Below are 55,457 nucleotides of genomic sequence, written 5' to 3' on the forward strand. Positions count from 1 at the left end.
TTCGCGGACTGGTGCCGCACGCGCCGGATCGCGCTCGTGCTGCTGATGAACCCCGACGCCGGCCACGCGGGCGCGGACGACGCGGGCGCCGACGACCTGCCGCTCGTGCGCGATGCGCGCCGCACCCGGCGCAGCGCGTTCCACAGCGTCTGCTCGGGCGTCGCGCAGTTGCAGCGCACCCATGGCGAGCTGCTGTGGATCGTCGATTTCTGGCGCGCGGGCGAGACGCTCGCGGCCGGCGAGGTACGGCCGCTGCGTTTCGCGCCGGGCGGCCGGCTGTCCGCGATCTTCGATGCCGATGCGCTCGTGCAGCCGCGCCAGATGAAGCTCGCGAGCGACGAGGATCGCGTCGTCGTCAGCCGCGCGGTGCTCGACGGCGAGAACTGGGTGCCGAAGGACTGGGAAATCGTCGAGGACAACGCGGCCGTCGTGGCCGCCTGCGCGCATGCCCAGGCCGCGACCGCGGTGCTCGTGTTCCGCACCCGCACGCAGCTCGAAGCGCTGTGCGCGCACGTGCATACGCTGCGCCGGCAGTGCGGCGGTGCGCTGAAGATCGCGGTCGTCGAGCGCGGCGAAGTGCTGCGCCAGCAGTTCGAGATGCTCGTGCTGAGCGTCGGCGCGAGCCGCGTCATCGCACGCGACCTGCCGGTATCGCGACTGCAGGCCGCGGTGCGCTCGCTGCACGGCCAGCTGCAGGCGCGCCCGGTCGCGGCCGACTATCGTGCCGCGCTCGCGGCCGCGCTCGGCGATTCGGTGCTCGGCTACCTGCCCGTCGGCGCGTTCTGCCTGCGGATTCGCGCGGTGCTCGATCGCGGCGCCGTGCTCGCGCTGCCGCACACGCTCGCGAAGATCGCGCTGCTGCCCGGCGTGTCGCACGTCGACGCGCTGCGGCATTGCCGCCCGCGCCGCGCCGGCGACGTCGTGACGGCCGATGCCGCGCACCTGTACGTTTTCCTGTTCGCGTGCGAGCCGGCGGACGCGGAGGACGCGCTCGCGCGCATCTTCGCGGTGCCGGTCGACACGCTGTCCGACCGCGTCGTGTGTCTCGGGCACGGCAGCATCGATACCGAACTCAATGCGCTGAAGACCGAGAACCGGCGCGCGCCGATCGCCGACTACAGCGATTTGTTCGGGGCCGCGCAGCCGGCGGGCGGCGCGGGGCCGGATACGGCGACGCCGACGCAGGCAATCGATGCCGCGGGCGACGCGCCGGCACAGTCCGCCGTTGCCGTACCGCCGCCGGACGATCCGTCCGCCGCGCCGCCGCCGTCCGCCGCGCCGGTCGCGCCGGTCGCGCCCGCCCCGCACCCTGTCGTTGCCGCGCGCAAGCGCAGCGCCATCCGCAGCGCGATGCCGCTGCGCAAGGAGGGGGTCGCATGATCGCCGAACTCGTCATCGGATTCGTCGTCGGCATCGCGATCGCGGTGCCCGTGTGGATCGTTGCGCAGCATCTCGGCATCGGCCGCGGTTTTCACGCGCCGCGCGGGATCGACCGGCGCGACGCGGTGCCGTGCGAACTCGTGCCGGTCGCGCTGCGCGGGCGGCTGCTGCCCGGGGCCGCCGACGTCGCCGCCGCGGGCCGCGAGGCGGCCCGATGAAGACGATCGCCATTACGTCGACGACCGGCGGCGCAGGCCGCACGACGCTCACGGCCGCGCTCGCGGTGCTGCTGGCGCGCCGCGGCCGGCCGGTCGTCGCCGTCGAATTCGATGCGCAGAACCTGATGGGCGCGACGCTCGGCCTCGACACGCTGTCCGGCGCGGGTCTCGCGCAGAGCGTGCTCGGCGGCGCCGAGCCGTGGCATGCGCACACGTGGCGTAACGCCGATGGCGTGCTGTTCGTGCCTTACGGGCAGGTCGATGCGGCCGGCGCGGCCGCATGCGATGCGCGGCTCGCGGCCGATCCCGCGTGGCTGTCGCGCGCGCTCGGCGACATCGCACTGCCGGAAGACGGCGTCGCCCTCGTCGACGCGGCGCGCTGCCCGTCGCTGCACGCCGAGCAGGCGATTCGCCGCGCGGACCTGACGCTCGTCGTCGTGCCGCCCGAGCCCGCCGCCTGTGCGACGACGGCCGCGCGGCTCGGTGCGCTCAGGGCCGGCGGCGAGCTGCACATCGTCGTGAACCGGCTGAATCCGGCGCGCGACATGCAGCGCGACGCGCTCGCGATGCTGCGTGCGGTCGCGGGGCCGGCGTCGATGCTCGAGCAGCGCATCCACGTCGATGCGGCCGTGCCCGAAGCGCTCGCGCGCGGCAGCTGGATCTTCGACGACGCACCGTATTCGCAGGCGTCGCACGACCTGAACGGCGTCGCGAACTGGGTCGACGCGTGGCTCGGCGCCGCCGTGGCGGGGCGGACCGGGGGCCGGCGATGAAACCCGTCGCATTGGCCGCTGCATACGCCGCCGCACGTGCATTCGGCCGCCGAGCGCTCGACTGGATCGCGCGCGGCATCGGGTTGCCCGCGCAACGCACGCTGGTCGACTGGCTCGTGCGGCTGTTCTTCCACGCACCGCCGCCCGGCCGGCCCGATCACGTGCGCCGCTGGGTGCGCGTCGCGTCCCTGCGGCTCGCGCACGAGTGGGGCGTGCTGCAGCCGCTCAGCCCGCGCGAATGGCTGTGGCGCGCGATCGTGCGGGCGCCGCGCGCGGCCGGCGGCCGCCCCGCGCGCGATCCGCTCGCGTGGTTCGACAAGACCGTCGTCCCCGGGTACGTGTTCGTCCGCGCGATCGGGCGGGGCGTCGGCGCGCTCGTCGCGCGCCTGCCGTGGGTGCGCTGGGGCGGCTGGCTCGATGCGCGCGCGAACGGCATCGGCCGGCGCCGCTGGCTCGCGCCGCTGCTGCTGGCGGCCGGCGCGCTGCTGTGGGCCGCGGCCGGGATGTCGCCGCTGATGCCCGGCGCGCAGTTCGCGTTCTTCGCGATCGTCGCGGTGCTGGCGCTCATGCTGCGCCGCCTGCCGGGCCATCTGCCGACGCTTGCGCTCGCGTCGCTCGCGCTGCTCGCGACGGTGCGCTACGTGTGGTGGCGCACGACGCAGACGCTCGACTTCCGCAGCCCGCTGGAGGCGTGGGCGGGCTACCTGCTGTACGGCGCCGAAGCCTATACGTGGATGATCCTGCTGCTCGGCTTCGTGCAGACCGCGTGGCCGCTCGACCGGCCGATCGTGCCGCTGCCCGACGATCCCGACACCTGGCCGACCGTCGACATCTACATCCCGACCTACAACGAGCCGCTGTCGGTCGTGAAGCCGACGGTATTCGCCGCGCAGAGCATCGACTGGCCGAGCGCGAAGCTGCGCGTGTACCTGCTCGACGACGGCAAGCGCCCCGAATTCGAGGCGTTCGCGCGCGAGGCCGGCATCGACTACGTGACGCGCGACGACAACCGCCACGCGAAGGCCGGCAACATCAACCGCGCGCTGCCGAAGACGCACGGCGAATACATCGCGATCTTCGACTGCGATCACGTGCCGACCCGCTCGTTCCTGCAGACGACGATGGGCGTGTTCCTGCGCGACCCGAAGTGCGCGCTGGTGCAGACGCCGCACCATTTCTTCTCGCCCGATCCGTTCGAGCGCAACCTCGGCACGTTCCGCGAGATCCCGAACGAGGGCAACCTGTTCTACGGCCTCGTGCAGTCGGGCAACGACCTGTGGAACGCGACGTTCTTCTGCGGCTCGTGCGCGGTGCTCAAGCGCAGCGCGCTGGAAGAGGTGGGCGGCGTCGCGGTCGAGACCGTGACCGAGGATGCGCACACCGCGCTCAAGCTGCACCGGCGCGGCTATACGTCGGCGTACCTGCCGACCGTGCAGGCGGCCGGCCTCGCGACCGAAAGCCTCGCGGGCCACGTGAAGCAGCGCACGCGCTGGGCGCGCGGGATGGCGCAGATCTTCCGCATCGACAACCCGTTCCTCGGGCGCGGGCTCGGCCTCATCCAGCGGATCTGCTACGGCAACGCGATGCTGCACTTCTTCTACGGGATTCCGAGGCTCGTGTTCCTGACGATCCCGATCGCGTACCTGTTCTTCCACCTGTACTTCATCAACGCATCGTCGCTCGCGCTCGCGAGCTACGTGATCCCGTACCTGGTGCTCGCGAACGTCGCGAACTCGCGGATGCAGGGGCGCTACCGTCATTCGTTCTGGGCCGAGGTCTATGAATCGGTACTCGCGTGGTACATCGCGCTGCCGACCACCGTCGCGTTCTTCAGCCCGAAGCACGGCAAGTTCAACGTGACCGACAAGGGTGGCAAGATCGACGAAGGCTACGTCGACTGGTCGACGTCGAAGCCGTATCTCGTGCTGTTCGGGCTGAACGTGCTCGCGATCCTCGCCGGCATCTGGCGGCTCGCGGCCGACCAGGGCGACGAGGCGTCGACGATCCTGATCACGCTCGGCTGGACCGTGTACAACCTCGCGATGCTCGGCGCCGCGCTGGCCGTCGCGCGCGAGACCAAGCAGGTGCGCGTCACGCACCGGATCGCGATGCGCGTGCCGGCCACGCTGCTGCTCCCCGACGGCTCGACGGCCGCGTGCTTCACGAGCGACTACTCGACCGGCGGCCTCGGCCTCGAAGCGGTGCCGGGGCTCCCGGTCGCCGTCGGCGATACGCTGACGGTGTGCGTGACGCGCGGCGACCGGCCGTTCCCGTTCCCGGTGCGCGTGAGCCGCGTGACGCCGACCCATGTCGGCGTCAGCTTCGAGGAACTGACGCTCGAACAGGAGCGCCAGCTCGTGCAATGCACGTTCGGGCGCGCGGACGCGTGGCTCGACTGGCACCAGGGCGAGCGGCCCGACACGCCGCTGCGCGGGCTGAGGGAAGTGCTGAGAGTGGGTGTCGACGGTTACGTGCGCCTGTTGAAGGGCGTGTCGCGCAGCGCGCAGGCGATGCTGGCGCTCGATCGGGCGCGCGACTGACGCCGCCCAAGATGGAGTTGTCTCGATGACGTTCTGGAATCTGTATTTCATCCTGAAGTTCGCGCTGTTCGCGACCGGGCGCCTGCAGCCGTTCTGGCTCGCGAACCTCGCGTTCGCGGTGGCGCTCGCGGCGAGCGCGCCGATCCGGCGGCGTGCGTGGCGCATCGTCAGGCAGGTCGTCGCGATCGCGATCGCGGTGCCGCTGCTCGCGCGCGAAGCGCACGCGCCGCCGCTCGCGCGGCTCGCCGACGCGCTGCGCGAAGTCAGCACGTTCCGCCTCGACTACTGGATGGAGCTGTTGCCGCGCCTGCTGCCGCCGATGCTGCTGATCGTCGTGGGCGGCGTGCTCGTCGCATACTTCGTCGTCAACCGCTGGCTGCGCGTCGCGACCTTCGTGCTGGCCGCGCTGGTCGTGATGCCGCTGTGGCAGGCCGGCAGCGGGCTCGTCGCGCGCATCGCGTCGAACGCGCAGGCGCAGGCGTCGTCGTCGGGCACGACGCTCGCCGGCCAGCCCGAGGACCACAACGCCGCGCTCGCGACGTTCCGCACGCAGGAGTCGCAGCGACAGGTCGCGTTCGGCCACCTCGGCAGCGATCCGGCCGCACAGTTCGACGTGATCGTGCTGCACGTCTGCTCGCTGTCGTGGGACGACCTCGATGCCGCGAAGGTGCGCAACCATCCGATGCTGAGTCATTTCGACTACCTGTTCTCGAACTTCAGCACGGCCGCGAGCTACAGCGGCCCGGCGGCGATCCGCGTGATGCGCGCAAGCTGCGGGCAGGAAGCGCACGCCGACCTGTACAAACCCGCGCCGCAGCAGTGCCACCTGTTCTCGCAACTGGCGAGCGCCGGCTACTCGGTGCAGTCGCTGCTGAACCACGACGGCCACTTCGACAACTTCCTGCAGGTGATCCACGACAACATCGGCGTGGCCGACGCGCCGATGATCTCGAACGCGGCCGCGCCCGTTGCGATGCATGCGTTCGACGGCTCGGCGATCAAGGACGACTACACGACGCTCGCGAACTGGTATGCGCAGCGCGCGTCGGTTCAAGGCCCGGTCGCGCTGTACTACAACACGATCAGCCTGCACGACGGCAACCGGATCGTCGGCAGTTCGCTGACGAGCATCGACTCGTATCCGCAGCGCGTGACGAAGATGATGGACGACTTCGACCGCCTCGCCGACCTGATCGCGCAATCGGGCCGCCGTGCGGTGATCGTGTTCGTGCCCGAGCACGGCGCCGCGCTGCGCGGCGACAAGAACCAGGTCGCGGGCCTGCGCGAGATCCCGACGCCGCGCATCGTGCACGGGCCGGTCGGCGTGCGGCTCGTCGGCTTTGCCGGCGATCACGGCGCGACGACCGTGATCGACCAGCCGACCAGCTTCCTCGCGCTCGCGCAACTGCTGTCGAACCTCGTGTCGAACAGCCCGTTCAAGCCGGGCACGACGCTCGCGCAATACGCGGCCGACCTGCCGCGCACGCGGATGGTGGGCGAGAACGAAGGCACGGTGACGATGCAGACGGCCGACGGTTACTCGGTGAAAACTCCGGATGGCGTATGGATCGACGAACAGTGACCGCACCCGACGGCGACGACGATCGCCTGTCGCAACCGAACGACGTGCTCGGCCTCGCACGGCATCTGCCCGCGCTCGATCCCGAGCGTTATGTCGACGAGCAGGCGCGCCGTGCGTTCATCGAGTCGCTCGACCGCTGGCCGACGCTCGCGAAGCTGATGGGGTTGCGAGAGGTGGGGCAATGATGCCGCGCGCCGGGAAGGGGGCGGTCGACCAGCCCGCGCCGGAGCCGCAGGCGGCGTTACCGCGGCGGTTCGTGGCGGCGGCGCATCACTGCGCGCGGCGCTCCGGCTGGCGCGTCCATTCGTTTTCTTCGCCCGGTACCTTGCCGAAGGTCTGGTCGGCCCACGCGGCGCGGGCCGCATCGATCTTCGCGCGCGCGCTCGACACGAAATTCCATTCGATGAAACGCTCGCCCGGCAGGTGCGCACCGCCGAGCAGCATCACGCGTGCGCCGCTTGCGCTGGCGAGCGCCACGGTCGCGCCGGGTTCGAGCACGGCCATCGTCGCGGGCGCGAGCGGCGTGCCGTCGATCGCGAGGTCGCCGTCGACCAGGTACACGCCGCGTTCCTCGTGTTCGGCATCGAGCGCGAGCGTGCCGCCTGCCGCGAATGCCGCATACGCATAGAGCGTCGGCGAAAACACCGCGACCGGCGACGCGAGCCCGAACGCGGTGCCCGCGATCACGCGCACGGTCGTGCCGTCGCGCGTGAACGACGGCAGCGTGTCGGCCGGATGATGGACGAACGCGGGCGCGGTGTCTTCATGCTCGACCGGCAGCGCGACCCAGGTCTGGATCCCGTGCACCGGCTGCTCGCGCGGCCGGTCTTCGTCGGGCGAGCGCTCCGAATGCACGATGCCGCGGCCGGCCGTCATCCAGTTCACGTCGCCCGGCACGATCTTCTGCCGGAAGCCGAGGCTGTCGTGATGCATCAGCGAGCCGTCGAACAGGTAGGTGACGGTCGCCAGGCCGATGTGCGGATGCGGCAGCACGTCGATGCCGCGGCCGGCCGGCAGCACGGCCGGCCCCATCTCGTCGAAGAAGATGAACGGGCCGACGAGGCGTGCGGCGCGCGCGGGCAGCACGCGGCGCACGACGAGGTTGCCGATGTCGCTTTCGCGCGGCGTGAGCAGGGTCTTGATCGAGGCGGACATGGTGGGAGTCTCGTAGCGGATGCGGCAAGCGTCAGGCAATCGCCGTGTCGATCGCGATCGGATGGGTGAGGATCTTGTGCACCGGGCATGCGTTCGCAATCTGCAGCAGGCGTTCGCGTTGCTCGCCGGACAGGTCGCCGTCGAGCGTGATGCGGCGCACGATCGTGCTGCCCGCGCTGCCCGATTCGTGCGCGAGCTTCACGTGCACTTCGGCGAGCGGCCAGCCCTTGCGTTGCGCATACATCTTCAGCGTGATCGCGGTGCAGGCGCCGAGGCTCGACAGCAGCAGCGCGACGGGCGTCGGCGCGGCGTCGCCGCCGCCGAGCGGCGCGGGCTCGTCGGCGCGCCACTGGTGGACGCCGTCGGTGAAGTGGACGAGGTAATCGACGGAGCCGATGCTTGCTTCGACGGACAGTTCGCTCATGGCAGTTCCATTGGGAGAAAGGGGGAGGCGGCGGCTTGGCCGGGCTTCAGGGTTCGAGCAGGCGCTGCAGCCGCAGTTCCTCGAAATCGAGTTCGGATTCGATCCGGTGCAGCACCGTGTCGTCGACCTTGCCGTCGCGATGCAGGTCGAGCAGCGCACGGCGCGACACGCCGACGAGGTCGAGTTCGACGCGCAGCATGCGCGCCCGCACGTTGGCCGGTTCGGTGCCGTGACGATGCGCGCGTTCGTTGAAGGTCACGCGGTTCCGGTATTCGGCGAGCAGGCGGTCGAGCGAAGGGCGTTCGAGGCTCGACCCGCGCCGTTCGAGCGCGTCGAGTTCGGCGAGTGCCGCGCCGAACGTGTGCGCGCGGACCGCGTGCTCGGACATCGTGTGGCGCGCGGCCGGGCGCAGCTTCAGCACGCGGATCAGCGGCGCGAGCGTGCCGCCCTGCACGACGAGCGTCGCGATGATCAGCAGGAACGTGCTGAACAGGATCAGGTCGCGGCCGGGGAAGGTGGCCGGCAGTGCGATCGCGGCCGCGAGGCTCACGACGCCGCGCATGCCCGACCAGCCGAGCACGACGGCTTCGCGCCACGACCACGGCGCGTGGCCCGCGCGCGGCGCGCGCAGGCGGCCCGGCAGCCACATTGCGACGAACACCCACACGACGCGCGCGCCGATCGCGGCGGCCGTCGCAGGCAGCGCGACGCGCAGGCCGGCCATCAGCACCGCGCCTTCGTGGTTCACGCGTGCGAGGATCGCATGCAGCGCGAGGCCGATCAGGATGAACACGAGCGCGTCGAGCACGAACACGATCGCTTCCCAGGTCGCCTTCGCCTTGATCCGCATGTCCGCGTCGAATACGCGATGCTGGCGTACGCCGAGCACGAGGCCGCAGGTCACCACCGACAGCACGCCCGAGCCGTCGACGGCTTCCGCGATCCCGTAGCTGCCCCACGCCATCGCGAAGGTCACGACGATGCCGAGCATCGGGTCGCGCAGGCGCGGCAGCACCCAGCACATCGCATGGCCGCACGCGAGGCCGACCGCGATGCCGATCAGCGTCAGCGAGAAGAACAGCCCGGTGGCGCTGGCGGCCGTGATCGACGCGGCGAGCGCGGCCGACACGGCCATCTGGTACAGCAGCAGGCCCGATGCATCGTTGACGAGGCTCTCGCCTTCGAGCACCGCGACGAGCCGTGCGGGCAGCGGATGGCGCTGCAGGATCGCCTTCGCGGCAACCGCGTCGGGCGGCGACACGATCGCGCCGAGCGTGAAGCACGCGGCCCACGGCAGCGCCGGGTTGGCGGCATGCACGGCGAGCGCGACCGCGACGGTGGTGAACACCACCGCGCCGAGTGCGAGCGACGCGATCGATGCGAGCTCCTGCCGGAACTCCTTCCACGCGGTGTAGAACCCGCTCGACATCAGCAGCGGCGGCAGCACGGCCGCAAGCAGCAGCGCCGGGTCCATGTCGGGCACGCGCTTGCCGGCGACCGCGACCACGCAGCCGCCGAGCAGCAGCACGACGGCCGGCGGAATCGAGATGCGGTCGGCGAGCCACGTGAGCGCGCCCGCGCCGCAGATCAACAGCAGCAGGTAATGAAACAGTTCGACGTTGGTCATGCGCGGCCGGCGGCGACGGAATGCATCACGACGGCTTGCGGTCGTTGGCGGCGCCGCCAGGCAGCGTACCGAACATGTGCCGGCTGCATTGTGCGTCGCGCCATGCGGTATTCAGTCGGTGGCCCGCGAGCATCCGGCGCGCGACGGGCAGGATCTGCTCGCCGGCCAGCATGCCGAGCAGGCCAAGGAGCGCGATGATCGGCGGCGCCGGCGAATTCACGCCGAGCGCGCCGTAGATGACACCGGCGAGGATGCCGGCGAGCAGCGACAGGACATACGGTTTCATGGTGAGCGTCTCGTGATGGTCGACCGACGCCGAGGGGCGCCGTCAGAGTCCTGAAAGCGTAGCGGGTTTGCATGCAGAGCAAAAGGGTGGAATGCCTCGAACGGACGCCGATTCCGGAATTTCATCGATTCCGTTTCTTGGATGTTCGGGCCGCGCGTTTGTTGATTAAATACTCGAAGCCGGACAACAACGATCCGGTGCAACGCACACCCGGTGCCTCCCGTTTTCGCGGTCGAGGCAGGGGCTCCCTTTCCCGTTCACAGGACGACTCGCGCCATGAGCAACCCCAAGCTTGAAGTCCTCACTCCCCTGAACAGCCAGCTGATCTTCATCGACCAGCAGCCGCAGATGGCGTTCGGGGTGCAGTCGATCGATCGCCAGACGCTGAAGAACAACGTCGTCGGGCTCGCCAAGGCCGCGAAGGCGTTCGATATTCCGACCATCATTACGACGGTCGAGACCGAGAGTTTTTCGGGCTTCACCTACCCCGAACTGCTCGACGTGTTTCCGAACCAGAAGACGCTCGAGCGCACGTCGATGAACTCGTGGGACGACCAGAAAGTGCGCGACGCGCTCGCCGCGAACGGTCGCAAGAAGGTGATCGTGTCCGGCCTGTGGACGGAGGTCTGCAACACGACGTTCGCGCTCTGCGCGATGCTCGAAGGCGACTACGAAATCTACATGGTGGCCGACGCATCGGGCGGCACGTCGAAGGACGCGCACGACTACGCGATGCAGCGGATGATCCAGGCCGGCGTCGTGCCGGTCACCTGGCAGCAGGTCGCGCTCGAATGGCAGCGCGACTGGGCGCGCCGCGACACCTACGACGCGGTGATGGCGATCGCGAAGGAACACTCGGGTGCGTACGGGATGGGTGTCGACTACGCGTACACGATGGTCCACAAGGCCGCGCAGCGCACCGCGACGCCGCACGAGTCGATTCCGGCCGTGCCGGCAAAGTGACGGGCCGCCGGCCGCGCTCGCCGCGGCCGGCGCAACGGCCGCCGCGCGTTCAGGCCGCGGGCAGCGCCCACGGCGCGTGCGAGAAGTGGTCGGCGAGGAAGTCGAGCAGCACCGTCAAGCGCGCGGCGCGCAGCATGCCGGGCGGCGTGACGAGGTTGACGTTGATGTCGGCGATCTTCCAGTCGGGCATCACTTCCTCGAGCGCGCCGCTTTGCAACTCGTTCCACACCAGGAACGCCGGCTGCAACGCGAGGCCCTGGCCGGCGATCAGCGCAGGGCAGAGCACGTCGGCATTGTTTGCGCGAATGCGTCCGCGCACCGGCACGCCGAACTCCTCACCCGACGTCTTGTGGCGGAAGCGCCAGTATTCGGGCGTCGGGATGTTCGTGTAGGCCAGGCACACGTGCTGGTCGAGTTCGCTCGGATGGGTCGGCCGGCCGTGCCGGTCGAGATAAGCGGGCGACGCGACGAGCGGCCGGCGCACCGCGCACAGGCGGCGCGCACGCAGCGAAGAATCGTTCAGTTCGGCGATCCGGATCGCGACGTCGAAGCCGCCGGACACGATATCGACGAAGTGGTCGGTCAGCACGAGGTCGACGTCGACGCGCGGATAGCGCTCGAGAAACGCGGGCAACAGCGACGCGAGATTGGTCAGGCCGTAGGACATCGGCGCGTTCACGCGCACGAGGCCGTGCGGTTCGAGCGCATGCGCGGAGGCTTCGCCCTCGATCAGTTCGGCATCGGCGAGCAGCCGGATCGCACGATCGCGCAGCAACTCGCCGGTCGGCGTGAGCGACAGCTTGCGTGAGGTGCGGTACAGCAGCATCGAGCCCAGGCGTTTTTCGAGGCGTGCGATCGCTTTCGACACGGTCGGTTGCGTGATGCCGAGCAGGTCGGCGGCTTTGGCGAACGAACCGGTCTCCGCGACGCGCGCGAAGATGGCCCAGGCTTCGAGATCGGGAAGCTGTTGCATGGTCGGAACGGGTGGCAGGGAAGCGAAACGGATCCGACGCACCGCGAACGCGGGCGTGCGATGCAGGTGATTCTAATCCGGCCGGGAGAAAAATCGTTATGGAATCTTATCTACTTTCGTTGGGTGCCGGCATGCTGGTCGGCGTCATGTACAGCGTGGTCAAGGTGCGCTCGCCCGCACCGCCGCTGATTGCCCTGGTCGGCCTGGCCGGCATGCTGATCGGCGCACAGGCGATCGCGCCGGTCCGTCACTGGCTCGGCCTCTGACCGCATCGAGGACACGTTCATGAGTGCAACCAATACACAACCGGATCTCATCCTGCACAACGGGCGCATCACGACCCTCGACCGCGCGAACCCCGTCGCGACCGCCGTCGCGATCAAGGACGGCCGCTTCGCCGCGGTCGGCCACGACGCGGACGTGATGCCGCTCGCGGGCCGCGCGACGAAGGTCGTCGATCTCGGCGGCCGCGCCGCGCTGCCGGGCCTGATCGACAACCACTGCCACGTGATTCGCGGCGGCCTGAACTACAACATGGAACTGCGCTGGGACGGCGTGCCGTCGCTCGCGGTCGCAATGGACATGCTCAAGCGGCAGGTGGCGATCACGCCCGCGCCGCAATGGGTGCGCGTGGTCGGCGGCTTCACCGAGCACCAGTTCGCCGAGAAGCGCCTGCCGACGATCGACGAACTCAACGCGGCCGCGCCCGATACGCCGGTGTTCATCCTGCACCTGTACGATCGCGCGCTGCTGAACGCGGCCGCGCTGCGCGTGGTCGGCTACACGAAGGACACGCCGGAGCCGCCGGGCGGCACGATCCTGCGCGATGCCGCGGGCAACCCGACCGGGTTGCTGCTCGCGAACCCGAACGCGACGATCCTGTACGCGACGCTCGCGAAGGGGCCGAAGCTGCCGTTCGAATACCAGTACAACTCGACGCGCCACTTCATGCGCGAACTGAACCGTCTCGGCGTGACGGGCGTGATCGACGCGGGCGGCGGTTCGCAGAACTATCCGGACGACTACGAGGTGATCCGCAAGCTGCACGATGCGGGCGAGATGACGATCCGGATCGCGTACAACCTGTTCACGCAGAAGCCGAACGCGGAGCAGGAAGACTTCGTGAACTGGACGAAGAGCACGAAGTATCACGACGGCACCGACTACTTCCGCAACAACGGCGCGGGCGAAATGCTGGTGTTCTCGGCCGCGGACTTCGAGGACTTCCGCGTCGCGCGTCCGGACCTGCCGGCGCAGATGGAAGACGATCTCGAGGGCGTGGTGCGCGTGCTCGCGCAGAACCGCTGGCCGTGGCGCATGCATGCGACGTACGACGAAACGATCGGCCGCGCGCTCGACGTGTTCGAGAAGGTGAACAAGGACATCCCGCTCGAAGGGCTGAACTGGTTCTTCGATCACGCGGAAACCGTCACCGAAAAGTCGATGGATCGTATCGCGGCGCTGGGCGGCGGCATCGCGGTGCAGCACCGGATGGCGTACCAGGGCGAATACTTCGTCGAGCGTTACGGCGCACAGGCGGCCGAGGCGACGCCGCCGGTCGCGAAGATGCTGTCGAAGGGCCTCAAGGTGTCGGCCGGCACCGACGCGACGCGCGTGGCGTCGTACAACCCGTGGGTGTCGCTGTCCTGGCTCGTGACGGGCAAGACGATCGGCGGGCTGCGCATGTATCCGCAGCGCAACCTGCTCGATCGCGAAACCGCGCTGCGCATGTGGACCGAATACGTGACGTGGTTCTCGAACGAGGTCGGCAAGAAAGGGCGGATCGCGGTCGGGCAGCTGGCCGACGTGGTCGTGCCGGATCGCGACTTCTTCGCGTGCGCGGAGGACGACATCGCGGGCACGACCGCGTTGCTGACGGTGGTCGGCGGCCGGATCGTGTGGGGCGCGGGCCCGTTCGCGTCGCATGACGCGCCGATTCCGCCGGCGATGCCGGACTGGTCGCCGGTGCGCGAGTACGGCGGTTACGGCGGCTGGGGCGCCACGCAGCGCAACGGCGCGCCCCTGCAGCGCGCGGCGGCGGCGGCCGCGATGTGCGGCTGCGCGAATGCATGCAACGTGCACCAGCATGCGCATGCGAGCGCGTGGGGCAGCGCGTTGCCGACGTCGGACGCGAAGGGCTTCTGGGGCGCGTTCGGCTGTTCGTGCTGGGCGGTCTGACATGGCCGTCTCGATCAACCGCGGCGGCTTCCACAACCCGGCATGGGTTCGCGCGCTGCTGGCGCAGCCGTGGTTCCTGCCGCTCGCGCGGCTCGCGCTGGTTTCCGCCTACCTGATCGGCGGCGTCGCGAAGGTGCTGGATTTCGACGGCGCGGTCGCCGAGCAGGCGCATTTCGGCCTGCATCCGGCCGCGCTGTGGGCGGCGCTCGCGATCGCGGTCGAGATCGCCGGCTCGCTGTGCGTGGTGCTGAATCGGTTCACGTGGCTCGGCGCCGGCAGCCTCGGCATGCTGACGCTCGTCGCGATGGTGGTGGCGAACGACTTCTGGAACCAGACGGGCGCCGCGCATTTCATGGCGCTCAACAGCTTTTTCGAGCATCTCGGGCTGATCGCGGCACTCGTGCTCGCGACGCTGCTCGCCGATGCGACGTATCCGGCCGGCAACGGCCGGACCACTCGATGACGATCAACAACAAGGACATCCAGTCATGAAAACGATTCGTTCCGTGTTGCTCGCCGCGCTGATCGCGGGCGGCCTCGCCGTCGCGGCCGTCGCGTTCGCGCAGACACCGGCCACGAAGGCCGTCGCGACGCCGGCCGTCGCGGTCGGGCCGCAATACGACACGACGCACGTGTACGTGGCGCCGGAGGATTTCGATCGCTTCACCGACAGCTTCGTCGCGACGTTCGGCGGCAGCAAGTCGAAGCAGGGCGTGTTCCAGGTCACGCCGACCCCGAGCCAGACGATGTCGCAGCTCGTGTTCACGCCGGCCGGCACGATCTCCGTGTTCGGCTTCAAGACGCCGACGCCCTGGCCGTTCGGCGCGGAGCGCACGGGGTATCTCGTCACTGACCTCGACGTCGCCGTGAAGTCGGCGCGCGAGCACGGCGCGGAAGTGATCGTCGACACGTTCCCCGATCCGATCGGCCGCGACGCGATCGTCAGCTGGCCGGGCGGCGTGAAGATGCAGCTCTACTGGCACACGCAGGCGCCGAAATACGACGCACTGCAGACGATCCCCGAGAATCGCGTGTACGTGTCGCCGGAAAGTGCCGACAAACTGGTGCGCGACTTCGTCGCGTTCTCGCACGGCAAGATCGTGTCCGATGTGCACAATGCGCCGGGCGTCGAGATCGGCCGTCCGAACGACACCTATCGCCGCATTCGCATCACGTCGGGCTTCGGCAAGATGACCGTGCTCGTGACGGACGGCCACCTGCCTTATCCGTACGGGCGCGAAACGACGGGCTACGAGGTGTCCGACCTGGCCGCGACGCTGAAGAAGGCGCAGGCCGCGGGCGTGACCGTACTCGTGCCGCCGTACGCGGCGGACGGGCGCGACGCGGCGCTGGTCCGGTTCCCGGGCGGCTATGTCGCCGAGATCCACGCGGGCGCGGCGCGATGAAGCACGAGGATACGATCCTTGCCGCGGTGGCCGGCTTCGTCGACACGCTGAGCTTCGTCGCGCTGTTCGGGCTGTTCACCGCGCACGTGACCGGCAACTTCGTGCTGATCGGCGCGGGGGCCGCGGGGTTCGGCCAGGGCATCCTGCTGAAGCTGAGCGTGTTCCCCGCGTTCGTGTGCGGTGTCGTCGCGAGCAGCCTGATCGCGCGATCGCTGTCCGCGCGGCCCGCGTGGCAGGGCACGCGGGCGCTGCATGCGGTCCAGGCCGTGCTGCTGCTCGGCTTCTGCGCGGCCGGCGTGTGGGCGTCGCCCGTCACGCAATCCGACAGCCTGCCGGTGCTGCTGGCCGGCGTCGTCGGCACGTTCGCGATGGGCATCCAGAACGCGCATCCGCGCGTGATCGCGCGCGCCGGCGTGCCGAACACGGTGATGACCGGCAACGTCACGCAGGCGATTCTCGACGTCGTCGACCTGCTGTCCGCCGGCACGCCCGACAGCGTGCGCGCGGCGGCACGCGTGCGCTTCGCGAAGATGTGGCCGGCGATCGTCGCGTTTGCATTCGGTGCGGCATCCGGCGCGCTCGGCTTTCGCCATGCCGGGTTCTGGGCGCTGCTCGCGCCCGTCTGTGCGCTTGCGGTGCTGGCGCTGGGCGCGGCGCAATCGGCCGGCGCCATCACGCAGGAGCGAGCATGAACGGGCGGCGGGAACGGAAGCATCACGGCCGCCGTTTCGATCGTGCGGCCCGCGCGTCGCTCGTCGCGGCGCTGCTGCTCGCGGGGGGCGACGCTGCGTTCGCGGAAGCGGCGCCGGCATTGGCACCGGCCGCGGACGGCACCGCATCGACATGCACGGCCAAGCGGCCGACCGTGCTGTTCAACCGCTGGCAGGAGGACTGGTCGGTGCTCGCGAATCCGTGCGTGCCGCGCGCGCCGCTCGACGGCTTGAAGTACATTTCGCTCGGCAACGATCCGGCTTCCTATGTGTCGCTCGGCGTGAACCTGCGCGAGCGCCTCGAGACCAACGACGCGCCGCTGTTCGGCATCGGCTCCGCGCAATCGGATACGTACCTGATCCAGCGTGTCGAGGTGCATGCCGATGCGCATCTCGGCCAGCACTGGCAGTTCTTCGTGCAGTTGCAGGACGATCGCGCATTCGGCAAGAACACGATCTCGCCGGTCGACAGGAACCCGCTCGATCTCGAGCAGGCATTCGCGACCTACACGGGTGCGCTCGGCGGCGGCACGTTCAAGTTCCGCGTCGGCCGGCAGGAGATGGCGTTCGACCTGCAGCGTTTCATCGCCGCGCGGGACGGCCCGAACGTGCGGCAGGCGTTCGATGCGGTGTGGGCCGACTACGAGTACCGGAAGTGGCGCTTCATCGCGTATGCGACGCAGCCAGTGCAGAACCGCACCGCGTCCGCGTTCGACGACGTGTCGAACCGCGACCTCACGTTCAGCGGCGTGCGCTTCGAGCGGCAGTCGGTCGGGCCCGGCGACCTGTCGGGCTACTGGTCGCGCTACAACCGCAGCAGCGCGCGTTTCCTCGATGCGAGCGGCGCGGAGCATCGCGACGTATGGGACGTTCGCTACACGGGCACGCACGGGCGCTTCGACTGGGATCTCGAAACGATGCTGCAGACGGGCACGGTCGGCAACGCCACGATCGGCGCGTGGGCCGTCGGTTCGATCGCCGGCTATCGGCTCGATGCGCCGTGGTCGCCGCGCATCGCGCTGCAGGTCGATGCGGCGTCGGGCGACCGGCATCCGCACGACGGCCGTGTCGAAACCTTCAATCCGCTGTTTCCGAACGGCTATTACTTCACGCTGGCCGGCTTCACCGGGTATTCGAACCTGATCCATGTGAAGCCGTCGGTGACGCTGAAGCCGTCGCCGAACCTGTCGCTGCTCGGGGCGCTCGGTTTCCAGTGGCGCGAGACGACCGGCGATGCGGTCTACCAGCAGGGCAACGCGGTGGTGCCGGGCACGGCAGGCAAGGGCGGGTTGTGGACGGGGATGTACGTGCAGCTGCGTGCCGACTGGACGATCGCCGCGAACCTGATCGGCGCGATCGAGGCCGTGCATTTCCAGGTCGGCGATGCGATCCGCCAGGCGGGCGGGCACAACGCGGACTACGTCGGTGTCGAGCTGAAGTATGGGTGGTAGGGCGTGTCCGCTGTCGAAGAGGCGCACGATGTGTGGTGTCGAATGAATGCGCATGTGCAGGTGCTTGAGCGTTCGGAGCGGCTGCTGGTCGTGCGCTGGGTCGAGCCGGGGCGTGCGCACTTCGGCGAGCAGCACTGGAAACCCGGGCGGGCGCGGCACCCGGGCGTTTGCGTGTTGTCGGGGGTGCAGATCGCGTACGGGGATGAGGTGTTCCGCCCGAGCGGACGGCCGACACCGCGAAATGCGCGCGCGATGATTCTGGCTGTCGCACTCGATGGTGCCGACCGCGCGCGCGGGAGCGGGGCGTGATTGCGCGCGCGGAGAATGCGATGATGGTTGCGGGAACGGAACCGGCCGGCGTGCGACGCCGGCCGGTTCTCCGTTACAGGTTCGGCGACAGCGCGAGCGCATTCGTCAGATCACCCATCGGCTGTGCGCCGTTCGCCTTCAGCGCGTCGTCGCGCTGCTGCAGGCCCGCGAGGCGCGGCAGCGAGAAGCGGCGCGTGATGAAGCGCAGGATCGAGCCCGTGTCGTACTGCGTATGGTCGACGAAACCCTTCTTCGCATACGGCGACACGATCAGCGCCGGAATGCGGGTGCCCGGGCCCCAGCGGTCGGCATTCGGCGGCGTCGCGTGATCCCAGAAGCCGCCGTTTTCGTCGTACGTGACGACCACGACCATGTTCTTCCATTGCGGGCTCGCCTGCAGGTGCGCGATCACGTCGGCGATGTGCTGGTCGCCGGACGTGACGTCCGTGTAGCCCGGGTGCTCGTTCAGGTTGCCTTGCGGCTTGTAGAACGTGACCTGCGGCAGCGTGCCCGCATCGATCGCCTTGATGAACTCGGCGCCGTTCGCGCCGCCGTCGAGCAGGTGCTGCGCACGGCTCGCGGTGCCGGGCGCCTGGTTCGCGAAGTAGTTGAACGGCTGGTGGTGCGGCTGGAAGTTCGGCGTCGACAGGTCGGCGCCGTAGATCACGTTCGACGTGCCGTTCTGGCTCGCCTGCAGCGCCTGGCCCCACGCGCCGGAATACCACGCCCACGACACGCCCGCGTTGGTCATCAGGTCGCCGATGTTGGTCGCCGTCTGCGGCGGCATCGTCGACGGATTGGCCGGGTCGGCGAGCAGCGGGTCGCCGCCCGTGGCCGCCTTGTTGCCGCTCGGCTGATACGCCGGCTGCATCGTGTTGATGCCGTAGAAGTCGGGCGTCAGCGCGCCGTCGTTGACGAACTTCGGCGGGCCGCTCAGCGCGGAAGCCGGCGAGTTCGTCGCGACCTTCAGCGACTTGCCGTCGGCGTTCAGCACGGCGATCTTGCCGGCCGCCGGGCTCTTGTCGGCGTTCGGGTAGTACGGTGCGCACGCGCAGATCAGGTACTGGTGGTTCAGGAACGAACCGCCGAACGCACCCATGAAGAAGTTGTCCGCGAGCACGTACTGCTGCGCGATCTTCCACAGCGGCAGCTTCGACGGATCGGCCGTGTAGTGGCCCATCGTCAGGCCGCCCGCGTCGGTCCATGCGGCGTACATGTCGTTCTTGCCGCCGTTGATCTGCATCTGGTCCTGGTAGAAGCGGTGCACGATGTCGCGCGTCGCGATGCTCATCGACTGGTTGAAGCCTTTCGGATCGTCGATCGCGAACGGCGCGTTCGGCAGGTTCGCCGTCATCGCCTCGGTCACCGCCGGCGTGATGCCGGTCGCGGTCAGGCCGCCCCAGATCTTCGGCAGCGTCGCCATCGTCGAGCCGTCGCGATCCTTCTGCACCGAGTTCGCGGCCGTCGCGTTCTGCAGGCCGTTCGCGCCCGGGAAGTTGCCGTACAGGTTGTCGAAGCTGCGGTTTTCCGCGTAGATCACGACGACGTTCTTGACGGCCGACAGGCCCTGTTGCGTGACGTCGTCGCCGCCGCAGGCGGTCAGGCTGAGCGCGGCCGCGAGGGCGATCGGCGTGTAGCGAATCCAGGCGTGCTTCTTCATGCGATGTTCTCTCTCTTTCGTCGTTGGTCGCGTGTGGGAACCGGGTTGTATTGGAGCCGGCGCGAAAGGCGCAGGGCGCCGACCGGCTGCGCGCATTATCTGGAACCGATTTGACAGCCGGGTGTAGGGACGCTTTCAATTGACTGTCGGTTGAACGTCATCCAACGGTCACGGAACTGACATAAGCTCCGGCCGATTGTCCACCGCTACCAGAACAACGACGATGCACAGCAATCCGACCTCCTTCGCGTCCGCGCGATCGCTGATCCCGGCCGCGGCGACGCTCGCGATGGTCGGCGCGCTCGCGGCGCTCGCCGGTTGCGATGCAAGGCCCGGCGCGAGCGTGCCGGGCGCGCCCGTCGTGCCGGCCGCGCAGGCCGTGCCCGCGGTCGCGCCGGCCAGCCAGCCGCAGACGCGCGCGCAGGTGTTCGAGGGCGTCAAGCAGATGACGGCGCTCGGCAAGCAGCTGTTCTTCGATCCGTCGCTGTCCGGGTCCGGCAAGCTCGCGTGCGCGTCGTGCCATAGCGCCGAGCATGCGTTCGGGCCGCCGAACGCGCTGTCGGTGCAGCTGGGCGGCGACGATATGCACCGCGCCGGCTTTCGCGCGGTGCCGTCGCTGAAGTACCTGCGCGGCATCCCGCCGTTCAGCGAGCACTTCCACGATTCGCCGGACGAAGGGGACGAAAGCATCGACGCGGGTCCGACCGGCGGCCTGACCTGGGACGGCCGCGTCGACACGCGCGATGCGCAGGCGCGCATTCCGCTCACGTCGCCGTTCGAGATGAGCAGTTCGCCCGCGCGGGTCGCGAAGGCGGTGCGCGCCGCACCGTATGCCGACGCGTTCCGCAAGGCGTTCGGCGACCGGGTGCTCGGCGACGACCAGGCGACGTTCGATGCGGTGCTGCGCGCGCTCGACGCATTCCAGCAGCAGCCGGCGCTGTTCGATCCGTACACGAGCAAATACGACGCGTATCTGGCCGGCCACGCGCAGCTCACGCCCGCGGAGTTGCACGGGCTGCAGCTGTTCAACGACGAAAAGAAGGGCAACTGCGCGAGCTGCCATATCAGCCAGCGCACGCTCGAAGGCGGCCCGCCGCAGTTCAGCGATTTCGGGCTGATCGCGATCGCGGTGCCGCGCAATCGCGCGCTGCCCGTCAATCGCGACCCGCGCTTTTACGACCTCGGCGCGTGCGGCCCCGAGCGCACCGACCTGAAGGGCCGCGACGAATTCTGCGGGCTGTTCCGCACGCCGTCGCTGCGCAACGTCGCGCTGCGCAAGACGTTCTTCCACAACGGCGTGTACCACACGCTCGAGGACGTGATGCGCTTCTACGTCGAGCGCGACATCCATCCGGAGAAGTTCTATCCGGTCGTGCACGGCAAGGTGCAGATCTACGACGATCTGCCGAAACGCTACTGGCCGAACATCAACCGCGAGGCGCCGTTCGACCGCAAGCGCGGCGAGCAGCCGGCGTTGAACGCGGCCGAGATCAAGGACGTGATCGCCTTCCTCGGCACGCTGACCGACGGCTATCAGGCCGCGGCGACGCAGGCGAGCCGCTGAGCGGCGCGTCCGGCGGGGCGCGCATGCTATCCTCGCTCGCTGACGCGCGGGGCGGCGAGGGTCGCGCCGCGCGGTTCGATCGAACATCCAAGGAGAACAACATGTCGATGCGTGCATCCCTTTCCGTCGTCACGCGCGTGCTGGCCGGCGCCGCGTGTGTCGCCGCCGCGCTGCCGGCGCACGCGCAAAGCAATCTCGGTTTCCTGAACGACACGCCGCTCAGCTACTTCAGCAAGGCGGACGCCGCGTCGCTGACGAAGGCCGTGCAGCAGGCCCGCGACGAAGGCAAGGACGGCGAGACCACGACGTGGCAGAGCAGCGGCCGCGGCACGCAGATCGATGCGAAGCTCACGCCGACCACGACCGAAACGGACGGCAAGACCTGCCGTGAAATCGCCACCGACATCACCGCGAAGGGCCAGACGATGACGCTCAAGCCCGTCTATTGCAAGACCGACGCGGGCAAGTGGCAGTTGCAGAAGCGCTGAGCACGCGCGCGATGAAGCGGGCGACGCGCCGCGCACGGTGTCGTGCGGCGTCGTGATCCTCGATGCGGCCGGCCGCGTGTTCCTCGCGCACGCGACGGACACCACGCACTGGGACATCCCGAAGGGGCAGGGCGAGCCGGGCGAATCGCCGGCCGACGCCGCGCTGCGCGAACTGCTCGAGGAAACCGGCATCGCGTTGGCGCCGGCCCGGTTGCTCGACCTCGGCCGCTTTGCGTACCGGCACGACAAGGATCTGCACCTGTTCGCGGTGCGCGTCGCCGACGACGAGCTGGACCTGGCCCGCTGCGTGTGCACGTCGCTGTTTCCGAGCCGCCGCGACGGCTCGATGATTCCCGAGATGGATGCGTATCGCTGGACCGTGCCGGCCGACGTCGACGCGTATGCGAGCCGCAGCCTCGCGCGGCTGTTCAGGACGACGCTGTCGCTCGCGGATTTGCACCGGCGCCTGCCGCGCGCGTGAGCGCGGGGCAATGCTTGCGCGGAAGGCATCTTTAAAGGCGTGCGCGACAAATGCATGGTGTGAATCGTAGAGGATACCGGTATTCTTTTATTAAAATAATTAATTTTAAAATGCTTGTTCGTATGGGGCATTAAAATCCATGTGAATAAAATTGCACGGCAATTCGCATCGTCGGAGGAGTTGCATGCGATTGCCGTTGGCGCACAGGGCAATGATCTGATTTCCATACGAATCGGTCGACTGTGCGCGAAGTCTCTGGGATATCGAAAATTTCCCGGAAATCCGCGTACCAAAACATTTGTAATGTTCACATCGTACGGTGTGGTTCCGTGTTCGGTATGGCGTCGGTCGAATTCGGTCTTCGATTTATATTCGTCACGGGTTGAAATCCGTCAATTACTCGCCTAGGCTTATTCCAAAAAAAATGATAATGCCGCTCACCTCGTCGTGAGCTGAATGGGTGTCCGGGGGCGTGCAGTAAATCAAGACGAATCGGCGACCAAGGACACTTGCTTCCAGCAGAGACTTTCGACACTCCGTCAGTAGCGCCTTAGCGCGCCTTCGCCAGCGCATGCGTGCGGATTTACGCATGCGTTGCAAAACCGGCTCGTCTTTTCCTTATTGCGGACGCGCGTCGCCGTGCGCGTCGCGTGTGGGTGGCGGGTGAATCGACCCGCTGTGAAGTGGCAAATGAAGGAGGGGCTCATGGACAAGCGCGAAAGGAAGTCGACCTTGCTTTTCAGCACGCTGCGACGATGGCGCATGCCCGTCGTGCGGCACCGGCGCAGTCTGAAACCGTTTCCTTTTCTCTTGAACGGAGACCCGTCATGAAACAGGCGTTGAAACACGGACGCATGCTTGCATTCACAACCGGCGTCCTTCTCGGCATCTCGCTTGCTCCGGCCACCTTTGCGCAAAGCGCAGGCTCCGCCGTCTACCCGCCGGGGAATGCGGTTTCCGGATTGAGCTATGGCGAATGGTCCGCAACGTGGTGGCAATGGCTGCTCGCCATCCCGACCGGACCCGGAAACGACCCGAACCCGCAGGACCAGTCGAGCGGCGCCGTCGACTGCAGCCTCAATCAGTCGGGACCGGTGTGGTTCCTCGCCGGCAGCGGTTCAGGCGCGACCGTCGCCCGTACGTGCTCCGGCAATATCTCGTCGACGACCGCGCTTTTTCTCCCGCTGATCAACGTCGAGTGCTCGACCCAGGACCAGCCTCCGTTTCATTGCACCGATGCGGCATCGTGCCGCCAGTGCGCCGCGAGTTTTGCGAATTACATCGGCCCGACCACGTTGCATCTGTCGATTGATGGCGTCGAGGTGCTGAACGGCGCACAGGGTTTCCGCGCGCAATCCCCGTTGTTCGGTTTCACGACTCCGAAAAACTACAACATCCTCGGTTCCGCCGGTGGGTCCGGCATGTCGGTCAGCGACGGATACTGGGCGATGCTCAGGCCGCTGTCGCCCGGTCGGCACACGATCCGGTTTGGCGGCGCGCTCGTCCGCGGCCCGTACCCGGGCTTCACGCAGGACGCCACGTTCAACGTCACGGTGTCGCAATAGGGCAGGGCGAAAGACGTCGCGAGGTGCCAGACGCAGGCGGCTAAACAAAAACCCGGCTCGCGAGCCGGGTTTTTTGATAATCGCGCGAGGGCGGCGCTGCGCCGCGCCTCGCAAGGCAGTCGGACCGTCAGGCCGGCTTGCCCCAGCTGTCGCGCAGCCCGACGATCCGGTTGAACACGGGCTTGCCCGGCTTCGAATCGACACGATCGGCCACGAAGTAGCCGTGACGCTCGAACTGCACGCGCGTTTCCGGAGCGATGTCGCTGTTGCCCGGCTCGACGTACGCCTGGACGATCTTCTTCGAATCGGGATTCAGCGCCTCGAGGAAGTTCGCGCCGCCCGCGTCCGGATGCGGCTCCTTGAACAGGCGGTCGTAGATCCGCACTTCGGCCGGCTGCGCATGCTTCGCGCTGACCCAGTGGATGTTGCCCTTGACCTTGTAGTTGTTCGCGCCTTCGGTGCCCGACTTGCTGTCCGGGAAGTAGTTGCAGTGCACGGCCGTCACGTTGCCGTCGGCGTCCTTGTCGAAGCCCGTGCACTCGATCACGTAGCCGTAGCGCAGGCGCACCTTGTTGCCCGGGAACAGGCGGAAATAGCCTTTCGGCGGGTTCTCGACGAAATCCTCGCGCTCGATCCACAGCTCGCGCGAGATCGGGAACGTGCGCACGCCGCGATCCGGATGGTGCGGATGCACGGGGGCCGTGCACGCTTCCTCGAGGTCTTCCGGGTAGTTGTCGATCACGAGCTTCAGCGGATCGAGCACCGCGACCGTGCGCGCGGCCTTGTCGTCGAGGTCGTCGCGCAGCGCGCCTTCGAAGATGCTCATGTCGATCCACGAATCGATCTTCGTCACGCCGATCCGCTCGCAGAACAGGTGGATGCTCTCCGGCGTGAAGCCGCGGCGGCGCACGCCGACGATCGTCGGCATCCGCGGGTCGTCCCAGCCGTCGACGTGGCCTTCGGTGACGAGCTGCAGCAGCTTGCGCTTGCTGGTGATCGCGTACGTGAGGTTCAGCCGCGAGAATTCGATCTGTTGCGGCAGCGGGCGCGTGAACATGCCGGCTTCCGCGAGTTCGTTCAGCACCCAGTCGTACAGCGGGCGGTGATCCTCGAATTCGAGCGTGCACAGCGAATGCGTGATGCCTTCGAGCGCATCCGAGATGCAGTGCGTGTAGTCGTACATCGGATACACGCACCACGCGTCGCCGGTGCGGTAGTGGTGCGCGTAGCGGATCCGGTAGATCACCGGGTCGCGCATGTTCATGTTCGGCGAAGCCATGTCGATCTTCGCGCGCAGCACGTGCTCGCCTTCCTTGAACTCGCCGGCCTTCATGCGGCGGAACAGGTCGAGGTTTTCTTCCGGCGTGCGGTCGCGGAACGGCGACGGCTTGCCGCCTTCGGTCAGCGAGCCGCGGTTCGCGCGCATTTCCTCCGCGCTCTGGCTGTCGACGTACGCCTTGCCGCGCTGGATCAGCAGCTCGGCGAATTCGTACAGCTTGTCGTAGTAGTCGCTCGCGAAGTACTGGTGATCGACCGCGTCCTTGCGCCAGTCGAAGCCGAGCCAGCGCACCGCGTCGACGATCGAGTCGACGTACTCGACGCTTTCCTTTTCCGGGTTCGTATCGTCGAAGCGCAGGTGGCACACGCCGCCGTAGTCGCGCGCGACGCTGAAGTTCAGGCAGATGCTCTTGGCATGGCCGATGTGCAGGTAGCCGTTCGGCTCGGGCGGGAAGCGTGTTTCGACGCGGCCGCCCCATTTGCCGGTGCGGTTGTCGTCGTCGATGATGTTGCGGATGAAATTGGAAGCCGCGGGGGCGTCGTTGCGTTCGGTGCTCATGCGGATGGCGTCAGGTTTGGATCGGCGCGCGCCGCGCCGCCGGTTTAATCTTGCTTAATCTTGTAATTCTACCTGAGCGGGGTCCGGCCCGTGCGCGTTGCGCGTAGACGTCGCGCGCGGGTGGTGCGGCCGCGCATTATCTCGACATTGTGTCGGCTGTAACACGACGTAAATCGGATTGCCCGCGGTATTCGGCTTTTTCTATGATCACAGCACCGACTCAATGCCGCCGCAGCGTCGTGCGCGAGGCGGGAGGAACTGAACAATCATGAAGAAGACCACTTTTCTCGTTCGTACCGCGCTGATCGTCGCGGCCCTGTCGCAACTCGGCGCATGCGCGATGACGCATACGCAGCGTAACGCCGGGATCGGCGCGGCCGCGGGCGGCGCGCTCGGCTACCTGATCACGGGCGGCCCGGTCGGCACGGTGGCCGGCGCGGCGGCAGGCGGCCTGGTCGGCGCGAACGTGCGCTGACCGGCGGCGGCGCCTGGCGCCGCCTTCGCACATCCTTCCGATGGTTCGAATATCGACGGGCAGCATCAGGGAGGAACGGATGTGCGACATTCCGTCGACTCATCACGACAATGTCGACGCGGCGGCAGGTCGCCGCCTCGCGTGCGCCGGACGGCCGCGCCGCCGCATCAGCCGTTCGGGTAGGCGGCGGCGATCAGGCTGGCGCGTAGCGCCGTGAACTGCGCATACATGTCGTGCACGAGGTACAGGTCGCGGCGGCGCGTCCACGCCTGTCCCGACTGCGCGTCGTATTGCAGCGGCAGCGGCACCTCGGCGACGGCAGCCGCCTTCATTCCGCGCGCCCGCGACGTCTGGATGCAGCGTTTTGCGTGGTCGCGATGGCCGACGACGCCGACGTTCCCCATTGCCGCCGCGCTGCCTTCGAGCGCGACGATCGCGGCTGCCACGCCGTCGGTGCTGAGGTAGGTGATCGTACCGTCCTTCGCGACGACGGGCTCGATCGAGCGCACGTCGGTCATTCCATACTTCGAGGCGAGAAAGCGGGCGATCTCCCACTGCGCGTAAACCTGCACGGACTTGAGCTGGCGAATGCGGTAGACGGCGTCCGCGAGCGCTTCGTTGACGGGCCCCGGATCGGGCAGCGCCACCTGGTTGCCTCCGCCGACGGGCGTGTTGCCGCTCGCCGCGTTCGCACGATTGCCGAAGCTGTACGCGACGATGCGGTCGATCTGCGCGGCGGGGATCGTCGGCAGGTCCCACGTGAAGCCGATGTCCATCAGATAGGGCGCGACCGTGCCCGCCGTCGACGCGTCACCGAGCTCGGCCGTCAGCTTGCCGACCATCTGGCGGGTCAGTTCGGCGTCCGACACGGCGGGCGGGGAATCGGCGAAACTGTCCCCGCATGCGCTCAGCGCGGCGCTGACGAGCGGCAACGCCGCGGCGGTGGACGTGGACAGAAGGAACGTGCGGCGCGACGACATCGGGTACCTCGACACGAAATGGGCGGGAGAGGCTCGTTTATAGGGCCGCGGCATGACGCGGCCATGTCATGTCCGGCGGTTCGCATGCCGCGCGTTGCCGGCTCGCGCGGCGGCGGTCCTGTCGGCCGGCGCAGTCGGGCGGGCCGGATGTGCGACACTCGATCGACATTTCACCTGCTCATCGCCTGTCGAAGGACCTCCACATGACCCAACCCCTCGTATTCGTGTTGCCGGGCTACGGCAATTCCGGCCCGCTGCACTGGCAGAGCCGCTGGGAGCGCGATGATGCGCGCTTCGTGCGCGTCGCGATGCCCGACTGGGAGCGCGCATTCCGCAACGGCTGGTGTCGCGCGCTCGACCGTGCGGTCGAAGCCGCGCGGGGGCCCGTGCTGATCGCCGCCCACAGTCTCGGTACGCTGACCACCGCATGGTGGGCGACCCGCTATGCGCGGCCGGGCGCGCTCGCGAAAGTGCGCGGCGCGTTGCTGGTCGCGCCGCCCGATCCCGTCGGGCCGGCGTTTCCGCCCGACGCGCACGGCTTCGGCCCCGTGCCGCACGAGCGGTTGCCGTTTCCGACCTGCGTCGTCGCAAGCAGCGACGATCCGTACGGTTCGCTCGCGTTCGCACGCGGCTGCGCGAACGCGTGGGGCAGCACGTTCCATGACCTCGGCCCGAGCGGCCACATCAACGCGGACAGCGGGCTCGGCGACTGGCCACAAGCGCGCGGCTGGCTCGATGCGATGGGGACGACGGACTGACCGCCGGTCGTGGTTCATCGAATCGGACACCTTTTTTAACCAAGTGCGAATTTCATGCGATGCGTCGCGGCGCGACGTGCGCCTTGCTGCCCGTACGATTGGCTTGGGTGCGACGCGCAACCGACTGCATTTTGTGACGAACCCCATGACTTTCTGATCGGCCAGGCCGGTACAGTGACGGCCTGTTCAATTCGATCGGAAGGAGGGGGCCATGTCGAGCGGCGCAAGGCGGAATCAGCAGGTCGGTGGAACAAAAATCGTCGGCGGCGAAAAGAATCGTCGTCGACCTCTCGAATCAGCGCGTGGAAGCGTTTGAAGGGGCGGCGAGGGTGTTCCGCTTCGATTGTGTGACTGGAGACAGTGAGCATCCGACCGATCGTGGCGCCTTCCGCATCATGCGGAAATACCCTACCTATCGCAGTCGCGCCTATGACGTGCAAATGGATTACGCGATGTTCTTCACGGGAGACGGCAAAGCGCTTCACCAGTACCACGGGCCGATGCCGCTGTCGCTTGTGAGAATGGCGCGCAATACCGTCAGCGACTGGTTCGGATCGCACGGCTGCGTACGCCTGGCCGAGGCCGATGCGAAACGACTGTACGACTGGGCCCCGATGGGAACCGTGGTGCAGGTATCGTGAAGATCGCATCGGCAACGCGATTCGCGATCCCGTGTCTGGCGATGCTGGTCGGTGTGCTCGCCGGCTTCGGCTGGCGCAGCCTCGCCGACTGGACCGACAGCCCCATACGGATCGATCCCGGCACCGACTTGCTCAGCGTGCTGCCCGACGAGGTGATGTCGCTGACCTATACGACCGCCGCGCTGACACTGACCGCGCAGCGCTCACAGCCCGCGGCGCGGTTCGCCGTGCAGGTGACTTATGCGGACGGCCGTGCCCCCCGGCAATGCGTGGCGTCGGCGGATCTGGCCGCGCATCTTGGGTCCCTTTCGACGATCGTCGCGCAACGACAGGTCGATCTGGCCGACCTCGCGCGCGAATTTCCACGGCAGATCGGGCGGCTGGACATCCGTGATCGCATCGCGGCCGAGCCGCCGCCGTCGCTCGTCTTCCTGGCCGCGGCGGATTCGAACGCGGTCGCCGTCACCGTCGACAGTCTGTCGGCCGGGCACGGTGGTTACGCAGCCGTCGTGCGTTCGCCATCGCGCGCGGCGCTTGCGGCGCTGGCCGGCGGCTGCGATACGCTGGCCCGGCGCTGACCGGACGGCGGGCGCCCCCCGTTCCGGCCGCCGCCGCGCCGCTCAAATCGCCTGTTTCGCCCTCAGTGCCGCGATCCGCACATCGTCGTAGCCGAGCATGTCGCGCAGCACGTCGTCGGTCTGTGCGCCGAGCAGCGGCGGAGCGGTACGCGCGTCGGGCGGCGTCGCGCTCATCCGGATCGGGTTGCGCACGAGCTTCGCGTCCGCGCCGCTCGGGTGCGGCAGCGACACCTGCATCCCGCGCGCGACGACCTGCTCGTTGTCGAACACTTCTTCGAGATCGTTGATCGGCCCGCACGGCACGCCGGCCGCTTCGAGCGCGTCGATCCAGTCGGCCTTGCCGCGCGCCTTCACCATTTCCGCGAGGATCGGCACCAGCGTGTCGCGGTGGCGCACGCGCGAAGGATTCGTCGCGAAGCGCTCGTCGTCGGCCAGCCCGGGCCGGCCGCCCGCCTCGACGAACTTGCGGAACTGCCCGTCGTTGCCGACCGCGACGATGATCCACCCGTCGCTCGTCTGGAACGTCTGGTACGGCACGATGTTCGGATGCGCGTTGCCCCAGCGCACCGGCGGCTTGCCGCTCGCGAGGAAGTTGGTGTTCATGTTCGCGAGCAGCGCGACCTGCACGTCGAGCAGCGCCATGTCGATGTACTGGCCTTCGCCCGTCCGGTCGCGGTGGGTGAGGGCGGCGAGCACCGCGATCGTCGAGTAGAGGCCGGTCGCGAGGTCGGCGATCGCGACGCCGGCCTTCTGCGGGCCGCCGCCCGGCTCGCCGTCGCGCTCGCCGGTGATGCTCATGAAGCCGCCGATCCCCTGGACGATGAAGTCGTAGCCCGCGCGGTGCGCGTACGGGCCCGTCTGGCCGAAGCCGGTGACCGAGCAGTAGACGAGGTCGGGTTTCACCGCGCGCAGCGAGTCGTAATCGAGCCCGTATTTCTTCAACTGGCCGACCTTGTAGTTCTCGAGCACGACGTCGCTTTGCGCGGCGAGTTCGCGCACGATCTGCTGGCCCTCGGGCGTGGCGATGTCGACCGTCACCGAGCGCTTGTTGCGGTTCGCCGCGAGGTAGTACGCGGCCTCGGCGGTATCCGCGCCGTCCGCGTCCTTCAGGTACGGCGGCCCCCAGTGGCGCGTGTCGTCGCCGGCGCCCGGGCGCTCGACCTTGATCACGTCCGCGCCGAAATCGGCAAGCGTCTGCGCGCACCACGGGCCCGCGAGCACGCGGGTGAGATCCAGCACGCGGATATGGCTCAGGGCACCCATCGTCGAATCGTCTCCTTTCATGGCTGGCCTTGGCGGGCAAGGCGAATTGGGTTGCCGAGCATCTTAAGGCGAATCGGCGTTGCGAGTGGCCCAGCCGGCCCGGCGGAAGGGCCGAGCCGCTTTGCCGGCGCTTTGCCCGGAAGCCGGCCCCGATCCCGTATAATCGATCGTTTCCGAATCCATGCCGCCGCGCGCCGCCCACGGGCGCCGGCGTTTGAAGCCCGTCTTTGCCAGACTGTCCCCGCACGCCATGAAAGCTGCCGAAATCCGCGAGAAATTTCTCAAATTCTTCGAATCGAAGGGCCACACGATCGTCCGCTCGTCGAGCCTCGTGCCCGGTAACGACCCCACGCTGATGTTCACGAACTCGGGCATGGTCCAGTTCAAGGACGTGTTCCTCGGCACGGACCCGCGTCCGTACTCGCGCGCCACGACGGCGCAGCGCAGCGTGCGCGCGGGCGGCAAGCACAACGACCTCGAGAACGTCGGCTACACGGCGCGCCACCACACGTTCTTCGAGATGCTCGGCAACTTCTCGTTCGGCGACTACTTCAAGCACGACGCGATCAAGTTCGCGTGGGAGCTGCTGACCACGGTCTACCAGCTGCCGAAGGACAAGCTGTGGGTCACCGTCTACCAGGAAGACGACGAAGCCTACGACATCTGGGCGAAGGAAGTCGGCGTGCCGACCGAGCGCATCATCCGCATCGGCGACAACAAGGGCGCGCGCTACGCGTCGGACAACTTCTGGACGATGGGCGACACCGGCCCGTGCGGCCCGTGTACCGAAATCTTCTACGACCACGGCCCGGACGTGTGGGGCGGCCCGCCGGGGTCGCCTGAAGAAGACGGCGACCGCTACATCGAGATCTGGAACCTCGTGTTCATGCAGTTCAACCGCGACGCGCAGGGCAACATGACGCGCCTGCCGAAGCAGTCGGTCGACACCGGCATGGGCCTCGAGCGTCTCGCCGCGGTGCTGCAGCACGTGCACAGCAACTACGAGATCGACCTGTTCCAGAACCTGATCAAGGCCGCCGCGCGCGTGACCGAGATCAGCGACCTCACGAACAACTCGCTGAAGGTGATCGCCGATCACATCCGCGCGTGCTCGTTCCTGATCGTCGACGGCGTGATCCCCGGCAACGAAGGCCGCGGCTACGTGCTGCGCCGGATCGTGCGCCGCGCGATCCGCCACGGCTACAAGCTCGGCCGCAAGGGTGCGTTCTTCCACAAGCTGGTGGCCGACCTCGTCGCCGAGATGGGCGTCGCGTATCCGGAGCTGAAGGAAGCCGAGCAGCGCGTGACCGACGTGCTGCGCCAGGAAGAAGAGCGCTTCTTCGAGACGATCGAGCACGGCATGTCGATCCTCGAGGCCGCGCTGGCCGACGTCGAGGCGAAGGGCGGCAAGGTGCTCGACGGCGAGCTCGCGTTCAAGCTGCACGACACCTACGGCTTCCCGCTCGACCTCACGGCCGACGTGTGCCGCGAGCGCGGGATGACGGTCGACGAGCCGGCATTCGACGACGCGATGGCGCGCCAGCGCGAGCAGGCGCGCGCGGCCGGCAAGTTCAAGGCCACGCAGGGCCTCGAATACACGGGCGCGAAGACCACCTTCCACGGTTACGAGGAAATCGCGTTCGACGACGCGAAGGTCGTCGCGCTGTACGTCGACGGTTCGTCGGTCAACGAAGTGAAGACGGGCCAGGACGCGGTCGTCGTGCTCGACCACACGCCGTTCTATGCGGAATCGGGCGGTCAGGTCGGCGACCAGGGCGTGCTCGCGAACGCCGCGACGCGCTTCGCGGTCGCCGATACGCTGAAGGTGCAGGCCGACGTGATCGGCCACCACGGCACGCTGGAACAAGGCACGCTGAAGGTCGGCGACGTGCTGCGCGCGGAAATCGACGCGCACCGTCGTGCGCGCACGCAGCGCAACCACTCGGCTACCCACCTGATGCACAAGGCGCTGCGCGAAGTGCTCGGCGCGCACGTGCAGCAGAAGGGGTCGCTGGTCGACGCGGAAAAGACCCGCTTCGACTTCGCGCACAACGCGCCGATGACCGACGACGAAATCCGTCGCGTCGAGCAGATCGTCAACGACGAGATCCTGGCCAACGCGCCGGGCATCGTGCGCGTGATGCCGTACGACGAAGCGGTGAAGGGCGGCGCGATGGCGCTGTTCGGCGAGAAGTACGGCGATGAAGTGCGCGTGCTCGACCTCGGCTTCTCGCGCGAACTGTGCGGCGGCACGCACGTGAGCCGCAGCGGCGACATCGGCTTCTTCAAGATCGTCGTCGAAGGCGGCGTCGCGGCCGGCATCCGCCGCGTCGAGGCGATCACCGGCGACAACGCGCTGCGCTACGTGCAGGAACTCGACGCGCGCGTGAACGAAGCGGCTGCCGCGCTGAAGGCGCAGCCGTCGGAACTCACGCAGCGTATCGCGCAGGTGCAGGACCAGGTGAAGTCGCTCGAGAAGGAACTGGGCGCGCTGAAGTCGAAGCTCGCATCGAGCCAGGGCGACGAGCTCGCGCAGCAGGCCGTCGAAATCGGCGGCGTGTACGTGCTGGCGGCGACGCTCGACGGTGCGGACGCGAAGACGCTGCGCGAAACGGTCGACAAGCTGAAGGACAAGCTGAAAAACGCGGCGATCGTGCTGGCGGCCGTCGAAGGCGGCAAGGTCAGCCTGATCGCGGGCGTCACGCCGGATGCGAGCAAGAAGGTCAAGGCCGGCGAGCTCGTGAACTTCGTCGCGCAGCAGGTCGGCGGCAAGGGCGGTGGCCGTCCGGACATGGCGCAGGCGGGCGGCACCGAGCCGGCGAACCTGCCCGGCGCGCTGGCTGGCGTGAAGGGCTGGGTCGAAGAGCGGCTCTGATCGGCCTGGCCGGCGCGGCGCTCGCCCGAGCGTCGCGGGCCCGGTCCGGCCGTGCGATGCGCGACGGCCGCCCGGTGGCGGGGACCGAATGAAACGACTTGACCGGCACAGGCCGGCCGGGTCGTTTTGCGTTTACGCGCAGCGAGCCTGCGGGACGATCCTTCAGGCCGGCGCCGCCGCGCGCCGCTTCCCGGCATCGGCCGGCGGCCGCGCGGCCGCCTCCAGTGCGTCGCGCAGTGCGCCGAGTGCCGCCGACGCATAACCCTGCCGCCACGCGAGCAGCGTGTCGATGCTCTCCAGTTCGGGGATCACATGCGCGGCGATGTTGCCGGTCTCGGGCTGCAGGTCGAGCACCGAACGCGGCGCGACCGCGATGCCCGCGCCTGCCGCGACGCACGCGACGATCGCGTGATACGACCCGAGTTCGAGCACGCGCGCCGGCTTGACGCCGTGCGCCGCGTACCACTGTTCGACGTACTTGCGATACGTGCAGCCGCGCTCGAATGCGATCAGCGTCGGCAGGATCACGTCGCGCGGCGTGCGCACCGGCGGATGGCCGCGCGGCGTGAGCAGCACCAGGTCCTCGCGGAAGATCGGCACGGTCTCGAACGTGTCGGGCAGCGTGTCCGGTGCGGGCGGGCGCGCGAACAGCGCGGCGTCGATTTCGAAGTCGCGCACGCGCTCGATCAGCCAGCCCGTCGTGCCCGTCAGCAGTTCGAGCGACACGTCGGGCCACACGTGGTGATAGCGCGCGAGCACGGTCGGCAGCCGGCTCGCGGCCGTGCTTTCCATCGTGCCGAGCCGCAGCCGCCCGCGCGGCGTGTCTTCGCGCACCGCGTCGCGCGCCTCGTCGGCGAGCGCGAGCAGGCGCTCCGCATACGGCAGCAGCGTGTGCCCGGCCGGCGTCAGCACGAGCCGGCGGCCGTCGCGCACGAACAGCGCCGCGCCGAGTTCCTCCTCGAGCTGCTTGATGCGCGTCGTCACGTTCGACTGCACGCGATTGAGCTTCGCCGCCGCGCGCGTCACGCCGTTCTCGCGCACCACGGCCCGGAAAATCGCCAGCGCCGCCAGATCCATGATTCTCTCCGAGCGATGAATGGATTCTCAATTATTCATTTTTCGAGAATGTTTGGTCAAGCTACGATGACGGCATTCCGATTCACCGTCCGGCCGTGCGCCGTCCGGTATTGCCGCCGCTTGCCGCCATGTCCCGTTCCGATGCTGCGTCCGCCGTGCGCGGGCTTTCTTCATACGATGCCGCCCGGGCGGCCGCGCTTGCCTGCATGATCGGGCTCGCGGTCGCGCTCGGCGTCGGCCGCTTCGCGTTCACGCCGCTGCTGCCGCTGATGCTCGCCGACGGCTCGATCGGGCTGAAGGGCGGCAGCTGGCTCGCGTCGGCGAACTATGCAGGCTACTTCGTCGGCGCGCTCAGCTGCGCGGCGCTGCGCGTCGCGCCCGCGCGGATGGTCCGCTTCGGGCTCGCGGCCACCGTGCTGCTCACCGCCGCGATGGGCGTCGGCCATCTGCTGCCGGTTTGGCTCGCGGTGCGGTTCGTCGCGGGCGTGGTCAGCGCATGGACCTTCGTGTTCGTGTCGCAATGGGGGCTGCGCCGCCTCGCGGAACTGAGCGCGCCCGAGTGGAGCGGGGTGATCTACGCGGGGCCCGGCGTCGGCATCGTGCTGACGGGGCTGATCGGCAGCGCGCTGGCCGGCCATCGCGCAGCGCCCGGCTGGCTCGGCTTCGCGGCGCTGTCGGCCGGGCTGTCGGTCGCGATCTGGCGTACCTTCGGCGTCACGTCGGCGCCCGGCCTGCCGTCGTCAGGCGGCGCGCCGCGTGCGCCGGCCGCCGCGGCGCCGGCGGCCACGCAGCGTCACCGCGCGGACGCCATGTCGCTCGTCGTGCTGTACGGGATGCCGGGCTTCGGCTACATCGTCACCGCGACCTTCCTGCCGGTGATCGCGCGCGCCGCGCTGCCGGCCGGCTCGCCGTGGCCCGACCTGTTCTGGCCGATGTTCGGCGCGGCGCTGATCGTCGGCGCGATCGCAGCTGCGCGACTGCCCGGGCACTGGGACAACCGGCTGCTGCTCGCGCTCGGCTGCGCGACGCAGGCGCTCGGCATCGCGGCCGGCATCGTGTGGCCGAACGCGGTCGGCTTCTCGGCCGGCAGTGCGCTGCTCGGCCTGCCGTTCACCGCGATTACGCTGTTCGCGATGCGCGAGGCGCGCCGCCTGCGCGGCGAGCGCGCGGCGGGGCTGATGGGGTACGCGACCGCGTCGTACGGGGTCGGGCAGATCGCGGGGCCGCTCGTGGCCGCGCCGCTGGTGGCGCAGAGCGGGTCGTTCACGCCGGTGCTGTGGATCGCGGCGGCGTCGCTCGTGGCCGGCGCGGCCGGGTTTGCGATGTGCGCATCGCGCGGCAGGCGCCGGTCGCCGGATTGATCGCGGCGCGTGCCGCGCCGCCGTCGCCGGTGGCGCTTGCCGCGTTCGCGACGCGCGAGCCCGCGCGGCCCGCCGCGGCGGACGACCCTGACGCGGCTGGGGCCAGATCCTCTGCGGCGCGGGCAAACTCGCTAGAATGAAGCCTTTCCCGCGCCGAGCGGGCGCGCGAGCCGCCTGCGGGCGGCCTCCCCGGCGTCCGCCATGCCCACATCGATGACCACCGCCGACTACCGCTTTTGCCCGCGCTGCGCGAGCCCGCTCACGGAGCGCGCCGATCCCGACCATGAAGGCGGCCGCGTTCGCCAGGCCTGCCCCGACGACACCTGCGGCTATGTCCACTGGAACAACCCGCTGCCGGTCGTCGCGGCGATCGTCGAGCTCGACGGCAAGATCCTGCTCGCGCGCAACGCGGCCTGGCCCGAAGGCATGTTCGCGCTGATCACCGGCTTCCTCGAGAACGGCGAGACGCCCGAGGACGGCATCGCACGCGAGGTGTTCGAGGAAACGGCCCTGAAGGCCGAGCACGTGTCGCTCGTCGGCGTCTACGAATTCATCCGCAAGAACGAACTGATCATCGCGTACCACGTGCGCGCGTCGGGCACGGTCGCGCTGTCGCCGGAACTGCTCGAATACAAGCTCGTCGATCCGCCGCTGCTGCGTCCGTGGCGCGCCGGCACGGGTGTCGCGCTCGCCGACTGGATGCGTGCGCGCGGCCTCGATTTCGAATTCGTCGACCGGCCGGGCCAGTGACGGGCCGGCCAGTCGGGTTGCAGCCGCCGTGCCGCGCGCGATCGCGGTGCCCGGCTTCCTGTCGGCGCGCCGTGTCATGCGGCCGCCGCGCTTCGTCCTCAGCGCTTTCATCGTCCTGACCGCCACCGCCATCGCCATCGCCATGTCCGACAAGCCGCAACCGCGTCCGCGCGACGCCTATCGCCACTTCCTGCCGATCACGACCCGCTGGATGGACAACGACGTCTACGGGCACGTGAACAACGTCGTCTACTACAGCTACTTCGACACGGTCGTGAACGAATACCTGATCCGCGCCGGCGTGCTCGACGTCGAGCACGGGCAGACGATCGGCCTCGTGGTCGAGACGCAGTGCAACTACTTCGCGCCGCTGGTGTTTCCGCAGTCGGTCGACGCGGGCTTGCGGGTCGTGAAGCTCGGCACGTCGAGCGTGCGCTACGAGGTCGGGCTGTTCGCGCAGGGTGACGCGTCGCCCGCCGCACAGGGGCATTTCGTGCACGTGTACGTCGATCGCGACACGCGCCGCCCGGTGCCGCTGCCCGACGCGCTGCGCGCCGCGCTCGGGCCGCTCGCGGCCTGACTTCGCGGTGCACGCGTTCGCGCTCCAGGCCTTCAACGGCCTCAGCTACGGCTTGCTGCTGTTCATGCTGTCGGCCGGCCTCACGCTGATCTTCAGCGTGCAGGGCGTGCTCAACTTCGCACACGCGAGCTTCTACATGCTCGGCGCGTATGTCGGCTACAGCATCGCGGCGTACGCGGGCTTCTGGCCCGCGCTGGTCCTCGCACCGCTCGCGGTCGGGCTGCTCGGCGCCGGCTGCGAACGCACGCTGCTGCGCCGCGTCCAGGCGCGCGGCCATACGAGCGAACTGCTGCTGACCTTCGGCCTCGCGTACCTGATCGGCGAGGGCGCGAAACTCGTGTGGGGCCTGGCGCCGCTGCCGGCCCCCGTGCCGGCGCTGCTCGACGGCGCGCCCGTGACCGTCTTCGGCCTCGCGCTGCCGCGCTACCGGCTGTTCATGATGGGGATGTCCGCGGCGATGCTCGTCGCGCTCGGCGCGTTGTTGCGCGCGTCGCGCATCGGGCTCGTCGTGCGTGCGGCACTCACGCACCGGGCGGCCGTCGAGGCGCTCGGCTACGACGTGCCGCGCGTGATGACGGCGCTGTTCGGTGCGGGTACCGCGCTGGCGGCGCTGGCCGGCGTGATCGGTGCGCCGCTTGCGGTGATCGAGCCCGCGCTCGCCGAGACGGTCGGGTCGGTCGTGTTCGCGGTCGTCGTGATCGGCGGGCTCGGTTCGCTCGGCGGCGCGTTCGTCGCGTCGCTCGCGGTCGGCTTCGCGCAGACCTTCGCGGCCGCGAGCGACACGTCGCTGCGCGACCTCGCGCAGTGGGCCGGCATCGCGCTGCCCGACAGCGTGGCCGCGGTGTCGATCGCGCAGCTCGCGCCGCTGGTGCCGTACCTGCTGCTCGTCGCGGTGCTGGTCGCGCGGCCGCGCGGGCTGTTCGGCGAGCGCGCCGATGCGTAGCCGCACGCTCGCCGCCGGTCTGGCGCGCTGGTCGCTGTTTGCCGCGTGCGTCGCGCTGCCCGCGTGGCTGTGGCCGCATGGTGCGGTGCTCGGCTATCTCGCGCAGACGGCCGCGCTCGTCGTGCTCGCGCTGTCGTACAACCTGCAGCTCGGCACGACCGGGCTGCTGTCGTTCGGGCACGCGGCGTTCGCGGGCCTCGGCGCGTTCGCGGCCGCGCACTGGTTCAACCGCTTCGGCGGCCCGCTGCCGCTGTTGCCGCTCGTCGGCGGCATGGCCGGTGCCGGTTTCGGCTTCTTGGCCGGGCTGCTCGCGACGCGCCGTGCGGGCACCGCGTTCGCGATGATCACGCTCGGGCTCGGCGAATGCGTCGCGGCTGCCGCGTGGAGCGTACCCGCGTGGTTCGGCGGAATCGGCGGCGTGCCGATCGACCGCGCGAGCGGCACGCCGTGGGGCGGCTGGCATTTCGGCGCACCGGCGCAGGCGTATGCGGTCATCGCCGCGTGGTGCATCGCGTCGGCGTGGGCCATGCACGCGCTGACGCGCATGCCGCTCGCGCGGCTCGCGAACGCGGTGCGCGACAACCCCGCGCGCGTCGCCGCGCTCGGCACCGATCCGCGCCGCGTGCGGCTCGCGATGGTCACCTGCGCGTCGTTCTTCGCGGGCGTCGCCGGCACGCTGACGCTGATCGACGTCGAAATCGCGACGCCCGACAGCGTGTCGATGGCGCGTTCGGCGACCGTGCTGATCGCCGCGGTGATCGGCGGCACCGGTACGTTCTTCGGGCCGGCCGCCGGCGCCGCCGTGCTGACCCTGCTGAGCATCGTCGTCGCGGGCGTGTCGCGCGCGTGGGCGCTGTATCTCGGCGTGCTGTTCGTCGCGATCGTCGTGGCCGCGCCGCGCGGGCTCGCGGGCGTCGCGGCGGACGTCGCGCACGCGCTGCGGCCCGGCGCGCGCAAGGGCGAACGCGCGGCGCTGCTGCATGGCGTCGCGGCGAGCCTGTGCGGGGGCGTCGCGATCGTCTGCGCGGCCGAGCTCGGTTATGCGTGGCGCTTCGCGCAGGACGGCGGCGCGCCGGTCGCGTTCGGCGCGTGGCAGGTCGATGCGGGCGCGCCGTTCGGCTGGGCGGTCGCGCTCGCGGCGGCGGGGCTCGGCGCGCTGCTGTGGCGCCGGCGCGGCCGGATCGTGCGCGACATGTCCAGCGTGCACGGAACGCAAGGCGCGCCGCGATGAACGGCGCCGCGCTCGCCCTGCACGGCATCACGCAGCGCTTCGGCGCGCAGACCGTGCTCGACGGCGTCGAGCTGAGCATCGCGGCCGGCGAGCGCCATGCGCTGATCGGGCCGAACGGCGCGGGCAAGTCGACGCTGTTCGACGTGATCGCCGGTGCGACGCGACTCACGCGCGGGCGCGTGGTGCTGCACGGCGTCGACCTGCGCGGGCGCGGGCCGGTCGTCGCGAGCCGCCTCGGCATCGGCCGCAGTTTCCAGCAGACGAGTGCGTTCGCGCGGCTGACCGTATTCGACAACCTGCGCTGCGCGGCGCTGCATGCGCCCGCCGAACGGCGGCGCTGGTGGAACCGGCTGCGCGAATCGGCCTCGGTCGATCTCGCGGCCGCGCGCGTGCTGCACGACATCGGGCTCGATGCGCGGCGCGGCACGCTGGCCGCCGAACTGAGCTATGCGGAACAGCGCGCGCTCGATCTCGGGATCGCGCTCGCGAGCGGTGCGCGCACGCTTCTGCTCGACGAACCGACGGCCGGCATGAGCCGCGAGCAGGCGGCGCGGATGATCGCACTGATCCGCGCGACGACGCAGGGCCGCACGGTGCTGATGATCGAGCACGACATGGACGCGGTGTTCGGCTTCGCCGAACGCATCACGGTGCTCGTGCGCGGCGCGGTGGTCGCGACCGGCGCGCCCGATGCAATCCGTGCCGATTCGCGCGTGCGCGCCGCATATCTGGGCGAGGGGCGGGCATGAGCGCACTGCTGGACATTCGCGGCCTGCGCGCGTGGTACGGCCTGCAACCCGTGCTCGACGGCGTCGATCTTGCGCTTGCACCGGGCGAGACGCTCGCGCTGCTCGGCCGCAACGGCTCGGGGCGCTCGACGCTCGCGAAAGCCGTGATGGGGCTCGTGCGCACGGCCGGCTCGGTGCGCATCGCCGGCGTCGAATGCGTGGGCGCGCGCACGTTCGAGATCGCGCGGCGCGGTGTCGCTTACGTCGCCGAAAGCCGCGACGTGTTCCCGCTGCTGACGGTGCGCGACAACCTGAGGCTCGGGCTGCGCGGCGCCGGCGGTGCGGCCGAACGCGCGGCGCTCGAACGGCTGTTCGACCGCTTTCCGCTGCTGTCCGCGCGCGCGGACGTGAAAGCCGGGCGGCTGTCGGGCGGCGAACAACAGGTGCTCGCGCTGGTGCGGGCGCTGGCCGGCCGCCCGCGCGTGCTGATCGTCGACGAACCGGCCGAAGGCCTCGCGCCGCTCGCGGTCGACGAAGTCGGCGCGTGCCTGGCCGCGCTGCAGGCCGACGGCGTCGCGATCCTGCTGATCGAACAGCGGCTGCAGTTCGCGCCGCGGCTCGCGCGGCGCGTCGCGGTGATGGGGCGCGGACGGATCGTCTACGACGGCGCGCTCGACGGCCTGGGCGGCGAGATTACCGACGCGTGGCTGAGCGTGGGGTGACGACGGGCGGCGGATTGTTCGGCTGGCCCAGCCAGTCAATTCGCGGCGAGCCGCTTTATCGCCGCCGGGCGGACGCCTAGAGTGACACCGTCGCCGGCTCGTCGCGTCGCAGCGGCAGCCGGTGCGATCCATCGTGCATCATCAGACTGAGGAATGAAATCATGAGCAAGCTGGCAGGCAAGGTCGCGATCGTCACGGGCGGATCGAAGGGCATCGGCGCGGCGATCGCGAAGGCACTGGCCGCCGAAGGCGCGTCGGTCGTCGTCAACTACGCGAGCAGCAAGGCGGGTGCCGACGCGGTCGTCGGCGCGATCGTCGAAGCGGGCGGCCGCGCGGTCGCGGTGGGCGGCGACGTGTCGAAGGCAGCCGACGCGCAGCGCATCGTCGATACGGCGATCGACACGTACGGCCGTCTCGACGTGCTCGTCAACAATTCAGGCGTGTACGAATTCGCGCCGATCGAGGCGATCACCGAAGAGCACTATCGCCGACAGTTCGACACGAACGTGTTCGGCGTGCTGCTGACGACGCAGGCAGCCGTCAAGCATCTCGGCGAAGGCGCGAGCATCATCAACATCAGCTCGGTGGTGACCAGCATCACGCCGCCCGCCAGCGCCGTCTACAGCGGCACCAAGGGCGCGGTCGACGCGATCACCGGCGTGCTCGCGCTCGAACTCGGCCCGCGCAAGATTCGCGTGAACGCGATCAACCCGGGGATGATCGTGACCGAGGGCACCCACAGCGCGGGCATCATCGGTTCGGATCTCGACAAGCAGGTGCGCAGCGAGACGCCGCTCGGCCGCCTCGGCGAGCCGGACGACATCGCGTCGGTGGCCGTGTTCCTCGCGTCGGACGACGCACGCTGGATGACCGGCGAGCATCTCGTCGTGAGCGGCGGCCTGAACTGAGCCAAAGGGCCGGCCCGCGCGCATCCCGCTACTTCTGCTCGAGCATCCATTCGTGCGCGGGGTCGTTCTTGAACGCCCACGCGCGGCTCGGCCCGGCCATCACGTTCAGGTAATACGACTCGTAGCCGTAGGGCACGACGACCGGGTGATAGCCGCGCGGCACCAGCACGACGTCGTGGTCGCACGCGGCCATCGATTCGTCGAGGTCGCGTTCGTCGGTGTACACGCGCTGGAACGCGAAACCCTGCGGCGGATGCACGCGGTGATAGTAGGTTTCCTCGAGCGAGCTCTCGAACGGCACGTTGTCGGTGTCGTGCTTGTGCGGCGGATAGCTCGACGAATGCCCGGACGGCGTGCGCACCTCGACGACGAGCAGCGCTTCGGCGGGCTCCGTCTGCGGAAGGATGTCGCAGACGTAGCGCGTATTCGCGCCCGCGCCGCGCACCGAGCGCTTCATCTGCGACGGCTTGATCACGCGCGCCGGATATTTCCCGGTCGCGGGCGCGGTCGCGACGCCGAGCTCGGCCGCGCGCGACGCCGCGACCGTGACGCGCACGCCCGGCGGCAGATACAGCGCATACGGCGCGACGCCGTCGAACACGCTGTCGCGCGAGCCGAGATCGGTCCAGCGCGTGCCGTCTTCCGCGGTGATGTCGACGCTGCCGGTCAGCACGACGATGCACGTCTCGCGCGCGGCTTCGTGCAATTCGACCGATTCGCCGGCCACGAGCCGATACGCGGTGAAGCCGACATGCCGCCAATGCGCGGATTCCGGCGTGACGCGCGCGATCGTCGGTCCGTCCTGTGCGCCTTTGACCAGCAGGCTCATGCCGCCTCCGTGTGCGAATCGAGCGGCGCGTCGACGAGCGCGCGCAGCGAGTCGTAGCCCTTCTTCGCATACGCATAGCTCGGCGCGACGGCCGGATCCTGCTCGGCCTCGACGACGAGCCAGCCGCGATAGCCGTGCCGCTTCAGCAGGTCGATCAGCGTCGCGAAGTCGATTGCGCCGTCGCCCGGCACCGTGAACGCGCCGTTGATCACCGCGTCGAGAAAGCTCCAGTTGCGGTTGCGCGCGAGCCGGATCACGGCCGGCCGCACGTCCTTGCAATGCACGTGGCACACGCGCGCGATGTGGCGCTTCAGCACCTCGGCCGGATTGCCGCCCGCGAACGTGATGTGGCCCGCGTCGAACAGCAGGCCGACCGCGTCGCTCGTCGCGGCCATCAGCCGGTCGACGTCGTCGGGCGACTCGACGTACGCGCCCATGTGATGGTGATACGCGACGCGCACGCCGCGGCTCAGCGTGTAGCGCGCGAACGCGTCGAGCCGCTCCGCGTAGCCGTCCCATTGCGCGTCGGTCGTGAAGCGCGGCCGCTGATACAGCGGCACGGGCGCGCCCTGGATCGTGTCGGCGACTTCGCCGTAGACCATCACGGTCGCGCCGTTCTGCGCGAGCAGGTCGAGATGCGGATCGACCGCGGCGATTTCGTCGTCGACGCTGCGCTGCGCGAGGCGGCCCGAGTACCAGCCGGACACGAGCGACAGGCCGTATTCGCCGAGCAGCGCCTTGAGCGCCTGCGGCTCGCGCGGGAACTTGTTGCCGAGCTCGAAGCCTTCGTAGCCGATGTCGCGGCCTTCGGTCAGCGCGACCGCGAGCGGCGTCTCGCCGCCGAGCGACGGCAGGTCGTCGTTCATCCACGACAGGGGATTGATACCGATGCGGAATTCGAATGGATTCATGCTGGAGATCCTGAACGGGAGAGGGCGCCCGTGCGGGCGGCGACCTGCTTGTCATACGCGCTGCGCGCGTCGCGCACCGCTTCGCGCGACGACACTTCGGGCACCGCGACTTCCCACCACCAGCCGCCTTCGGCCGTGGTGCGCGCGGGATCGGTGTCGATGCAGATCACATAGGTGCGGTCCGCGGCGCGCGCGCGCTGCAGCGCGGCGTCGAGCGCCGCGACGCCGGCGACGTGCTCCGCTTGCGCGCCGAGCGCGCGCGCATGCGCGGCGAAGTCGATCGCCGGCGCGCCGAGCGGGCCTTGCAGGCAATCGTCGAGCAGGTTGTTGAACGGCGCGCCGCCGCATGCCTGCTGCAGCCGGTTGATGCAGCCGTAGCCGCGGTTGTCGAGCACGACGACGATCAGCTTCGCGCCGAGCATCACCGACGTCGCGATCTCGCTGTTCATCATCAGGTAGCTGCCGTCGCCGACGATCACGATCACTTCGCGCGCGGGCCGCGCGAGCTTCGCGCCGAGGCCGCCCGCGACCTCGTAGCCCATGCACGAGTAGCCGTATTCGACGTGGTACGCGCCCGGCCGCCCCGCGCGCCACAGCTTGTGCAGTTCGGCCGGCAGCGTGCCGGCCGCGCACACGACGATGTCGGCGTCCGGCGACGCGCGATGCGAGCGCTGCACCGCGCCGATCACGTCGGCGTCGTACGGCAGCGCGCCCGCGCGCGGCGGCGCGTGCGTGATGCGCGACACCGCATCGCGCCACCCGGCCGCGAGTTCGTGCGCGCGCGCGGTCCACGCGCGCTCGGCGGACCAGTCGTCGAGCAGCGCATCGAGCGCGTCGAGCGCCGCGCACGCGTCGGCTTCGACTGCGCACGCGTGATGCTTGAGTGCGTCGAACGCGTTCGCGTTGATGCCGATCACCGTTGCGTCCTTCGCGAACAGCGTATTCGAGCCGGTCGTGAAGTCCTGCAGCCGCGTGCCGACCGCGAACACCACGTCGGCCTGCGCGGCCGCGCGGTTCGCGGCGGGCGAGCCCGTCACGCCGAGCGCACCCGCGTTGAGCGGATGGTCCCAGCGCAGCGCACCCTTGCCGGCCTGCGTCTCGCCGACCGGGATGCCGCGCTGTTTCGCGAACGCGGCGAGCGCGTGCGTGGCGCCTTCGCTGTACAGTACACCGCCGCCCGCGACGATGAACGGCCGGCGCGCGGCGCGCAGCGTCGCGAGCGCGGCTTCGAGCTCGGCGGGCACGGGCGCGGGCGCATGGAACGACACGGTGCGCGGCGCGAAGAACGCGGCCGGATAGTCGTAGGCCATCGCCTGCACGTCCTGCGGCAGCGCGAGCGTGACCGGGCCGCACTGCGCGGCGTCGGTCAGCACGCGCAGCGCGCGCGGCAGCGCGGTCAGGAGTTGCGCGGGATGGACGATGCGGTCGAAGTAGCGCGACACGGGCCGGAGCGTGTCGTTCGCCGACACGCCGCCGTCGCGGCCGTCCTCGACCTGTTGCAGCACGGGATCGGGCAGGCGCGACACGAACACGTCGCCGGGCAGCAGCAGCAGCGGCAGCCGGCCGACGTGCGCGAGCGCGGCGGAGGTCAGCATGTTGGTCGCGCCGGGGCCGATGCTCGACGTCGCCGCCATCATCCGCTGGCGGAAGTGCGCCTTCGCATACGCGATCGCGCTGTGCGCCATCGCCTGCTCGTTGTGCGCGCGATAGGTCGGCAGCACGTCGCGGTGCTGGTACAGCGCCTCGCCGAGCCCGGCCACGTTGCCGTGGCCGAAGATCGCGAACACGCCGCCGAACAGCGGCTCGGTGGCGCCGCTGCCGTCGCCGGTGTCGACCCGCTGCGCGGCCAGGTAGCGCACGAGCGCCTGCGCGGCGGTCAGGCGGATCGTGCCGTTGGAGGATGCGTTCACGATAGGCTCCTGAAGGGAGACGCCGAAGGGCGCGGGATGATGCATCGGGCCTCCTTACGCGACGCGGCGCGCGGCCGGCATGCCGTGACGCGCGGCGCGCCATGCGCCGATCAGCGTCTCGAACGTCGCGCGCACGCGGGCGACCAGCGCCGCGTCGTCGATCTCGCCGGCGAGCCACGCGCGGCTCGGCTCGTGGAAGATCGTGCGGCCGACCGTGAAGCCGCGGCAGCTCGCCGACGCCGCGGCGGCCGGAAAGCCGCGCGTCAATTCGTCGACGCTCGCCGACAGCCCGAGCAGCACGACGCCGCGGCAGTGCGGGTCGCGCTCGGCGATCAGCGCGTCGATCGCGTGCCATTGCGCGGCGTCGAGCGGCGCGAGCTTCCACCATTCAGGGTAGATGCCGAGGTTGTACAGGCGCTTCAACGCGCGATACACGACGTCGGGCCCTTGCGGCAGGTCCGCGCGGCGCGGCGGAATCATTTCCAGCAGCAGTTCGTTGCCGCTCGCCTGCACCGCGTCGTACAGCGTGCGCAGCTGCGTTTCCTGCTCGATGCGCTGCTCGATCGGCTCGTCCGGATGGAACTGCACGAGGCATTTCGCGACGTGCTCGTGCGGCCAGCTCGCGAGCGTCGTGCCCACCGAGCGGCCGTGGTCGAATTCGAGCGGCACCGAGCCCGGCAGCTCGACCGGGCGGCCGACCCACCAGCCGCGCCCGGTGGCGGCGTTCAGCGCGTCCTGGCCGTAGCGGTCGTCGATCAGCACGCCGATCCGGCCCGCGAGGCCGAGCTGCGCTTCGGTCTGCGCGACCGCGTCGACGAACAGGCGCTTCAGCGCGTCGATCCGTGCGAGCGGCGCGCCGGTCTGCTGCGCGAGCTCGAAGAACTGGTTGCGATGATCGAACGCGAAGCCGAGCACCTCGTCGCGCGGCACGCGCGGCGGCGTGACGCGATGCAGGTGCGCGAGCGTGTGGTCGAGATCGGGGCGGCGCATCTTCGCGGGATCGCGCTGCGCTTCTTCCAGGAAGTAGCGCAACTCGGCTGGCGTCGGCATAGCCGGCGAACAGCCGTGGCGCGATACGACGATCGCGCCGCACGCGTTCGCGATGCGCGCCGCTTCGTCGAGCGAACGGCCGCGCAGCCATTGCGACAGGAAGCCGGCCGCGAACGCGTCGCCCGCGCCGAGCACGTTCATCACGTCGACCTCGACGCCGCCGACGAGCGCCAGCGCGTCGAGCGACGCCGGCACCCGGCCTTCGACGATCGAGCAGCCGAGCGCGCCGCGCTTGACGACCAGCGTCGCGTTCGTGATGGCGCGCACCATCGCGAGCGCGTCGAGCAGCGTGTCCTTGCCGCCGGCTATGCGGAATTCCTCTTCGGTGCCGATGATCAGGTCGAACAGCGGCAGGATGCGCTGCAGGTGCGCGGTCACGCCTTCGTTCGCGATGAAGCGGGTCTCGCCGTCGGCCTTGCCGGTCAGGCCCCACAGCACGGGCCGGTAGTCGATGTCGAGCACCGTGCGTACCTGGTTGCGGCGCGCATGGTCGAGCGCGCGCCGGCTCGCGCGGTTCACCTGCTCGGTCGAGAAGTGGGTGCCGGTGATCAGCAGCGCCTTCGCGGACGCGATGAACGCCTCGTCGAAGTCGCCTTCGTCGAGCGCCATGTCCGCGCAGTTCTCGCGCACGAACAGCAGCGGGAACGTGTCGCGATCCTTCAGCCCGAGCAGCACCAGCGCGGTGAGGCGTTCGCGGTCGGTCTGCAGCTGGCTCGTGTCGCAGCCTTCGCGCTCGAGCGTCTCGCTCAGGAAACGCCCCATGTGGTCGTGGCCGACGCGCGACAGCATCGACGCTTTCAGGCCGAGCCGCGCGCAGCCGAACGCGACGTTGCCGGACGAGCCGCCGAGGTACTTCGCGAAGCTCGTCACGTCCTCGAGCCGCGCGCCGATCTGCTGCGCATAGAGGTCGACCGCGACGCGCCCGATGCAGATCACGTCGAGCGGCCGGTTCTGCGCAAAGGTGTGGGATGAGAGTGCCATGGAAAATCCTGGGTTAGATCACCGCGCCGTCGAGCTCGCTGATCATCTTCTGCATTTCGGCGCCGCCCGCCATCATGTCGAGCACTTCGTCCTTGCTGATCGTCTCTTTCGTGAAGGTGCCGAGCGAGCGGCCGCGATTGAGCAGCGTGAACGAATCGCCGATCGGGTACGCGTGATGCACGTTGTGCGTGATGAAGATCACCGAGATGCCTTTCGCGCGCGCGGTGTGGATCAGCTTCAGCACATTGAAGCTCTGCTTGACGCCGAGCGCGGCGGTCGGCTCGTCGAGGATCAGCACGCGCGCGCCGAAGTGGATCGCGCGCGCGATCGCGAGGCACTGCCGCTCGCCGCCCGACATCGTGCCGATCGGCTGGTGCGGGTCGCGCACGTGGATGCCCATCTCGGCGAGCTTCGCGCGCGCGATCTCGGCGCTCGTATCGAGGTCCATCACGTTGAGGAAGCCGAACAGCTTCTTCTGCGGCTCGCGGCCCATGAAGAAATTGCGCGCGACGGACAAGAGCGGCACGAGCGCGAGATCCTGGTAGACGGTCGCGATGCCGAGGTCGAGCGCGTCCTTCGGCGATTCGAAATGCACGGGCCGGCCGTCGACCAGGTACTGGCCCTCCGACGGCGCATGCACGCCCGCGAGCGTCTTGATCAGCGTCGACTTGCCGGCGCCGTTGTCGCCGAGCAGGCAGTGCACCTCGCCGCGCTTCAGGCGCAGCGTCACGTCCGACAGCGCGATCACCTTGCCGAAATACTTGCTGACGTTCTCGAGCGCGAGGATCGTGTCGTCGCCGGTCTGTACAGTGGACATGGCAAGCCTCCCGTTACGATTGCGACACGCGCCGGCGCACGTAGTGGTTGAACAGCACCGCGATCAGCAGCATCACGCCGAGGAACACGCGGAACCAGTCGGAGCTGATGTTGGTGTACGTGATGCCGATCTGCACGACGCCGAAGATCAGCGCGCCGAACGCGGCGCCGACCACCGAGCCGTAGCCGCCCGTGAGCAGCGTGCCGCCGATCACGGCCGCGATGATCGCCTCGAACTCCTTCTGCAGCCCGCGGTCCGCGGCGGCCGAGCCGATGTCGGCGACCTGCAGCACCGCGAACAGGCACGCGCAGAACGCGGTCAGCACGAACAGCGAGATCTTCACGCGGCGCACCGGCACGCCGACGTTCTTCGCGGCGTTCGCATCGCCGCCGACCGCGAGGATCCAGTTGCCGTAGCGCGTCTTCGCGAGCACGAACGCGCCGATCGCGGTGACGGCGAACCACCACAGGATCACCTTCGGCACGCCCGGCACCAGCGGCTCGCCGTTGTCGAGCGTGCGGCCGAGGCCGTGCTGCGCGAGCCAGCGGAACAGGTCGTGGAACGCGACGCCCTGGAACAGCGTGTGCGTGAGCCAGTCCTGATGGGCGATGTCGCCGAGCCCCGAGATGATCGTGCGATCCGCGAACATGATCGACAGCGCGAGCGTGAGGCCGCGCAGGATGAACAGGAACGCGAGCGTGACGATGAACGACGGCAGCCGCGTGCGCATTACGAGGTAGCCGTTCAGCGCGCCGAGCGCCATCGAGCCCGCGAACGCGAAGATCACCGCGCCCCAGATCGGCCAGTGGAAGTACGCGGTCGGGATCGCGACCATCATCCCCGCGAAGCCGATCATCGAGCCGATCGACAGGTCGAATTCGCCCGCGACCATCAGCAGGCACGCGCCGACCGCGAGGATGCCGAGGTAGGCCGCGACCTGCGACCAGTTCATGATGCCGTCGAGGTTGAACATGCCCGACCCGCCCGCGCCGAGCGCGAACACCACGAACACGAGCACGGTGCCGGAAATCGCGGCGAATTCGGGACGGTTGAGGAAGCGCTGGAACCACGCTTCGTTGCGCACGCGCTCGTCGGCGCGCGCCTCCGGCTGAGGCGAATGCGCGGACAGATGCTTACCGGCTACACCCATGATGTCTCCTTGATGCCCGGCGGGCGGGGCGGGGGCCCCCGCGTCGCCGGTGAAGCGCGCAGCGCTGCGCCGCGCGACGAACAGGCCCTGGGGTCAGCGATACTGGCCCGCGTACTTCACGACCTTGTCGAGGTTGTCCTTCGTGATGAAGCCGGGGCCCGAGCGGATGTTCTTCGGGCCGTACGACGGCTGCAGGCCGTAGGTCGACATGCGCGCCTGGAACTTCGGGTTCGCCTCGAGGAGCTGGCGGATCTTCGCGGGGTCGGTCGTCTTGTTCTTCCGCACGATCGCGAGCACGGCGACCGGGATGTAGCCCTGCAGGTACGGCTGCTGGTCGATCGCGAACTGGATCGTGCCCGCGCGGATCGCCTTCGCGATGTCGTCCGAGAAATCGAACGTCGCGAAGTAGAGCTTGCCGCCGAGCCCCATCTGCTGGACCGCCTTCAGCGACGCCGCGGCCGGCACCGGGCCGAGCGTGAGGATCGCCTGCGTGTTCGGGTGGTTGCGCAGGTACGCGCTGACCTTCGACTGGATCTCGGTCGGGTCCTGGCCCGAATCGATCGTCGAGGTCTTGTAGTCGGCGCCGATCGCGTCCGCGAAGCCGCGGCAGCGGTCGAACGACACGCTGTTGGTCGCGATGTGGTTCACGCACAGGAACGACTTCACGCCCGCGGCCTTCGCCTTCTCGCCGGCCGCGTGGCCCGCGAAGTATTCGGGCTGGCCGACGTGCATGATCGCGCCGAGCTGCGCGCTTTGTTCCTCGGTGCCCGAGTTGATCGTGACGAGCGGGATCTTCTTCGCGGTGACCTTGCCGAGCGAGTTCTTCAGCACGTCGTAGTCGGCGATCGTCGTGATCACGCCGTCGTAGTCGCGCGCGGCCGACTGCTCGATCAGACGCGCCATGTCCGCGATGTCGCCGTTCGGCGGATTGCGGTAGTCGGTCTTCACGTCGAAATCCTCGTCGGCCTGCCTGATCGCGTTCTTGATCGTGTTCCACCACGAATCGGAATCGGGCGCGTGGCTCACCAGCACGAAATGACCGTCGGCCTGCGCCGCCGGCGCGGCGAGCCCGGCCGCCGCGACGACGGCGAACGTTGCAGCGATGGCCCGGACGGCAGCCTTGCCCAAGCAAAGTCTCATGTCTCCACCTTTCTCTGTCTGTCGTTCTTGGATCGACGCGGCGCGGTGATGCGCGGTGATGCAAAGCCGCCGCGTTCACGAGCAAGCGTAGGTCAAGTCGACCGTGAATGCAAAGAAAATTTTATTTTTCGATTCGATGGAAAATCTGTTCCATTTCGGCGGGCGCGTGCCTATACTCGGTTCACGAAGGAGACGACACAACCCGGCGCGGGCGGCCCCGCCGCGCCTTGCGAGCCGACCATCCCATGCAAGACGATTCTTCCACTCCCGATGTCGCCGGCGCGACCGACGTCGATGCGCTGCTGCAGCGCATCACCGATGCCTACGATTCGCTGCCGCGGCAATTGAAGAGCATCGCGTCGTACATCGACGAGCACCGCGCGAGCGTGATGATGGACCGAACGAGCGACATCGCCGAGCGCTGCGGCGTGCATCCGTCCGCGGTCGTGCGCTTCGCGCAGCGCTTCGGCTTTTCCGGCTTTTCGGACCTGCAGGCGGTGTTCCGGGACGCGTACACGGGCCAGAACCCGACCGCGCAGAGCTACCAGCAGCGCATCCGCCGGCTGATCGACGAGACGGCCGGCCCGCTGTCGGGCGGCTCGGTCGCGCGCGAGTTCATCGACGCGTCGCGCGCGGGGCTCGACGAGCTCGCGGCCGGCCTCGACGACGGCCAGTTCGACGCGGCGGTGACGATGCTCGAGCGCGCCGAGAACATCTACGTGATCGGCGTGCGCCGCTCGTTTCCGGTCGCGAGCTACATCGTGTATGCGCTGCAGCATACGGCCAAGCGCGTGCATCTCGTGTCCGGCCTCGGCGGGATGTATCGCGAGCAGATCCGCAGCGTGCGCAAGGGCGACGTCGTGATCGCGATCAGCTTCGCGCCGTACGGCAAGGAAACCCAGTACTGCCTGCGGGCGGCGCGCCACAACCATGCGCAGACGCTGGTGATCACCGACAGCCGCCTGTCGCCGCTCGTGCGCGACGCGGGCGCCCATTTGCTGGTGAAGGAGGGGAGCGCGTTCGCGTTCCGTTCGCTGACCAGCACGATCTGCCTGTGCCAGGCGCTGTTCATCGCGCTCGCGTACCGGCTGGAATTGAACGTCGAAGAAGCGAAAGAGACTGGAGGATACGATGACTGACCAACGGGCGACCCTCGACGTCGCCGTGTTCGGCGCGGGCCGGATCGGCCGCATTCACGCAGGCAACCTCGCGCGCCAGCCGGGCGTGCGGCTCAAGTACGTCGTCGACGTGAACCGGGCGGCGGCCGACGCGCTCGCCGCGCAGCACGGCGCGCGCGCGGTCGATCGCGACGCGGCGCTCGGCGATCCGGCGGTCGGCGCGAGCGTCGTCTGCTCGAGCACCGACACGCACGCGGACCTGATCCTGCAGTCGGCCGCTGCGGGCAAGGCCGTGTTCTGCGAGAAGCCCGTCGACCTGGGCGTCGAGCGGGCCCGCGCGTGCGAGCAGGCGGTCGCGCAGGCGGGCGTCGTCTGCATGATCGGCTTCCAGCGCCGCTTCGACCCGACGTTCGCCGCGCTGAAGGCGCGCGTCGAGCGCGGCGAGATCGGCGCGCCGGAAATGCTGGTCGTCACGAGCCGCGACCCGGGCGCGCCGCCCGTCGACTACCTCCGCAGCTCGGGCGGCATCTTCAAGGACATGCTGATCCACGACTTCGACGTGTTCCGCTGGATCCTCGGCGACGACGCCGATACGATCCACGCGACCGGCAGCTGCCTGTCCGACCCGGCGATCGCCGATGCGGGCGACATCGATTCGACCGCCGTGACGATCCGCACGCGGCGCGGGCTGCTGTGCCAGATCAACACCGCGCGGCGCGCCGCATACGGCTACGACCAGCGTTTCGAGGTACTCGGCAGCAGCGGGATGCTGCAGGCCGGCAACGCGCGGCCGACCGAGGTGACCGGCTATTCGGCGCGCGCGGTGTCGACCGACCTGCCGGAGGCGTTCTTCCTCGAGCGCTATCGGGTGGCCTATGCGCGCGAGATCGAGCACTTCTTCGCGGCGGTCGCGCGCGGCGAGCCGGTGCGCACGACGATCGCCGACGGCGTGAAGGCGCTCGAGCTCGCGGAAGCTGCGACCCGTTCGTGGCGCGAAGGGCGCGCGATCCGGCTCGGCGGCGCGGACTGACCCGGGGAGGGCGAGCAGATGACTTCATCGATCCGACCCGCACCGGTGCGCATCGGCATCGCCGGCCTCGGCCGGCTCGGCCGCCGCCACGCGGAAAACCTCGCGCGCCGCGTGCCGGGTGCGGTGCTCGCGGCCGCGTGCAGCCCGGTCGCCGACGAATGCGCGTGGGCGCGCGACGCGCTCGGCGTGCCGCGCGTGCATGAGGATTTCGCGTCGTTCGTCGCCGATCCCGAGCTGGACGCGGTGTGGCTCGTCACGCCGTCGGCGCTGCACGCGGACCAGATCGTCGCCGCGCTCGCCGCGGGCAAGCACGTGTTCTGCGAGAAGCCGCTGTCGCTCGATCTCGCCGAGTGCGAGCGGGTGCTCGCGGAAGCGGCCGCGCGGCCGCACCTGCAGGCGACGATCGGCTTCATGCGCCGCTTCGATCCGAGCTATCGGGATGCCTACGCGCGGGTCGCGGCCGGGCAGATCGGCCGGCCGTTCCTGGTGCGCTCGCAGACCTGCGACCGGAACGACCCCGACGGCTTCTTCGTGCGTTTCGCGCCGACCTCCGGCGGGATCTTCCTCGACTGCACGGTGCACGACATCGACGTCGCGCGCTGGCTGCTCGGCGGGCCGCGCGCGAAGCGCGTGTTCGCGGCGGGCACGATCGCGCTGCACGACGGGCTGCGCGCGTGCGGCGATGTCGACAACGGCGTCGCGATCTGCGAGTTCGACGACGGGCGCCTCGCGATGTTCTACGCGTCGCGCACGATGGCGCACGGCAACGACACGCACTCGGACGTGATCGGCACGGCCGGCGCGCTGACGATCGGCGCGAACCCGCGCGCGAACCGCGTCGAGATCTACGACAAGTTCGGCATCCGCAATACGTGCACGCCGACCTTCTTCGAGCGCTTCGAGGAGGCGTTCCTGCTCGAGGCGCAGGCGTTCGTCGCGGCGATCAACGGTGCGCGCGACACCGGCGCGGCGACCCTTGCCGACGCGCTCGAGGCGACGCGGATCGGCCACGCGCTGCGCACGGCGCTCGAAACCGGCCGGTCGGTCGACCTGTAGCGGGCAGGGCGGCTGGAGGGGCGGGCTGCCCGGGGCTCCGGCAGCCCCGGCGGCGCTGCGGTAAAATCGCGGCTTCTTCCCGCGCCGCGTGTGGCGCGTCATTCGAAGGTCGACAGCCGATGCAGATTCACAAGGAAGTGGACGCGCGCGGGCTCAATTGCCCGTTGCCGATCCTGCGTGCCAAGAAAGCGCTCGCCGATATGGAAAGCGGGCAAATCCTCAAGGTGCTCGCGACCGATCCGGGTTCGCAGCGCGATTTCGCCGCGTTCGCGAAGCAGACGGGCAACGAGATCGTCGAATCGACGACGCAGGACAAGACCTTCGTGTTCCTGATGCGCCGCCGCTGACCGGCGCCGCCCGGTTCCGGCCGCGCCTGCGCTGGCGCGGCCGTGTTTCTGACAATTCTTAAACCTCGCTGTGCCGCACGCTACGTATACTGACCCGGCCGGTCGTCCGCACTCAACGGATGTCTCGGATGCGGTACGTCGATTCGAGGCGGGCACGGGGGCCATGCCTGACGCTACCGTCGTACAACGGGGAGAGGACATGTCCTTCAGACCAGGGACCATTCGAAGTCCGTCCGAAGCGAAACACACCGCGCCTGCGTGCGCAACCGGGTTGGGCCGAGTCGAGCTCGACCCGCAACGGGACCGCCACGCGCGTGCCGCGCTGGAGGCCTACGCGGATTCGGCCGCGGCCGAGATGCCGTGGCTGGCCGAGTGGCTGCGCGACGCGCTGCCGGACGGGGAAGCCGGCGTCACGCAGTGCACGGCGACCGTCGAGCGCGTGTTCGATCTGGCGCAGGCGTGGGCGGCGAGCCAGCCGGACTACGCGGCCGCCGCGTGGGAGCGTGTGCGTGGGCAGTTGCTGGGATTGCTGCGGCAGCCGTTGCTGCGGCAGCCGCGCGTGCGGGTCGACGAGCCGGCCGACGAGTCGGACGACTGCGCGGCGCCGGTCGATTAGGCGCGCCGATTGCGTTTCGGGAAGGATTATTCGAAGAAAGGGCTGCCTGCCGCGCAATTTATTGGCGAATTTCATACTACTATGATGAAATCGCCGGTTCGTCCGTGCCCCGTTTTTGAGATATAGGCCGGGTTCGTCCGCTCGTGCGCGTGGTGCGCGCCGCGGTGAGCGCGAGGAGTCGAACTGGATTTCGATTTGCGGGGTGCTATGAGAATTGCTGTACTGGATGACGATCCGGCCCAGACGGATTTCGTCAGTCAAACGCTGACGGCCGTCGGCCATACGTGCTATGCGTTCAAGGAAGGCAAGGCCCTGAAGAAGCGGCTGCAGCGCGAGACCTTCGATCTGCTGGTGCTCGACTGGAACGTGCCCGACATGTCCGGCGAGGAAGTGCTGAAGTGGGTGCGTGCGAATCAGACCGAGCACAGCCTGCCGATCATCTTCATGACGAGCCGTGACGACGAGGCGGGGATCACGCAGATCCTCAACGCCGGCGCCGACGATTACGTGGTCAAGCCCGTGTCGGGCCCGATCCTGCGTGCGCGCATCGGCTCGCTGCTGCGCCGCGCGTATCCGGTCAACGCCGAGGCGACCGTTCGCGAGTTCGACCAGTTCCGTTTCGACGTGAACCTGAAGCAGGCCTACGTCGGCGACAAGGCCGTGAGCCTCACGCAGAAGGAATTCGAGCTCGCGCTGCTGCTGTTCCAGCACCTCGACCGGCCGCTGTCGCGCGCGCACATTCTCGACCTCGTGTGGAAGCAGGCGACCGACATCCCGTCGCGCACGATGGATACGCACATCTCGATGCTGCGCACCAAGCTCGGCCTGCGGCCCGAAAACGGCTATCGCCTCGCGCCGATCTACGGCTACGGCTACCGGCTCGAGCGGGTCGGCCAGGGAGAACCGGAGTGATCATGGGGAGCGCCCAACGCACGTCAGGCGCGCCGGGGCTGCGCGCGGCGCGTTTGCGCGCCGCGGCCCTCGGCGCGGCGTGCCTGCTCGCGGCGGCCGTCGCGGCCCAGCCGGCGGCCGCGCAATCGCGGCCCCGCGCGGCCGGCAAGA

At 69.2% G+C, this 55,457-nt stretch carries 56 protein-coding genes (2 of these 56 cut by a window edge); 39 read left to right on the forward strand and 17 right to left on the reverse strand.

Going from position 1 to position 55,457, the window contains the following annotated elements:
* The 6 genes in view from bcsE to WT26_RS10230 are tightly spaced (at most 25 nt apart) and all read left to right on the forward strand, a layout consistent with a single transcriptional unit that may run on beyond the window.
* Positions 1-1,380, forward strand: partial view of a cellulose biosynthesis protein BcsE gene (gene bcsE / locus WT26_RS10205; protein ID WP_069272775.1) — the 3' portion only. The gene continues 558 nt to the left of window position 1, outside the view; only the last 1,380 of its 1,938 coding nucleotides appear in the window; its start codon lies off the left edge, out of view; it ends in the stop codon at positions 1,378-1,380.
* Entirely contained in the window at positions 1,377-1,598 is a 222-nt protein-coding gene (locus WT26_RS10210; protein ID WP_069272776.1) for a hypothetical protein, read from the forward strand. Before bcsE ends, WT26_RS10210 begins: the two co-directional genes overlap by 4 nt.
* Positions 1,595-2,371, forward strand: a complete 777-nt coding sequence (gene bcsQ / locus WT26_RS10215; protein ID WP_069272777.1) for a cellulose biosynthesis protein BcsQ — start codon at positions 1,595-1,597, stop codon at positions 2,369-2,371. The genes WT26_RS10210 and bcsQ overlap by 4 nt, the downstream gene beginning before the upstream one ends.
* A complete protein-coding gene (gene bcsA / locus WT26_RS10220) occupies positions 2,368-4,911 on the forward strand; it encodes a UDP-forming cellulose synthase catalytic subunit (RefSeq protein ID WP_155774645.1) in 2,544 nt (847 codons plus the stop codon). The genes bcsQ and bcsA overlap by 4 nt, the downstream gene beginning before the upstream one ends.
* A gap of 25 nt (positions 4,912-4,936) precedes the next feature.
* A complete protein-coding gene (gene bcsG / locus WT26_RS10225) occupies positions 4,937-6,493 on the forward strand; it encodes a cellulose biosynthesis protein BcsG (RefSeq protein WP_069272779.1) in 1,557 nt (518 codons plus the stop codon).
* The gene (locus WT26_RS10230; protein ID WP_069272780.1) at positions 6,475-6,678 is read left to right on the forward strand and encodes a hypothetical protein; all 204 of its coding nucleotides are present in this window, start codon (positions 6,475-6,477) and stop codon (positions 6,676-6,678) included. The genes bcsG and WT26_RS10230 overlap by 19 nt, the downstream gene beginning before the upstream one ends.
* An 85-nt stretch (positions 6,679-6,763) precedes the next feature.
* On the opposite strand, the gene WT26_RS10235 is transcribed toward WT26_RS10230, so the two are convergent.
* From WT26_RS10235 to WT26_RS10250, 4 genes are read right to left on the reverse strand one after another with little or no spacing between them, the layout of a single operon-like run.
* Complete coding sequence (locus WT26_RS10235; RefSeq protein ID WP_069272781.1) at positions 6,764-7,648, reverse strand: pirin family protein; 885 nt, start codon at positions 7,646-7,648, stop codon at positions 6,764-6,766.
* 31 nt (positions 7,649-7,679) lie between these two features.
* Positions 7,680-8,072, reverse strand: coding sequence for an OsmC family protein (locus WT26_RS10240; RefSeq protein WP_069272782.1), 393 nt, complete (start codon positions 8,070-8,072; stop codon positions 7,680-7,682).
* A 46-nt stretch (positions 8,073-8,118) separates the two neighbouring features.
* Positions 8,119-9,699 (reverse strand): cation:proton antiporter, encoded by a 1,581-nt coding sequence (locus tag WT26_RS10245; RefSeq protein WP_059526947.1) that lies wholly within the window; start codon positions 9,697-9,699, stop codon positions 8,119-8,121.
* A 25-nt stretch (positions 9,700-9,724) separates the two neighbouring features.
* A complete protein-coding gene (locus tag WT26_RS10250; protein WP_069272783.1) occupies positions 9,725-9,985 on the reverse strand; it encodes a DUF1427 family protein in 261 nt (86 codons plus the stop codon).
* Positions 9,986-10,261: 276 nt separating this feature from the next.
* On the opposite strand from WT26_RS10250, the gene WT26_RS10255 reads away from it, so the two are divergent.
* Entirely contained in the window at positions 10,262-10,948 is a 687-nt protein-coding gene (locus tag WT26_RS10255; RefSeq protein WP_069272784.1) for a hydrolase, read from the forward strand.
* 49 nt (positions 10,949-10,997) lie between these two features.
* Here WT26_RS10255 and WT26_RS10260 read toward each other — a convergent pair whose 3' ends face one another.
* A complete protein-coding gene (locus tag WT26_RS10260; protein WP_069272785.1) occupies positions 10,998-11,921 on the reverse strand; it encodes a LysR family transcriptional regulator in 924 nt (307 codons plus the stop codon).
* A gap of 98 nt (positions 11,922-12,019) precedes the next feature.
* Between WT26_RS10260 and WT26_RS10265 the strand changes: the two genes are divergently transcribed.
* Genes WT26_RS10265 through WT26_RS10295 form a run of 7 tightly spaced genes read left to right on the forward strand, consistent with a single transcriptional unit; the run spans position 12,020 to position 17,975 of the window.
* Positions 12,020-12,187, forward strand: coding sequence for a DUF1427 family protein (locus WT26_RS10265; protein WP_069272786.1), 168 nt, complete (start codon positions 12,020-12,022; stop codon positions 12,185-12,187).
* Positions 12,188-12,206: 19 nt separating this feature from the next.
* Positions 12,207-14,099, forward strand: a complete 1,893-nt coding sequence (locus WT26_RS10270; RefSeq protein ID WP_069272787.1) for an amidohydrolase — start codon at positions 12,207-12,209, stop codon at positions 14,097-14,099.
* Between the two features lies 1 nt (position 14,100).
* Positions 14,101-14,562 (forward strand): DoxX family protein, encoded by a 462-nt coding sequence (locus WT26_RS10275; protein WP_069272788.1) that lies wholly within the window; start codon positions 14,101-14,103, stop codon positions 14,560-14,562.
* Between the two features lie 25 nt (positions 14,563-14,587).
* The gene (locus WT26_RS10280) at positions 14,588-15,505 is read left to right on the forward strand and encodes a VOC family protein (protein ID WP_069272789.1); all 918 of its coding nucleotides are present in this window, start codon (positions 14,588-14,590) and stop codon (positions 15,503-15,505) included.
* Positions 15,502-16,197: a YoaK family protein gene (locus WT26_RS10285; protein WP_069272790.1), complete on the forward strand. Its 696-nt coding sequence runs from the start codon at positions 15,502-15,504 to the stop codon at positions 16,195-16,197. The genes WT26_RS10280 and WT26_RS10285 overlap by 4 nt, the downstream gene beginning before the upstream one ends.
* A complete protein-coding gene (locus WT26_RS10290) occupies positions 16,194-17,666 on the forward strand; it encodes an alginate export family protein (RefSeq protein ID WP_069272791.1) in 1,473 nt (490 codons plus the stop codon). The genes WT26_RS10285 and WT26_RS10290 overlap by 4 nt, the downstream gene beginning before the upstream one ends.
* A 42-nt stretch (positions 17,667-17,708) precedes the next feature.
* Positions 17,709-17,975, forward strand: a complete 267-nt coding sequence (locus WT26_RS10295; RefSeq protein WP_059749167.1) for a DUF3331 domain-containing protein — start codon at positions 17,709-17,711, stop codon at positions 17,973-17,975.
* A 73-nt stretch (positions 17,976-18,048) separates the two neighbouring features.
* On the opposite strand, the gene WT26_RS10300 is transcribed toward WT26_RS10295, so the two are convergent.
* The gene (locus WT26_RS10300; protein WP_059666217.1) at positions 18,049-19,635 is read right to left on the reverse strand and encodes an acid phosphatase; all 1,587 of its coding nucleotides are present in this window, start codon (positions 19,633-19,635) and stop codon (positions 18,049-18,051) included.
* 223 nt (positions 19,636-19,858) lie between these two features.
* On the opposite strand from WT26_RS10300, the gene WT26_RS10305 reads away from it, so the two are divergent.
* The 5 genes from WT26_RS10305 (at position 19,859) to WT26_RS10320 (ending at position 23,733) form a co-directional block, all read left to right on the forward strand.
* Positions 19,859-21,199 (forward strand): cytochrome-c peroxidase, encoded by a 1,341-nt coding sequence (locus tag WT26_RS10305; protein WP_069272792.1) that lies wholly within the window; start codon positions 19,859-19,861, stop codon positions 21,197-21,199.
* A gap of 101 nt (positions 21,200-21,300) precedes the next feature.
* Complete coding sequence (locus WT26_RS10310) at positions 21,301-21,687, forward strand: hypothetical protein (protein ID WP_069272793.1); 387 nt, start codon at positions 21,301-21,303, stop codon at positions 21,685-21,687.
* A gap of 37 nt (positions 21,688-21,724) precedes the next feature.
* Positions 21,725-22,168, forward strand: coding sequence for an NUDIX hydrolase (locus WT26_RS10315; protein ID WP_069272794.1), 444 nt, complete (start codon positions 21,725-21,727; stop codon positions 22,166-22,168).
* A 705-nt stretch (positions 22,169-22,873) separates the two neighbouring features.
* Positions 22,874-22,999: a hypothetical protein gene (locus WT26_RS38805; protein WP_256258325.1), complete on the forward strand. Its 126-nt coding sequence runs from the start codon at positions 22,874-22,876 to the stop codon at positions 22,997-22,999.
* The gene (locus WT26_RS10320; protein WP_155123093.1) at positions 22,996-23,733 is read left to right on the forward strand and encodes a hypothetical protein; all 738 of its coding nucleotides are present in this window, start codon (positions 22,996-22,998) and stop codon (positions 23,731-23,733) included. Before WT26_RS38805 ends, WT26_RS10320 begins: the two co-directional genes overlap by 4 nt.
* Before the next feature lie 127 nt (positions 23,734-23,860).
* Here the strand turns inward: WT26_RS10320 and WT26_RS10325 are convergent, their stop codons facing one another.
* A complete protein-coding gene (locus WT26_RS10325) occupies positions 23,861-25,570 on the reverse strand; it encodes a glutamine--tRNA ligase/YqeY domain fusion protein (RefSeq protein WP_027787758.1) in 1,710 nt (569 codons plus the stop codon).
* Positions 25,571-25,835: 265 nt separating this feature from the next.
* On the opposite strand from WT26_RS10325, the gene WT26_RS10330 reads away from it, so the two are divergent.
* A complete protein-coding gene (locus tag WT26_RS10330) occupies positions 25,836-26,045 on the forward strand; it encodes an ornithine acetyltransferase (RefSeq protein ID WP_069272795.1) in 210 nt (69 codons plus the stop codon).
* A gap of 167 nt (positions 26,046-26,212) precedes the next feature.
* Here the strand turns inward: WT26_RS10330 and WT26_RS10335 are convergent, their stop codons facing one another.
* Positions 26,213-27,025 carry a hypothetical protein gene (locus WT26_RS10335; RefSeq protein ID WP_060154468.1) on the reverse strand — a complete coding sequence of 271 codons (813 nt, stop codon included), beginning with the start codon at positions 27,023-27,025 and terminating at the stop codon, positions 26,213-26,215.
* A 203-nt stretch (positions 27,026-27,228) separates the two neighbouring features.
* On the opposite strand from WT26_RS10335, the gene WT26_RS10340 reads away from it, so the two are divergent.
* From WT26_RS10340 to WT26_RS10350, 3 genes are all read left to right on the forward strand, one after another.
* Positions 27,229-27,783 carry an RBBP9/YdeN family alpha/beta hydrolase gene (locus tag WT26_RS10340; protein ID WP_069272796.1) on the forward strand — a complete coding sequence of 185 codons (555 nt, stop codon included), beginning with the start codon at positions 27,229-27,231 and terminating at the stop codon, positions 27,781-27,783.
* 245 nt (positions 27,784-28,028) lie between these two features.
* Positions 28,029-28,424 (forward strand): L,D-transpeptidase, encoded by a 396-nt coding sequence (locus WT26_RS10345; protein WP_230461615.1) that lies wholly within the window; start codon positions 28,029-28,031, stop codon positions 28,422-28,424.
* The gene (locus WT26_RS10350) at positions 28,421-29,002 is read left to right on the forward strand and encodes a hypothetical protein (protein ID WP_230461616.1); all 582 of its coding nucleotides are present in this window, start codon (positions 28,421-28,423) and stop codon (positions 29,000-29,002) included. The genes WT26_RS10345 and WT26_RS10350 overlap by 4 nt, the downstream gene beginning before the upstream one ends.
* Before the next feature lie 42 nt (positions 29,003-29,044).
* Here the strand turns inward: WT26_RS10350 and WT26_RS10355 are convergent, their stop codons facing one another.
* Positions 29,045-30,265 carry a CaiB/BaiF CoA transferase family protein gene (locus tag WT26_RS10355; protein WP_059527713.1) on the reverse strand — a complete coding sequence of 407 codons (1,221 nt, stop codon included), beginning with the start codon at positions 30,263-30,265 and terminating at the stop codon, positions 29,045-29,047.
* Between the two features lie 250 nt (positions 30,266-30,515).
* On the opposite strand from WT26_RS10355, the gene alaS reads away from it, so the two are divergent.
* Positions 30,516-33,140, forward strand: coding sequence for an alanine--tRNA ligase (alaS, locus tag WT26_RS10360; protein ID WP_059666221.1), 2,625 nt, complete (start codon positions 30,516-30,518; stop codon positions 33,138-33,140).
* 162 nt (positions 33,141-33,302) lie between these two features.
* Here alaS and WT26_RS10365 read toward each other — a convergent pair whose 3' ends face one another.
* A complete protein-coding gene (locus WT26_RS10365) occupies positions 33,303-34,217 on the reverse strand; it encodes a LysR family transcriptional regulator (protein WP_069272797.1) in 915 nt (304 codons plus the stop codon).
* A 128-nt stretch (positions 34,218-34,345) separates the two neighbouring features.
* Between WT26_RS10365 and WT26_RS10370 the strand changes: the two genes are divergently transcribed.
* The 8 genes from WT26_RS10370 to WT26_RS10405 all read left to right on the forward strand — a co-directional run bounded on the left by WT26_RS10370 (position 34,346) and on the right by WT26_RS10405 (position 41,440).
* Complete coding sequence (locus WT26_RS10370; RefSeq protein ID WP_069272798.1) at positions 34,346-35,578, forward strand: YbfB/YjiJ family MFS transporter; 1,233 nt, start codon at positions 34,346-34,348, stop codon at positions 35,576-35,578.
* A 213-nt stretch (positions 35,579-35,791) separates the two neighbouring features.
* Positions 35,792-36,328 carry an NUDIX domain-containing protein gene (locus WT26_RS10375; RefSeq protein ID WP_048244161.1) on the forward strand — a complete coding sequence of 179 codons (537 nt, stop codon included), beginning with the start codon at positions 35,792-35,794 and terminating at the stop codon, positions 36,326-36,328.
* A gap of 142 nt (positions 36,329-36,470) precedes the next feature.
* Positions 36,471-36,908, forward strand: a complete 438-nt coding sequence (locus WT26_RS10380) for an acyl-CoA thioesterase (RefSeq protein WP_059527705.1) — start codon at positions 36,471-36,473, stop codon at positions 36,906-36,908.
* A 7-nt stretch (positions 36,909-36,915) separates the two neighbouring features.
* The gene (locus WT26_RS10385) at positions 36,916-37,851 is read left to right on the forward strand and encodes a branched-chain amino acid ABC transporter permease (RefSeq protein WP_059526902.1); all 936 of its coding nucleotides are present in this window, start codon (positions 36,916-36,918) and stop codon (positions 37,849-37,851) included.
* Complete coding sequence (locus WT26_RS10390) at positions 37,844-39,082, forward strand: branched-chain amino acid ABC transporter permease (RefSeq protein WP_069272799.1); 1,239 nt, start codon at positions 37,844-37,846, stop codon at positions 39,080-39,082. Before WT26_RS10385 ends, WT26_RS10390 begins: the two co-directional genes overlap by 8 nt.
* Positions 39,079-39,831, forward strand: a complete 753-nt coding sequence (locus WT26_RS10395; protein WP_069272800.1) for an ABC transporter ATP-binding protein — start codon at positions 39,079-39,081, stop codon at positions 39,829-39,831. Before WT26_RS10390 ends, WT26_RS10395 begins: the two co-directional genes overlap by 4 nt.
* Positions 39,828-40,532 carry an ABC transporter ATP-binding protein gene (locus tag WT26_RS10400; RefSeq protein WP_069272801.1) on the forward strand — a complete coding sequence of 235 codons (705 nt, stop codon included), beginning with the start codon at positions 39,828-39,830 and terminating at the stop codon, positions 40,530-40,532. The genes WT26_RS10395 and WT26_RS10400 overlap by 4 nt, the downstream gene beginning before the upstream one ends.
* A gap of 161 nt (positions 40,533-40,693) precedes the next feature.
* Positions 40,694-41,440 (forward strand): glucose 1-dehydrogenase, encoded by a 747-nt coding sequence (locus WT26_RS10405; protein ID WP_021162382.1) that lies wholly within the window; start codon positions 40,694-40,696, stop codon positions 41,438-41,440.
* 28 nt (positions 41,441-41,468) lie between these two features.
* Here the strand turns inward: WT26_RS10405 and iolB are convergent, their stop codons facing one another.
* From iolB to WT26_RS10440, 7 genes are all read right to left on the reverse strand, one after another.
* The gene (gene iolB, locus WT26_RS10410) at positions 41,469-42,269 is read right to left on the reverse strand and encodes a 5-deoxy-glucuronate isomerase (RefSeq protein WP_069272802.1); all 801 of its coding nucleotides are present in this window, start codon (positions 42,267-42,269) and stop codon (positions 41,469-41,471) included.
* Positions 42,266-43,180: a myo-inosose-2 dehydratase gene (iolE, locus tag WT26_RS10415; RefSeq protein WP_069272803.1), complete on the reverse strand. Its 915-nt coding sequence runs from the start codon at positions 43,178-43,180 to the stop codon at positions 42,266-42,268. Before iolE ends, iolB begins: the two co-directional genes overlap by 4 nt.
* A complete protein-coding gene (iolD, locus tag WT26_RS10420) occupies positions 43,177-45,135 on the reverse strand; it encodes a 3D-(3,5/4)-trihydroxycyclohexane-1,2-dione acylhydrolase (decyclizing) (RefSeq protein WP_069272804.1) in 1,959 nt (652 codons plus the stop codon). Before iolD ends, iolE begins: the two co-directional genes overlap by 4 nt.
* A 9-nt stretch (positions 45,136-45,144) precedes the next feature.
* Positions 45,145-47,121, reverse strand: coding sequence for a bifunctional 5-dehydro-2-deoxygluconokinase/5-dehydro-2-deoxyphosphogluconate aldolase (locus WT26_RS10425; protein ID WP_069272805.1), 1,977 nt, complete (start codon positions 47,119-47,121; stop codon positions 45,145-45,147).
* A 13-nt stretch (positions 47,122-47,134) separates the two neighbouring features.
* A complete protein-coding gene (locus WT26_RS10430; RefSeq protein WP_042583757.1) occupies positions 47,135-47,938 on the reverse strand; it encodes an ATP-binding cassette domain-containing protein in 804 nt (267 codons plus the stop codon).
* Between the two features lie 13 nt (positions 47,939-47,951).
* Complete coding sequence (locus tag WT26_RS10435; protein WP_069270087.1) at positions 47,952-49,088, reverse strand: ABC transporter permease; 1,137 nt, start codon at positions 49,086-49,088, stop codon at positions 47,952-47,954.
* Positions 49,089-49,181: 93 nt separating this feature from the next.
* Complete coding sequence (locus tag WT26_RS10440; protein ID WP_059716061.1) at positions 49,182-50,228, reverse strand: sugar ABC transporter substrate-binding protein; 1,047 nt, start codon at positions 50,226-50,228, stop codon at positions 49,182-49,184.
* Between the two features lie 245 nt (positions 50,229-50,473).
* On the opposite strand from WT26_RS10440, the gene WT26_RS10445 reads away from it, so the two are divergent.
* The 7 genes from WT26_RS10445 to WT26_RS10475 all read left to right on the forward strand — a co-directional run.
* Positions 50,474-51,367, forward strand: a complete 894-nt coding sequence (locus WT26_RS10445) for a MurR/RpiR family transcriptional regulator (protein ID WP_059827327.1) — start codon at positions 50,474-50,476, stop codon at positions 51,365-51,367.
* Positions 51,360-52,376: an inositol 2-dehydrogenase gene (gene iolG, locus WT26_RS10450; RefSeq protein WP_069272806.1), complete on the forward strand. Its 1,017-nt coding sequence runs from the start codon at positions 51,360-51,362 to the stop codon at positions 52,374-52,376. The genes WT26_RS10445 and iolG overlap by 8 nt, the downstream gene beginning before the upstream one ends.
* An 18-nt stretch (positions 52,377-52,394) precedes the next feature.
* The gene (locus tag WT26_RS10455) at positions 52,395-53,432 is read left to right on the forward strand and encodes a Gfo/Idh/MocA family oxidoreductase (RefSeq protein ID WP_059483618.1); all 1,038 of its coding nucleotides are present in this window, start codon (positions 52,395-52,397) and stop codon (positions 53,430-53,432) included.
* Between the two features lie 119 nt (positions 53,433-53,551).
* Complete coding sequence (locus tag WT26_RS10460) at positions 53,552-53,779, forward strand: sulfurtransferase TusA family protein (protein WP_006402122.1); 228 nt, start codon at positions 53,552-53,554, stop codon at positions 53,777-53,779.
* Between the two features lie 199 nt (positions 53,780-53,978).
* Positions 53,979-54,395, forward strand: coding sequence for a hypothetical protein (locus WT26_RS10465; protein ID WP_069273729.1), 417 nt, complete (start codon positions 53,979-53,981; stop codon positions 54,393-54,395).
* A gap of 207 nt (positions 54,396-54,602) precedes the next feature.
* The gene (locus tag WT26_RS10470) at positions 54,603-55,307 is read left to right on the forward strand and encodes a response regulator transcription factor (RefSeq protein ID WP_006490421.1); all 705 of its coding nucleotides are present in this window, start codon (positions 54,603-54,605) and stop codon (positions 55,305-55,307) included.
* A 2-nt stretch (positions 55,308-55,309) separates the two neighbouring features.
* Positions 55,310-55,457, forward strand: partial view of a FecR family protein gene (locus tag WT26_RS10475; RefSeq protein ID WP_069272807.1) — the 5' end (the start) only. It continues 1,235 nt past the right edge of the window; the window shows 148 of its 1,383 coding nt (coding positions 1-148); it begins with the start codon at positions 55,310-55,312; the stop codon falls past the right edge of the window.

It is taken from the genome of Burkholderia cepacia (assembly GCF_001718835.1).
Taxonomy (GTDB): Bacteria; Pseudomonadota; Gammaproteobacteria; order Burkholderiales; family Burkholderiaceae; genus Burkholderia; species Burkholderia cepacia_F.

Excerpts from the sequence above, each read along its gene's own strand:
- WT26_RS10210 (WP_069272776.1), top strand. The coding sequence starts at position 1,377 with ATGATCGCCGAACTCGTCATCGGATTCGTCGTCGGCATCGCGATCGCG.
- bcsQ (WP_069272777.1), top strand. The coding sequence starts at position 1,595 with ATGAAGACGATCGCCATTACGTCGACGACCGGCGGCGCAGGCCGCACG.
- bcsA (WP_155774645.1), top strand. The coding sequence starts at position 2,368 with ATGAAACCCGTCGCATTGGCCGCTGCATACGCCGCCGCACGTGCATTC.
- bcsG (WP_069272779.1), top strand. The coding sequence starts at position 4,937 with ATGACGTTCTGGAATCTGTATTTCATCCTGAAGTTCGCGCTGTTCGCG.
- WT26_RS10230 (WP_069272780.1), top strand. The coding sequence starts at position 6,475 with ATGGATCGACGAACAGTGACCGCACCCGACGGCGACGACGATCGCCTG.
- WT26_RS10235 (WP_069272781.1), bottom strand. The coding sequence starts at position 7,648 with ATGTCCGCCTCGATCAAGACCCTGCTCACGCCGCGCGAAAGCGACATC.
- WT26_RS10240 (WP_069272782.1), bottom strand. The coding sequence starts at position 8,072 with ATGAGCGAACTGTCCGTCGAAGCAAGCATCGGCTCCGTCGATTACCTC.
- WT26_RS10245 (WP_059526947.1), bottom strand. The coding sequence starts at position 9,699 with ATGACCAACGTCGAACTGTTTCATTACCTGCTGCTGTTGATCTGCGGC.
- WT26_RS10250 (WP_069272783.1), bottom strand. The coding sequence starts at position 9,985 with ATGAAACCGTATGTCCTGTCGCTGCTCGCCGGCATCCTCGCCGGTGTC.
- WT26_RS10255 (WP_069272784.1), top strand. The coding sequence starts at position 10,262 with ATGAGCAACCCCAAGCTTGAAGTCCTCACTCCCCTGAACAGCCAGCTG.
- WT26_RS10260 (WP_069272785.1), bottom strand. The coding sequence starts at position 11,921 with ATGCAACAGCTTCCCGATCTCGAAGCCTGGGCCATCTTCGCGCGCGTC.
- WT26_RS10265 (WP_069272786.1), top strand. The coding sequence starts at position 12,020 with ATGGAATCTTATCTACTTTCGTTGGGTGCCGGCATGCTGGTCGGCGTC.
- WT26_RS10270 (WP_069272787.1), top strand. The coding sequence starts at position 12,207 with ATGAGTGCAACCAATACACAACCGGATCTCATCCTGCACAACGGGCGC.
- WT26_RS10275 (WP_069272788.1), top strand. The coding sequence starts at position 14,101 with ATGGCCGTCTCGATCAACCGCGGCGGCTTCCACAACCCGGCATGGGTT.
- WT26_RS10280 (WP_069272789.1), top strand. The coding sequence starts at position 14,588 with ATGAAAACGATTCGTTCCGTGTTGCTCGCCGCGCTGATCGCGGGCGGC.
- WT26_RS10285 (WP_069272790.1), top strand. The coding sequence starts at position 15,502 with ATGAAGCACGAGGATACGATCCTTGCCGCGGTGGCCGGCTTCGTCGAC.
- WT26_RS10290 (WP_069272791.1), top strand. The coding sequence starts at position 16,194 with ATGAACGGGCGGCGGGAACGGAAGCATCACGGCCGCCGTTTCGATCGT.
- WT26_RS10295 (WP_059749167.1), top strand. The coding sequence starts at position 17,709 with ATGAATGCGCATGTGCAGGTGCTTGAGCGTTCGGAGCGGCTGCTGGTC.
- WT26_RS10300 (WP_059666217.1), bottom strand. The coding sequence starts at position 19,635 with ATGAAGAAGCACGCCTGGATTCGCTACACGCCGATCGCCCTCGCGGCC.
- WT26_RS10305 (WP_069272792.1), top strand. The coding sequence starts at position 19,859 with ATGCACAGCAATCCGACCTCCTTCGCGTCCGCGCGATCGCTGATCCCG.
- WT26_RS10310 (WP_069272793.1), top strand. The coding sequence starts at position 21,301 with ATGTCGATGCGTGCATCCCTTTCCGTCGTCACGCGCGTGCTGGCCGGC.
- WT26_RS38805 (WP_256258325.1), top strand. The coding sequence starts at position 22,874 with ATGGACAAGCGCGAAAGGAAGTCGACCTTGCTTTTCAGCACGCTGCGA.
- WT26_RS10320 (WP_155123093.1), top strand. The coding sequence starts at position 22,996 with ATGAAACAGGCGTTGAAACACGGACGCATGCTTGCATTCACAACCGGC.
- WT26_RS10325 (WP_027787758.1), bottom strand. The coding sequence starts at position 25,570 with ATGAGCACCGAACGCAACGACGCCCCCGCGGCTTCCAATTTCATCCGC.
- WT26_RS10335 (WP_060154468.1), bottom strand. The coding sequence starts at position 27,025 with ATGTCGTCGCGCCGCACGTTCCTTCTGTCCACGTCCACCGCCGCGGCG.
- WT26_RS10340 (WP_069272796.1), top strand. The coding sequence starts at position 27,229 with ATGACCCAACCCCTCGTATTCGTGTTGCCGGGCTACGGCAATTCCGGC.
- WT26_RS10355 (WP_059527713.1), bottom strand. The coding sequence starts at position 30,265 with ATGGGTGCCCTGAGCCATATCCGCGTGCTGGATCTCACCCGCGTGCTC.
- alaS (WP_059666221.1), top strand. The coding sequence starts at position 30,516 with ATGAAAGCTGCCGAAATCCGCGAGAAATTTCTCAAATTCTTCGAATCG.
- WT26_RS10365 (WP_069272797.1), bottom strand. The coding sequence starts at position 34,217 with ATGGATCTGGCGGCGCTGGCGATTTTCCGGGCCGTGGTGCGCGAGAAC.
- WT26_RS10370 (WP_069272798.1), top strand. The coding sequence starts at position 34,346 with ATGTCCCGTTCCGATGCTGCGTCCGCCGTGCGCGGGCTTTCTTCATAC.
- WT26_RS10375 (WP_048244161.1), top strand. The coding sequence starts at position 35,792 with ATGACCACCGCCGACTACCGCTTTTGCCCGCGCTGCGCGAGCCCGCTC.
- WT26_RS10380 (WP_059527705.1), top strand. The coding sequence starts at position 36,471 with ATGTCCGACAAGCCGCAACCGCGTCCGCGCGACGCCTATCGCCACTTC.
- WT26_RS10390 (WP_069272799.1), top strand. The coding sequence starts at position 37,844 with ATGCGTAGCCGCACGCTCGCCGCCGGTCTGGCGCGCTGGTCGCTGTTT.
- WT26_RS10395 (WP_069272800.1), top strand. The coding sequence starts at position 39,079 with ATGAACGGCGCCGCGCTCGCCCTGCACGGCATCACGCAGCGCTTCGGC.
- WT26_RS10400 (WP_069272801.1), top strand. The coding sequence starts at position 39,828 with ATGAGCGCACTGCTGGACATTCGCGGCCTGCGCGCGTGGTACGGCCTG.
- WT26_RS10405 (WP_021162382.1), top strand. The coding sequence starts at position 40,694 with ATGAGCAAGCTGGCAGGCAAGGTCGCGATCGTCACGGGCGGATCGAAG.
- iolB (WP_069272802.1), bottom strand. The coding sequence starts at position 42,269 with ATGAGCCTGCTGGTCAAAGGCGCACAGGACGGACCGACGATCGCGCGC.
- iolE (WP_069272803.1), bottom strand. The coding sequence starts at position 43,180 with ATGAATCCATTCGAATTCCGCATCGGTATCAATCCCCTGTCGTGGATG.
- iolD (WP_069272804.1), bottom strand. The coding sequence starts at position 45,135 with ATGCATCATCCCGCGCCCTTCGGCGTCTCCCTTCAGGAGCCTATCGTG.
- WT26_RS10425 (WP_069272805.1), bottom strand. The coding sequence starts at position 47,121 with ATGGCACTCTCATCCCACACCTTTGCGCAGAACCGGCCGCTCGACGTG.
- WT26_RS10430 (WP_042583757.1), bottom strand. The coding sequence starts at position 47,938 with ATGTCCACTGTACAGACCGGCGACGACACGATCCTCGCGCTCGAGAAC.
- WT26_RS10435 (WP_069270087.1), bottom strand. The coding sequence starts at position 49,088 with ATGGGTGTAGCCGGTAAGCATCTGTCCGCGCATTCGCCTCAGCCGGAG.
- WT26_RS10440 (WP_059716061.1), bottom strand. The coding sequence starts at position 50,228 with ATGAGACTTTGCTTGGGCAAGGCTGCCGTCCGGGCCATCGCTGCAACG.
- WT26_RS10445 (WP_059827327.1), top strand. The coding sequence starts at position 50,474 with ATGCAAGACGATTCTTCCACTCCCGATGTCGCCGGCGCGACCGACGTC.
- iolG (WP_069272806.1), top strand. The coding sequence starts at position 51,360 with ATGACTGACCAACGGGCGACCCTCGACGTCGCCGTGTTCGGCGCGGGC.
- WT26_RS10455 (WP_059483618.1), top strand. The coding sequence starts at position 52,395 with ATGACTTCATCGATCCGACCCGCACCGGTGCGCATCGGCATCGCCGGC.
- WT26_RS10460 (WP_006402122.1), top strand. The coding sequence starts at position 53,552 with ATGCAGATTCACAAGGAAGTGGACGCGCGCGGGCTCAATTGCCCGTTG.
- WT26_RS10465 (WP_069273729.1), top strand. The coding sequence starts at position 53,979 with ATGTCCTTCAGACCAGGGACCATTCGAAGTCCGTCCGAAGCGAAACAC.
- WT26_RS10470 (WP_006490421.1), top strand. The coding sequence starts at position 54,603 with ATGAGAATTGCTGTACTGGATGACGATCCGGCCCAGACGGATTTCGTC.